At 64.0% G+C, this 57671-nt stretch carries 44 protein-coding genes, 2 pseudogenes and 1 riboswitch (2 of these 47 cut by a window edge); of the genes and pseudogenes, 33 read left to right on the forward strand and 13 right to left on the reverse strand.

The features are described from left to right. The 11 genes from F0P97_RS02840 to F0P97_RS02890 form a co-directional block, all read left to right on the forward strand. On the forward strand, positions 1 to 942 hold the 3' portion of the coding sequence (locus tag F0P97_RS02840; protein ID WP_182285537.1) for an alpha/beta hydrolase family protein. Its footprint begins 33 nt before the window's first position; the window shows 942 of its 975 coding nt (coding positions 34-975); its start codon lies off the left edge, out of view; it ends in the stop codon at positions 940 to 942. After that, the gene (locus tag F0P97_RS02845; protein ID WP_003059063.1) at positions 939 to 1721 is read left to right on the forward strand and encodes an enoyl-CoA hydratase/isomerase family protein; all 783 of its coding nucleotides are present in this window, start codon (positions 939 to 941) and stop codon (positions 1719 to 1721) included. The genes F0P97_RS02840 and F0P97_RS02845 overlap by 4 nt, the downstream gene beginning before the upstream one ends. Positions 1722 to 1782: 61 nt before the next feature. Continuing rightward, the gene (locus F0P97_RS02850) at positions 1783 to 2535 is read left to right on the forward strand and encodes a DUF4126 domain-containing protein (protein WP_182285538.1); all 753 of its coding nucleotides are present in this window, start codon (positions 1783 to 1785) and stop codon (positions 2533 to 2535) included. 58 nt (positions 2536 to 2593) lie between these two features. Further along, on the forward strand, positions 2594 to 4630 hold the full coding sequence (locus F0P97_RS02855; RefSeq protein ID WP_182285539.1) for an acetyl/propionyl/methylcrotonyl-CoA carboxylase subunit alpha: 2037 nt from the start codon (positions 2594 to 2596) through the stop codon (positions 4628 to 4630). A gap of 178 nt (positions 4631 to 4808) precedes the next feature. Beyond that, complete coding sequence (locus F0P97_RS02860) at positions 4809 to 5732, forward strand: 2-hydroxyacid dehydrogenase (protein ID WP_182285540.1); 924 nt, start codon at positions 4809 to 4811, stop codon at positions 5730 to 5732. A 16-nt stretch (positions 5733 to 5748) separates the two neighbouring features. Next, the gene (locus F0P97_RS02865; RefSeq protein ID WP_182285541.1) at positions 5749 to 6657 is read left to right on the forward strand and encodes a hydroxymethylglutaryl-CoA lyase; all 909 of its coding nucleotides are present in this window, start codon (positions 5749 to 5751) and stop codon (positions 6655 to 6657) included. Between the two features lie 47 nt (positions 6658 to 6704). Beyond that, on the forward strand, positions 6705 to 7247 hold the full coding sequence (locus F0P97_RS02870; protein ID WP_232538103.1) for a DUF2799 domain-containing protein: 543 nt from the start codon (positions 6705 to 6707) through the stop codon (positions 7245 to 7247). 46 nt (positions 7248 to 7293) lie between these two features. After that, positions 7294 to 7791: a YbaK/EbsC family protein gene (locus F0P97_RS02875; protein WP_182285543.1), complete on the forward strand. Its 498-nt coding sequence runs from the start codon at positions 7294 to 7296 to the stop codon at positions 7789 to 7791. Further along, complete coding sequence (locus F0P97_RS02880; protein WP_182285544.1) at positions 7788 to 8078, forward strand: DUF1289 domain-containing protein; 291 nt, start codon at positions 7788 to 7790, stop codon at positions 8076 to 8078. Before F0P97_RS02875 ends, F0P97_RS02880 begins: the two co-directional genes overlap by 4 nt. A gap of 22 nt (positions 8079 to 8100) precedes the next feature. Continuing rightward, positions 8101 to 8736 carry a 2-hydroxychromene-2-carboxylate isomerase gene (locus F0P97_RS02885; RefSeq protein WP_182285545.1) on the forward strand — a complete coding sequence of 212 codons (636 nt, stop codon included), beginning with the start codon at positions 8101 to 8103 and terminating at the stop codon, positions 8734 to 8736. Positions 8737 to 8880: 144 nt separating this feature from the next. After that, on the forward strand, positions 8881 to 9654 hold the full coding sequence (locus F0P97_RS02890; protein WP_182285546.1) for an SDR family oxidoreductase: 774 nt from the start codon (positions 8881 to 8883) through the stop codon (positions 9652 to 9654). Positions 9655 to 9823: 169 nt separating this feature from the next. Here F0P97_RS02890 and F0P97_RS02895 read toward each other — a convergent pair whose 3' ends face one another. Next, positions 9824 to 10582, reverse strand: a complete 759-nt coding sequence (locus F0P97_RS02895) for an IclR family transcriptional regulator (protein ID WP_003061673.1) — start codon at positions 10580 to 10582, stop codon at positions 9824 to 9826. Positions 10583 to 10714: 132 nt separating this feature from the next. Between F0P97_RS02895 and F0P97_RS02900 the strand changes: the two genes are divergently transcribed. From F0P97_RS02900 to F0P97_RS02910, 3 genes are all read left to right on the forward strand, one after another. Further along, positions 10715 to 11707, forward strand: a complete 993-nt coding sequence (locus F0P97_RS02900) for a Bug family tripartite tricarboxylate transporter substrate binding protein (RefSeq protein ID WP_182285547.1) — start codon at positions 10715 to 10717, stop codon at positions 11705 to 11707. Between the two features lie 193 nt (positions 11708 to 11900). Continuing rightward, positions 11901 to 12587, forward strand: coding sequence for an RraA family protein (locus F0P97_RS02905; RefSeq protein WP_182285548.1), 687 nt, complete (start codon positions 11901 to 11903; stop codon positions 12585 to 12587). Further along, entirely contained in the window at positions 12584 to 13507 is a 924-nt protein-coding gene (locus F0P97_RS02910; protein WP_182285549.1) for an NAD(P)-dependent oxidoreductase, read from the forward strand. The genes F0P97_RS02905 and F0P97_RS02910 overlap by 4 nt, the downstream gene beginning before the upstream one ends. 85 nt (positions 13508 to 13592) lie before the next feature. Here the strand turns inward: F0P97_RS02910 and F0P97_RS02915 are convergent, their stop codons facing one another. Next, on the reverse strand, positions 13593 to 14711 hold the full coding sequence (locus tag F0P97_RS02915) for an NADH:flavin oxidoreductase/NADH oxidase (RefSeq protein ID WP_182285550.1): 1119 nt from the start codon (positions 14709 to 14711) through the stop codon (positions 13593 to 13595). 355 nt (positions 14712 to 15066) lie between these two features. On the opposite strand from F0P97_RS02915, the gene F0P97_RS02920 reads away from it, so the two are divergent. Beyond that, on the forward strand, positions 15067 to 15987 hold the full coding sequence (locus F0P97_RS02920) for a LysR family transcriptional regulator (protein ID WP_182285551.1): 921 nt from the start codon (positions 15067 to 15069) through the stop codon (positions 15985 to 15987). 92 nt (positions 15988 to 16079) lie between these two features. Here F0P97_RS02920 and F0P97_RS02925 read toward each other — a convergent pair whose 3' ends face one another. Both F0P97_RS02925 and F0P97_RS02930 read right to left on the reverse strand, forming a co-directional pair. After that, positions 16080 to 17813 carry a cation acetate symporter gene (locus F0P97_RS02925; protein WP_182285552.1) on the reverse strand — a complete coding sequence of 578 codons (1734 nt, stop codon included), beginning with the start codon at positions 17811 to 17813 and terminating at the stop codon, positions 16080 to 16082. Continuing rightward, complete coding sequence (locus tag F0P97_RS02930) at positions 17810 to 18118, reverse strand: DUF485 domain-containing protein (RefSeq protein WP_003061686.1); 309 nt, start codon at positions 18116 to 18118, stop codon at positions 17810 to 17812. Before F0P97_RS02930 ends, F0P97_RS02925 begins: the two co-directional genes overlap by 4 nt. Before the next feature lie 293 nt (positions 18119 to 18411). Between F0P97_RS02930 and F0P97_RS02935 the strand changes: the two genes are divergently transcribed. The 5 genes from F0P97_RS02935 to F0P97_RS02955 all read left to right on the forward strand — a co-directional run bounded on the left by F0P97_RS02935 (position 18412) and on the right by F0P97_RS02955 (position 28591). Continuing rightward, on the forward strand, positions 18412 to 20094 hold the full coding sequence (locus tag F0P97_RS02935) for an MFS transporter (RefSeq protein ID WP_182285553.1): 1683 nt from the start codon (positions 18412 to 18414) through the stop codon (positions 20092 to 20094). Positions 20095 to 20353: 259 nt separating this feature from the next. Beyond that, on the forward strand, positions 20354 to 21367 hold the full coding sequence (locus tag F0P97_RS02940; RefSeq protein ID WP_182285554.1) for a porin: 1014 nt from the start codon (positions 20354 to 20356) through the stop codon (positions 21365 to 21367). A 223-nt stretch (positions 21368 to 21590) separates the two neighbouring features. Then, on the forward strand, positions 21591 to 21728 hold the full coding sequence (locus F0P97_RS02945; protein ID WP_182285555.1) for a hypothetical protein: 138 nt from the start codon (positions 21591 to 21593) through the stop codon (positions 21726 to 21728). Between the two features lie 149 nt (positions 21729 to 21877). Further along, on the forward strand, positions 21878 to 27814 hold the full coding sequence (gene uvrA, locus F0P97_RS02950) for an excinuclease ABC subunit UvrA (RefSeq protein WP_182285556.1): 5937 nt from the start codon (positions 21878 to 21880) through the stop codon (positions 27812 to 27814). A 15-nt stretch (positions 27815 to 27829) separates the two neighbouring features. Then, the gene (locus tag F0P97_RS02955) at positions 27830 to 28591 is read left to right on the forward strand and encodes a hypothetical protein (protein WP_182285557.1); all 762 of its coding nucleotides are present in this window, start codon (positions 27830 to 27832) and stop codon (positions 28589 to 28591) included. A gap of 100 nt (positions 28592 to 28691) precedes the next feature. On the opposite strand, the pseudogene F0P97_RS27880 reads toward F0P97_RS02955, so the two are convergent. The 3 genes and pseudogenes from F0P97_RS27880 to F0P97_RS02970 form a co-directional block, all read right to left on the reverse strand. Then, a pseudogene (locus F0P97_RS27880) lies at positions 28692 to 28829 on the reverse strand (TRAP transporter large permease); the annotation flags it as partial. A gap of 131 nt (positions 28830 to 28960) precedes the next feature. Further along, a complete protein-coding gene (locus tag F0P97_RS02965) occupies positions 28961 to 30298 on the reverse strand; it encodes an MFS transporter (protein WP_182285558.1) in 1338 nt (445 codons plus the stop codon). A gap of 44 nt (positions 30299 to 30342) precedes the next feature. Continuing rightward, complete coding sequence (locus F0P97_RS02970; protein WP_182285559.1) at positions 30343 to 31989, reverse strand: GMC family oxidoreductase; 1647 nt, start codon at positions 31987 to 31989, stop codon at positions 30343 to 30345. A gap of 230 nt (positions 31990 to 32219) precedes the next feature. Between F0P97_RS02970 and F0P97_RS02975 the strand changes: the two genes are divergently transcribed. Next, on the forward strand, positions 32220 to 32954 hold the full coding sequence (locus F0P97_RS02975; protein WP_232538108.1) for an IclR family transcriptional regulator: 735 nt from the start codon (positions 32220 to 32222) through the stop codon (positions 32952 to 32954). Positions 32955 to 33017: 63 nt separating this feature from the next. On the opposite strand, the pseudogene F0P97_RS02980 reads toward F0P97_RS02975, so the two are convergent. Further along, positions 33018 to 33140 (reverse strand): annotated as a pseudogene (locus F0P97_RS02980) (TRAP transporter large permease subunit); the annotation flags it as partial. Between the two features lie 372 nt (positions 33141 to 33512). On the opposite strand from F0P97_RS02980, the gene F0P97_RS02985 reads away from it, so the two are divergent. Together F0P97_RS02985 and F0P97_RS02990 are read left to right on the forward strand one after the other, a co-directional pair. Further along, positions 33513 to 37619 (forward strand): Pls/PosA family non-ribosomal peptide synthetase, encoded by a 4107-nt coding sequence (locus tag F0P97_RS02985; protein WP_182285561.1) that lies wholly within the window; start codon positions 33513 to 33515, stop codon positions 37617 to 37619. Next, positions 37619 to 38230 carry a 4'-phosphopantetheinyl transferase family protein gene (locus F0P97_RS02990; protein ID WP_182285562.1) on the forward strand — a complete coding sequence of 204 codons (612 nt, stop codon included), beginning with the start codon at positions 37619 to 37621 and terminating at the stop codon, positions 38228 to 38230. Before F0P97_RS02985 ends, F0P97_RS02990 begins: the two co-directional genes overlap by 1 nt. A 74-nt stretch (positions 38231 to 38304) precedes the next feature. On the opposite strand, the gene F0P97_RS02995 is transcribed toward F0P97_RS02990, so the two are convergent. The 5 genes from F0P97_RS02995 to F0P97_RS03015 all read right to left on the reverse strand — a co-directional run bounded on the left by F0P97_RS02995 (position 38305) and on the right by F0P97_RS03015 (position 44300). Beyond that, the gene (locus F0P97_RS02995) at positions 38305 to 39591 is read right to left on the reverse strand and encodes a TRAP transporter large permease (protein WP_003073074.1); all 1287 of its coding nucleotides are present in this window, start codon (positions 39589 to 39591) and stop codon (positions 38305 to 38307) included. A gap of 157 nt (positions 39592 to 39748) precedes the next feature. Continuing rightward, on the reverse strand, positions 39749 to 40264 hold the full coding sequence (locus F0P97_RS03000) for a TRAP transporter small permease (RefSeq protein WP_034365341.1): 516 nt from the start codon (positions 40262 to 40264) through the stop codon (positions 39749 to 39751). A 201-nt stretch (positions 40265 to 40465) separates the two neighbouring features. Beyond that, positions 40466 to 41452 carry a TRAP transporter substrate-binding protein gene (locus F0P97_RS03005; RefSeq protein WP_034364127.1) on the reverse strand — a complete coding sequence of 329 codons (987 nt, stop codon included), beginning with the start codon at positions 41450 to 41452 and terminating at the stop codon, positions 40466 to 40468. A gap of 251 nt (positions 41453 to 41703) precedes the next feature. Then, a complete protein-coding gene (locus F0P97_RS03010) occupies positions 41704 to 42504 on the reverse strand; it encodes an HAD-IIB family hydrolase (RefSeq protein ID WP_182285563.1) in 801 nt (266 codons plus the stop codon). Positions 42505 to 42671: 167 nt separating this feature from the next. Further along, a complete protein-coding gene (locus tag F0P97_RS03015; protein ID WP_182285564.1) occupies positions 42672 to 44300 on the reverse strand; it encodes a peptide chain release factor 3 in 1629 nt (542 codons plus the stop codon). A 266-nt stretch (positions 44301 to 44566) separates the two neighbouring features. On the opposite strand from F0P97_RS03015, the gene F0P97_RS03020 reads away from it, so the two are divergent. The 10 genes from F0P97_RS03020 to F0P97_RS03065 form a co-directional block, all read left to right on the forward strand. Continuing rightward, positions 44567 to 45841: an MFS transporter gene (locus F0P97_RS03020; RefSeq protein ID WP_182285565.1), complete on the forward strand. Its 1275-nt coding sequence runs from the start codon at positions 44567 to 44569 to the stop codon at positions 45839 to 45841. Positions 45842 to 45949: 108 nt separating this feature from the next. After that, entirely contained in the window at positions 45950 to 46045 is a 96-nt protein-coding gene (gene kdpF / locus F0P97_RS03025; protein WP_003059029.1) for a K(+)-transporting ATPase subunit F, read from the forward strand. A gap of 115 nt (positions 46046 to 46160) precedes the next feature. Beyond that, positions 46161 to 47867, forward strand: coding sequence for a potassium-transporting ATPase subunit KdpA (gene kdpA / locus F0P97_RS03030; protein WP_182285566.1), 1707 nt, complete (start codon positions 46161 to 46163; stop codon positions 47865 to 47867). Positions 47868 to 47931: 64 nt separating this feature from the next. Continuing rightward, complete coding sequence (gene kdpC / locus F0P97_RS03035; protein ID WP_182285567.1) at positions 47932 to 48645, forward strand: K(+)-transporting ATPase subunit C; 714 nt, start codon at positions 47932 to 47934, stop codon at positions 48643 to 48645. Between the two features lie 3 nt (positions 48646 to 48648). Beyond that, positions 48649 to 50739: a potassium-transporting ATPase subunit KdpB gene (kdpB, locus tag F0P97_RS03040; RefSeq protein ID WP_182285568.1), complete on the forward strand. Its 2091-nt coding sequence runs from the start codon at positions 48649 to 48651 to the stop codon at positions 50737 to 50739. Between the two features lie 87 nt (positions 50740 to 50826). After that, positions 50827 to 51714 (forward strand): TorF family putative porin, encoded by an 888-nt coding sequence (locus F0P97_RS03045; RefSeq protein WP_182285569.1) that lies wholly within the window; start codon positions 50827 to 50829, stop codon positions 51712 to 51714. A 29-nt stretch (positions 51715 to 51743) separates the two neighbouring features. Then, positions 51744 to 54437: a sensor histidine kinase gene (locus F0P97_RS03050; protein WP_182285570.1), complete on the forward strand. Its 2694-nt coding sequence runs from the start codon at positions 51744 to 51746 to the stop codon at positions 54435 to 54437. A gap of 34 nt (positions 54438 to 54471) precedes the next feature. Then, on the forward strand, positions 54472 to 55179 hold the full coding sequence (locus F0P97_RS03055) for a response regulator (RefSeq protein ID WP_182285571.1): 708 nt from the start codon (positions 54472 to 54474) through the stop codon (positions 55177 to 55179). Positions 55180 to 55197: 18 nt separating this feature from the next. Next, positions 55198 to 55294, forward strand: a riboswitch (S-adenosyl-L-homocysteine riboswitch). A 75-nt stretch (positions 55295 to 55369) separates the two neighbouring features. After that, positions 55370 to 56800 carry an adenosylhomocysteinase gene (gene ahcY, locus F0P97_RS03060; RefSeq protein ID WP_054074378.1) on the forward strand — a complete coding sequence of 477 codons (1431 nt, stop codon included), beginning with the start codon at positions 55370 to 55372 and terminating at the stop codon, positions 56798 to 56800. Between the two features lie 277 nt (positions 56801 to 57077). After that, positions 57078 to 57671, forward strand: partial view of a TlyA family RNA methyltransferase gene (locus F0P97_RS03065; protein WP_182285572.1) — the beginning only. It continues 603 nt past the right edge of the window; 594 of the gene's 1197 nt are visible here — the first part of the coding sequence; it begins with the start codon at positions 57078 to 57080; its stop codon lies beyond the right edge, outside the window.

Raw genomic sequence — 57671 nt, forward strand, 5'->3', positions numbered from 1 at the left:
CCAGTCCTGCTGTCGGCTGCGCTGGCCATGCCCGTGGTTGGTGCTGCCGAGCCAGCGGTGCAGCGCATGGATGCGCGCATTCCGGTCTGGGTGCCAGCGAGCGGCGATTCGCCCGCGCACAGCGCCGAGCTGGCAGGCCATGTCTATCGTCCCCGGGGTCTCGGCCCCTGGGGGCTGATCGTGCTCAGCCATGGCACGCCCAGCGGCCAGGAGGCGCGCGAAGCCATGACCGATCGCTACGGCCCGCAGGCGCGCGAAGCCATGACCGATCGCTACGGCCCGCAGGCGCGCGCTCTGGCCGAGCTGGGCTATGTGGTGGTCACGGGTTTGCGTCGCGGCTATGGGGCATCGGACGGTCCTCTGGCCGACCGTTACGGCAGCTGCGATGCCCCCGACTACGCCCATGCGGCTCAGGAGGCCGCGCGCGATGTGGCGGCCATCATGACTTACGGGCAAAAGCTGCCCGATGTCGATGGCTCGCATGTGCTGCTGCTGGGCAAGTCCGCCGGCGGCTTTGCGTCGCTGGCTCTGGCGGCGCAGCAGCCCGCGGGTCTGCGCGGCGTCGTCAACTTTGCCGGCGGCCGGGGCTCACAGCCGCAGATGCGTGAGAAAGCCGCGGTTTGCGGCGAGGCGCAACTGCTCAAGACCGTGGCCGGCTTTGCCGCCACCAGCCGTGTACCCCAGCTGTGGATCTATGCCGAGAACGATAGCTACTTTCGCCCGCCGCTGGTGCGCAAGATGGCTGAAAGCTATCTGGCCGCAGGCCAGAACCTGAAACTGGTGTTTGCTCCATCCAGCGGCGCGGAGGGACACCAGTTCTTTGACCGTGCAGCCAATATCGGGCAATGGTTGCCGCAGGTCCGTGAATTCCTGATGCTGCAGCTGCCGGGTACGGCGGCTGCGCAACTGCAAAGCCCTAACTCACTGGGAGACAAGCCATGACTGCTTTGACTTTGACCGTGGACGGCGGCATCGCCCGCGTCACGCTGGCTCAGCCCGCCATTCGCAACGCCTTCAGCGATGCGGCGATTGCCGAGATCACCGCCGCCTTCCTCCAGGTCGGCGAGCGTGCCGATGTGCGCGCCGTGGTACTGGCCGCCGAGGGACCCGCATTCTGCGCTGGCGCGGACCTGAACTGGATGCGTCGCATGGCCGATTATTCGCGCGACGAAAATCGCGTCGATGCGGGTCTGCTGGCCGAAATGCTGCGCGTCATCTACGAATGCCCCAAGCCCACGATTGCGCGTGTGCAGGGCGATGTCTATGCGGGCGGCATGGGCCTGGTGGCCTGCTGCGATATGGCGGTGGCGGCCGACACGGCGGGCTTTTGCCTCAGCGAGGTCAAGATCGGCCTGATTCCCGCCACCATCAGCCCCTATGTGATCCGCGCCATGGGTGCCAGGGCCGCGCACCGCTACTTTCTCACGGGCGAGCGCTTTTCGGCGCAGGAGGCGCATCGCATCGGCTATGTGCATGAGGTGGTCGATGCCGACGGGCTGGATGCCGTCGTCGACGGCTGGCTCAAGCATTTGCTGAGCGCCGGCCCTGCCGCCGTACGGGCCTGCAAGCGCCTGGTGCTGGACATGGCCGAGCGCGAAATCAGCGAGCAGCTGATTGCGGCGACCGTGGAGTCGATTGCCACCATCCGCGCCAGCAGCGAAGGCAAGGAAGGTGTGCAGGCCTTTCTCAACAAGCGCAAACCCAACTGGCTGCCCGGATGAGATGACAAACCTTGTGTTCTGGGCGCTTTAGAGTCCGGGCGAGACATAGGGAATGAACACCATGGATATCTGGCAAACCATCATCGACTGGCTGCACCGCATCGGCCTGCATATCGACCCCGAAACGGCCAGGGCCGTGGGCGATGCTGCTGGCCAGGTCGGAGATGTGGCTGCCAGGGCCGGGCAGGCCGTGGGGCAGATGGACATGGCCTCGATGCTTGCGCTGGCCGCGGCCCTGGGCTGGGCCAGCGGCTTTCGCCTCTATGCCGTGGTGTTTGTCGTGGGCATGCTGGGTGCAAGTGGCCTGATGCCGCTGCCCGGCGGCCTGCATGTGCTGCAGCATCCCATGGTGCTGGTCATCAGCGGCAGCCTGCTGTTTGTGGAGTTCTTCGCCGACAAGATACCCGTGGTCGATTCCGTCTGGGACCTGTTCCAGAGCGTGCTGCGCATTCCGGCCGGCGCGGCACTGGCGGCCTCGGTCTTTGCTGCCGACAACACCACCATGGCCATGGCAGCCGCGCTGATGGGCGGAACGCTGGCGGCGACCAGCCAGGCAGCCAAGACCACCACGCGTGCCCTCATCAATACCTCGCCCGAACCGTTCTCCAACCTGGGAGCCAGTCTGGCGGAAGACACGGTGTCGCTGGGCGCCATCTGGCTCGCGCTGACCAATCCGCTGGTGTTTGCCGCCGTGCTGCTGGTCGTGGTGATTGCGATGTGGCTGGTGATCTGGGCGCTGTGGCGCTTTCTCAAGGCGATTTTTCGACGTCTGCGCGGAGCTGGCGATGCGCAGGATTCATTGCAAAAAACATAGCTGCCTGCGCTCAATTGATATGCGCTGTGCGGCGATTTGACCGATAACCGGAGACGATATGTTCAAGAAAATTCTGATTGCGAATAGAGGTGAAATCGCCTGCCGCGTAGCCGCCACCGCCCGTCGCATGGGCGTGAAGACCGTGGCCGTGTATTCGGATGCCGATGCCCGGGCCAAGCATGTCGCGGCCTGCGACGAGGCCGTGCATATCGGTGGCAGCGCGCCCAAGGACAGCTATCTGCGCTGGGAGCGCATTCTGGAGGCCGCCCAGGCCACGGGTGCCGAAGCCATTCACCCCGGCTATGGCTTTCTCTCCGAGAACGAAGACTTTGCCAATGCCTGCGCGGCGGCCGGCCTGGTCTTCATCGGCCCGCCCGCCAGCGCGATTCGCGCCATGGGTCTCAAGGCCGAGTCCAAGCAACTGATGGAAAAGGCCGGCGTGCCGCTGGTGCCCGGCTATCACGGTCACGACCAGAACCCCGAGCTGCTGCAACGCGAGGCCGACCGCATCGGCTATCCCGTGCTCATCAAGGCCAGCGCGGGCGGTGGCGGCAAGGGCATGCGTCTGGTGGAAAAGAGCGAGGACTTTGCGGCTTCGCTGGAGTCCTGCAAGCGCGAGGCCATCAACAGCTTCGGCAACGACGCCGTGCTGATCGAGAAGTACGTGCTGCGCCCGCGCCATATCGAGATTCAGGTGTTTGGCGATACGCAGGGCAACTGCGTCTATCTGTTCGAACGTGACTGCTCGGTGCAGCGTCGCCACCAGAAGGTGCTCGAGGAAGCGCCGGCTCCCGGCATGACTGCCGCGCTGCGCAAGATGATGGGCGAGGCCGCCGTTGCCGCTGCCAAGGCCGTGAACTATGTGGGCGCGGGCACGGTGGAGTTCATCGTCGAGCAGCCCGGCGGCTACGACCAGCCCGAAGCCATGAAGTTCTACTTCATGGAAATGAACACCCGGCTGCAGGTGGAACACCCCGTGACCGAAGCCATCACCGGCGAGGATCTGGTGCGGTGGCAACTGCTGGTGGCTTCGGGGCAGCCCTTGCCCAAGGCGCAGTCGGAACTGCGTATCCAGGGTCATGCCATCGAGGCGCGCATCTGCGCGGAGAACCCCGAGAACAACTTCCTGCCCGCCACCGGCCATCTGGCCGTCTATCGCAAGCCCGAGTGCAGCAGCTTCGAGATCAGCGATGTACGCGTGGACGACGGCGTGCGCGAGGGCGATGCGATCAGTCCCTTCTACGACTCCATGATCGCCAAGCTCATCGTCCATGGCGACGATCGTGCCCAGGCGCTGGCGCGTCTGGACGCGGCGCTGGCACAGACCCATATCGTGGGCCTGACGACCAATGTGCAGTTTCTGCGCCAGGTGGTGAAGAGCCAGGCTTTCTCCAATGCCCTGCTCGATACCGCGCTGATCGAGCGCGAGCGCGAGGCCTTGTTCGGCAAGGATTTCGTGGGCCGCGACCTGGCCGTCGCCGCTGCCATGGCCTGGCAGCTGCAGGGCGAGCAGGCAGGCCAGGGCACCGACCCCTTCAGCCGACGCGACGGCTGGCGCATATCTGGCCGCTATGTGCGTGCCTTCGGCTTTGCCTACCGCGGCGAGGACTTCACGGCCGGCCTGGCCTACGGCCGCGGCACGCAGGCGGCGCAGACCTATCAGCTCGGCATTGGCGAGGGCGAAGGCCGCATCGATGCCACGCTGCAGTGGCGCGCACTGGCAGACGGAAGGCTGGAGCTGGGCCTGGACGGCAAGCGCACGGTGGTCGTGGTCCATGCCCAGGGCGACCAGCTGTCCATCTTCACCGAGGCGGGCAGCACCCAGATCACCGTGGTCGACCAACTGGCCCATGCGGGCGATACAGGCCATGAAGGCGGCCGCCTGACGGCGCCCATGCCCGGCAAGGTGGTGTCTTTCACCGTCAAGGCCGGCGACAAGGTCAGCAAGGGCCAGCCGCTGGCGGTGATGGAGGCCATGAAGATGGAGCACACGATTGCCGCCCCCGGCGATGGCGTGGTGCTGGAGCTGCTGTATGTGCCTGGCGACCAAGTCAGCGAAGGCGCCGAGCTGCTGCGCATCGAGGTGGCCGCCTGATCCGGCCAGGGTTGAACTGTTTAACAAAAAGAGCGGCTTGCGCTGGACCATCCATGAATTCAGTCACTTTCAATGATGAAATCAATACGGGTACAGCGCAAGAAGCTTCTTTTTTGATAGCGGTCCATTTGTCATCCGCGTCTGCAGCAGGCTTGGCAAAGCGTTAGGCTTGGCATCCATGAAAGTCTTGTTTTGCTGTGACGATACGCGGCCGGAACCCTGGCTCAAAGGTTTGCATGACGCGCTGCCGGGTGCGGAGATTGCCATCTGGGAGCCGGGCGCGCCCCAGGCCGACTATGCACTGGTCTGGGCGCCGCCCCAGCAGTTCCTCGACGAGCAGGCGGCCGGCCTGAAGGCCATGTTCAACATCGGCGCGGGCGTGGATGCCTTGCTGCCGCTGCGCATTCCCGCCGCGCTGCCCGTCTACCGTCTCGAGGATGCGGGCATGGCCGTGCAGATGGCCGAGTATGTGGCCCAGGCCGTGATCCGCTTCTTCCGTGGCCTCGACCAGTACGAGGCCGATATGGCGCAGGGCCTGTGGCAGCACCAGCGCAACCCCAGGCGGGTGGACTACCCCGTAGGCGTGATGGGCCTGGGCAAGATGGGCGAGCGCGTGGCCAGGGCGCTGACGGTGTTCGATTTCAAGGTCAATGGCTGGAGCCGCTCGCCGCGCGAGCTGCAGGGCGTCCAATGCTTCAGCGGCATGGACAGCCTGGACCGCTTTCTGTCCGAGACGCGCATTCTGGTCAACCTGCTGCCCCTGCACGACGAGACCCGCGACATCATCAACGCCCGCACGCTGGCGCTGCTGCAGCCCGGCGCCTATGTGATCAACGTGGGGCGCGGCGGCCATGTGGTCGATGCCGACCTGATTGCACAGATCGAGTCCGGCCATGTCAGCGGCGCCATGCTGGACGTGTTCCGCGAGGAGCCGCTGCCCGAGAATCATCCGTTCTGGAAGCAATCCAGAATCATCCTCACCCCCCATACCTCGGCCCGCACGCTGGCGGCGGACAGCATTGCCCAGATCGTGGGCAAGGTAGCCGCCATGAGCCGGGGTGAGCCCGTCACAGGTCGCGTCGACCTTGGCAAGGGCTATTGATACCAAGGAGACAAGAATGAAGTACCCCGCACGCGTCAAGATCATCGATGTGGGCCCGCGCGACGGCCTGCAGAACGAAAAGCAGCCTGTGCCTGCCGCCGTCAAGATCGAGCTGGTGCAGCGACTGCAGGACGCAGGCCTCAAGGAGATCGAGGTCACCAGCTATGTGTCGCCCAAATGGGTGCCGCAGATGGCGGACAACGCCGAGGTCATGGCGGGCATAGTGCGCAGAGCCGGGGTGCTGTATTCGGTGCTCACGCCGAATCTCAAGGGCTTCGAAGCCGCGCTGGCCGGCAAGCCCGACGAGATCGTGGTTTTCGGTGCGGCCAGCGAGGCCTTCAGCCAGCGCAACATCAACTGCTCGATTGCCGAGAGCATAGAGCGCTTCGCGCCTGTGGTGCAGGCGGCGCTGGAGGCCGGCATTGCCGTGCGCGGCGCCATGAGCTGCACCGTGGGCTGCCCCTACGAAGGCGAGATCGCGCCCGGGAAGGTGGGCTATCTGGCCGGGCTGATGAAGAATATCGGCGTGCAGCGCGTGGACGTGGCCGACACCATAGGCGTGGGAACGCCCGTCAAGGTGCAGAAGGCGCTGGAAGCCACGCTGGCGCACTTCGATCTCGACCAGGTGTCCGGCCATTTCCACGACACCTACGGCCAGGCCCTGAGCAACACGCTGGCGGCGCTGGATCTGGGAGTGTGGAACTTCCAGTCATCGGTCGCCGGATTGGGCGGCTGTCCCTATGCCAAGGGCGCCACGGGCAATGTGGCTACCGAAGACGTGGTCTATCTGCTGCAGGGCATGGGCATAGAGACCGGCATCGACCTCGACAAGCTGATCGATGCGGGCCAGTTCATCAGCGAGCACCTGGGTCGCCCCACGCAGTCGCGCGTGGCCAAGGCCTTGCTGACCAAGCGCGCGGGCTGAATCCCGGCTCGGCCCGGGCAGGCATGGGCGTTGTTACCATCGCCGCCATGCAAGCAAGATCAAGTTTTTCGCTGGCCCTGTGTCTGGCTGCAACTGCCCTGCTGGGCGGCTGCGCCGGCATGGACGCCCAGGAATGCCGGGACACGGACTGGGCCTATCTGGGGCAGCTCGATGCCATGGACGGCAGGCTGGACCTATCCACCCGCGCCAGACGCCATTTCAAGGCCTGCAAGGAGCAGGGCGTGCAGATGGATGCGCGGGCCTATCAGCAGGGCTGGCTGCGCGGCCTGCAGGATTTCTGCACCCCAGAGAGCGGCAAGGCCTATGCGGAAGCCGGCAGCAAGTTCCAGCCGGGCTACTGCCCGGCACCGCTGGAGGCGGCGTTTCTGCAAGGCTATTCGCCGGCGCGCGACCGCTATCAGGACAGGCAGTCGGTGCTCGAGCTGGAGCGTCGCATCGAGGCCAAGAAAAAAGAGCTGCGCGAGGCGCGTGACGCCAAGAACAGTGCCGGACATATCGCCTATGTCCAGAAAGACCTGCGTGATTTGCAGCTGGAGCTGGTGCAGCTCAGGCTCAAGCTGGCACAGTAGGGGCCGTGACGCTGCCGGATGGCGGCGCGATTTTCAGGAAAACATCATGTGTGGGTCAGAACTTCATGCGCTGCCGGAAGGCGTGCAGCGCGTCAGCCGCTTTTTGCAGGATGCCGGTCATCCGCATGCGCCGCAGATGCTGGACGGTGCGGCGCGTACCGCCCAGGAGGCCGCCGATCAACTCAGCATTCTGGTCGGGCAGGTGGCCAAGAGCATCATCTTCAAGCGCAGGAGCGATGGCGCGGCCGTGCTGGTCGTGACCTCGGGCGACAGGCGTGTCGATGAAAAAAAAGTGACGCAGCTGGTGGGCAAGGTCGGCCGCGCCGACGCGGACTTCGTCAAGTCCAGCACCGGCTTCTCGATCGGCGGCGTCAGCCCCGTGGCCCATGCAACCAAGGTCGTGACCTTGATGGATGCCGAGTTGCAGCGCTTCGATACGGTGTGGGCCGCGGCAGGCCATCCGCACGGCGTGTTTCCCGCATCGCCCGCGCAGCTGCAGGCGCTGACCGCAGCCCCCTGGTCGGACGTGGTGGAGCAGGCATGAGCACGGAACTTCTTCAGGAGCAGCAGGCACAGCAGGCTCAGCAGCTGGCGCAACTGGCCGCCAAGGCCGAGGTGGCCCTGGTCTGGGCCGAGGCCGACCAGCCCGTGGCTTCGCCCTGCATCAATGTCTGCCGCATGACGCAGGATCGCAGCCATTGCCAGGGCTGTTTCAGAACCATTGACGAGATTCGCGCCTGGTCCAAGGGCGATGCCGAGCTGCGTCTGCAGATCTGGAGCCGGCTGCTGCAGCGCGCCGGTCTCGAGGACCCGCGCAAAGCCGAGATCTGATCACTCTTTGAGGAGAGCCGACATGAAGCACATCACCTTTTATCTGGACTTTGTGTCGCCCTATGCATGGCTGGCGCTGGAGCAGATGCCCAAGGCGCTGCAAGGGCTCAGCTATCACGTGGATTACCGCCCGGTGCTGCTGGGAGCCTTGCTGCAAGGCAATGCCAACCCCGGACCGGCCGGTATTCCTGCCAAGCGCGCCTGGACCTACCGCCATGTCACATGGCTTGGTCGGTCGCTGGGCATACCGCTGCAGATGCCGGCCCGGCACCCGTTCAAGCCGTTGCCGCTGCTGCGGCTGGCGCTGGCCCATGGACGTGAAGGCAGCATCAACCGCTTTGTGGCACAGGCCGTGATGCAGCATGTCTGGCAGGGCGGCCATGAGGCCAATGATGCGCAGCGCCTGCAGCAGCTGCGCGAGCATCTGAAGGAGCAGCTGCGCCATGAGGAAGACGGCGCCGAGGTCAAGCAATGGCTGCGCGGCAATACGGAGCAGGCGCAGCAGGCCGGCGTGTTCGGCGTGCCGGCCTGGGTGGTGGACGGCCATGTGTTCTGGGGCCTGGACGGCCTGCCCATGCTGCAGGCCTATCTGCGTGGCGACGAGTGGTTTGCGCAGCAGTGGGAGGCCGCGGCCGGCGTGTCCTGGGGGCTGGAGTAGGGCGGCAGGTATTGGGGGCGGAGCGGGATCGACGCGCAGGGCGGTGCTTTCTCCCTGGGGTCAGCCATGGCGCCTAGGCGACGCCGGGCGTGGCGGGCCTTGCATAAGCTGGCGTGGTTTGAAGACCTTCAAGGAGACCGCACCATGGATACCCAGCAGATGTTTTCGCTCAAGGGCCGCACGGCTCTTGTCACCGGTGGTTCGCGCGGCATCGGCCGCATGATCGCCGAAGGCTTTGTGCGCCAGGGCGCGCGCGTGTACATCTCGGCGCGCAAGGCCGAGGCCTGCGACCAGACGGCACGCGAGCTGTCGGAGCTGGGCCACTGTGTTTCGCTGCCCGCCGACGTGTCCACCCTGGACGGCGTGAAGTCGCTGGTCGATGCCTATGCGGCGCACGAAGGCCAGCTGGGCATCCTCGTCAACAACGCGGGCGCGGCCTGGGGTGCGCCCTATGACGAATTTCCCGAAAGCGGCTGGGACAAGGTCGTGGACCTGAACATGAAGTCGCCCTTCTTCCTGACCCAGGCGCTTACGCCCATGCTGCGCAGGTCGGCGGCGGGCGCGCAACTGGCCAAGGTCATCAACATCGCCTCCATCGACGGCGTTTCGGTCAACCCCTGGGAGACCTACTCCTACGCGGCCAGCAAGGCCGGCCTGATCCACCTGACCAAGCGCATGGCCCTGCGCCTGGCGCCCGAGCGCATCGTGGTCAGCGCCATCGCGCCCGGGCCGTTCGCCTCGGAGATGAACAAGAACGCGCGCGACCATGCGGACGAGGCCGCGGGGCGCGTGCCCCTGGGGCGCATCGGCGAACCCGAGGATATGGCCGGCGCAGCCATCTTCCTGGCCTCGCGCGCCGGCGACTATGTGGTGGGTTCCACCCTGGTCGTGGACGGCGGCTGCGCCTGGGCGCGCTGAGCTCACTCGAGCGCATTCATTGCATAAAAAGATAGCTTTTACTGCTTTATGGAACAGTAAATCAGATACAAAAGTATCTGGGTTTCAATTTCAATAAGCGGGGAAAGCTATTGTTTTTGAATCTTCATTCCAGCGGAAGAAAAAGCCTTTCGGGGCCGCTCCCCTGCGCTCAGGGGTGCCACTGCGTTGCGCGCACAGGGCTGGCCGCCGGTGTGGCGGAATTGCCGGCCAGCGCATAGGACAGCTTGTTGGCCGCGGCGATCACGGTCCGGGCCAGGGCTTCGAGCCTGGCCTCGGGCAGGCGCGACGCGGGGCCCGAGATGCAGACCGATCCCATGAGCCGCCAGTGCATGCCGAACACTGGCGCCGAGACCGTTGCCACACCTTGCTCGCGCTCGCCGATGGAGCAGTGGTAGCCCTTTTGGCGGATCTGCTCGTAGATCTCGCCGGGCTCGCCCGAGAACGCGAGGATGACGCGGCCCGGCGAGCCCTTGTCCAGTGGCAGCCCCTCGCCCATGCGCGCATGGTGGCGCAGGGCCTGAGGCCCTTCCACGCGTACCAGGCAGGTCCGTACATGGCCCTCGCGGACGTAGAAGGCGGCGCTCTCGCCGCTGAGTTGGGTGAGCTCGCGCAGCGCGGGCTCCAGCACATTCTGCACATCGAAGCCCGCCTGGTAACGCGCGCCCAGCCAGCCCGAGGAAGGACCCAGCCGCCACTCCCCGTCCTCGCGCTGCACCATGTAGCCCGACCGGGCCAGCGTGCGCGCCAGCCGCAGCACCGTGGTCTTGTGCAGGCCGCAGCGCCGGCTGAGTTCGGCCAGCGAAAGATGCGATTCGCCCAGCGCAAAGGCCTCGAGCAGCTGCAGTGCGCGGGTGACGGCGATGACGCCGTCGCCGGACTTCTGTGCGGATTGGGTGGGGTTGCTCATGATGCAATGCGTTTCATTCTGCAAAACAGCATTGTATGGGTTGAAACGTTTGCCTAAAGTCGCCTCCAGTGGTCGGGGCCTCCGGCTGCACGCATCAGAACACGCTTCAAAGCGACCAACAGGAGACAAAAGATGAACTTTCGCCCGCTTTCGCGCGCCCTGCATGCCGCCGTGCTCGGCTTCGTGGCCGTAGTCACCCCCTTCGCCGGCGTGCAGGCGCAGCCCGCCTATCCGGCCAAGCCGATCCGCCTGATCGTGCCGTTCCCGCCCGGCGGCGGCACGGACATGATTGCTCGCACCGTGGCCCAGAAGATGGCCGAGCAGAACAAGTGGAGCGTGGTGGTGGACAACCGTCCCGGCGCGGGCGGCAACCTGGGCGTGGACGCTGCGGCCAAGGCCGCGCCCGACGGCTACACCCTGGTCATGGGCCAGACCAGCAATCTCGCCATCAACCCCTGGCTCTACGCCAAGCTGCCCTACGACCCGATCAAGAGCCTGGTGCCCGTGGCCCTGGTGTCCTCGGCGCCCATCGTGATGGCAGCCCCCGCCAACACGCCCTACAAGACCTTTGCAGAGCTGGTGACGGCGGCCAAGGCCAGACCCGACGGCATCACCCTGGGCTATTCGGGTAACGGCACCGTGGCCCATATGGCGGGCGAGCAGGCCCAGAAGATCTCGGGCATGAGCCTGCGCCATGTGCCCTACAAGGGAGCAGGCCAGGCCATGACGGACCTGGTGGGCGGACAGATCGACCTGTACATGTCCGCCATTCCCACGCTGCTGGGCCAGGTGCGCAACGGCAAGCTGCGGCCCATTGTCGTGACCTCGCTGGCGCGCTCCAGCCAGCTGCCCGACACGCCCACGCTGGCCGAGCTCGGCTACAAGGACTTCGAGGCCAGCTCCTGGTACGGCGTGCTGGCGCCCGCGGGCACGCCCGAGGCCATCGTGCAGCAGCTCAACAAGGCCATCAACCTGGCCCTGAAGCAGCCCGATGTGGCCGAGAAGCTGCGCTCCGAGGGCGGCGACGTGCTGGGCGGCACGCCCCAGGCCTTTGCCCAGTTGCTGCGCACCGAGGTGCCGCGCTGGGGCCGCATCGTCAAGGACTCGGGCGCCAGCCTGGACTGAGGCCGATCACGCCACCGCGCCACCGCGCCAGCAAACCACCCAACCAGTACATCAGCCGCGCCGTGCCTGGCGCTTATGTCTTGCGCACATGCCTGGCATGTGCCCTTGCGGGCAGGACGCCGTGCGCCCTGCCATTCCTGCTCCTTCATCACTTTCACCCCTGCAACCGGACCGAACCGCGGACCTAATCATCATGAGCCCACTTTCAGAAATCATCCGTGACTTCGAGCGCGTCAGCGCCGAGGTCGTCCAGAAGGCCTCGAGCTTCCAGGCCGCTATCCTGGCCGACGTGGCAGGCCGCCGCGGCACCATGAACGCACGTGTGGCGCCCGTTCACCAGGACATGAAGCTCGCCGGCCCGGCCTTCACCGTCGAGGTGCGCCCCGGAGACAATCTGATGATCCACGCCGCCATCGCCCTGGCCAAGCCCGGCGATATCCTGGTCATCGACGGCAAGGGAGACCAGACTGCGGCCCTGATGGGGACGCTGATGCTCAGCGCCTGCAAGAAGACAGGCCTTGGCGGCGTGATCGTGGATGGCGCGATCCGCGACAAGCTCGAGCTGCTGGAGCTGGGCTTTGCGGTGTTCAGCGCCGGCTTCAATCCCGCGGGTCCGACCAAGTTCGTGCCCGGTCGCATCAATCACCCCATCTGCTGCGGCGGTGCGACGGTGAACCCGGGCGATCTGGTGGTGGGTGACGCCGACGGCGTGGTCGTGATCGAGCGCGCCAAGGCGCCCGCCATGCTGGCGCTGGCCGACAGGAAAGTGGCCGACGAGGCCGCGCGCATCGAAGCCATCGCCCGCGGCGACACGGCCTCGAAGTGGCTGCCCGCCGCGCTGCGCGCGGCCGGTCTGCTCAAGGAAGGAGAGACGCTGTGAGCACCATCATCGTCACGGGCGCTGACCTGGCGCAGCAGGCCCTGGATCTGCTGCAAGACCACGACATAGTCTACGCAGGCAAGACGCCCACGGAGGAAGACCTGGTGGCCCTGTGCCGCCTGCATGATCCCGTCGCCATCATCGTGCGCTACGGCAAGGTGGGGGCTGCGGTCATGGACGCCGGACCTTCGCTCAAGGTGATTTCCAAGCACGGCAGCGGCACGGACACCATAGACAAGGCCGCAGCCGCGCAGCGCGGCATCGAGGTCGTGGCGGCAGTCGGTGCCAACGCGGCGGCCGTGGCCGAACAGGCCCTGGCCCTGCTGCTGGCCTGCGCCAAGTCGGTGGTGCAGCTGGACTCGCGCATGCACTCCGGCCATTGGGACAAGCCCACGCACAAAAGCCTGGAGCTGGCCGGGCGCACCGTGGGCCTGGTCGGCCTGGGCGCCATAGGCCTGCGCTTTGCGAAGATGGCCGATGCACTGGGCATGCGCGTGATCGGCTTCGATCCCTTTGCGGGCCAGCTGCCCGGCTACGTGCAGGCCGTGGACCTGGATACGCTGTGGCGCGAAAGCGATGCGATCTCGCTGCACTGCCCGCTGACCGACGACAACCGCAACCTGCTCGACGCCGCAACCCTGGCGTGCTGCAGGCGCGGAGTGATTGTGATCAACACCGCGCGCGGCGGTCTCATCGACGAGGCCGCGCTGCTGGCCGCCGTGCAGCAAGGCCAGGTCAGCGCCGCGGGCCTGGACAGCTTCGCCGTCGAGCCCATGGCGGCCGGCCACCCCTTCCTGCACCAGCCGGGTTTCATCCTCAGCCCGCACATCGGCGGCGTGACCTCGGATGCCTATGTGAACATGGGCGTGGGCGCGGCGCGCAACGTGCTGGCGGTGCTGGAGCGCGCCAGCGTCTCCTGAGCCGGCGCCTGTCCCGCAAGGCCGGTCGTGAGACCGGGCCTCTTTGCGATCGAGATCCTTGGCGCGTTGAGGGGCAAGGGCCCACTCAGGCTGCGGCCTGCTTGGCTGCGCCGCGATAGCGTTCCAGCCAATGGGCATAGGGAGCGGGCAGGGTCCAGTCGGGACGGGCCACGCCCAGGCTTTGTGCCAGTTGGTAGGTGTAGTGCGGATTGGCCAGATGGGCGCGGCCGATCATCACCAGATCGACCTGGCCGTCGGCCACGATGCGCTCGGCAATCTGCGGATCATCCATGCCCCAGCCTGAGGCCACGGGCAGGCCGGCGCTGCGGCTCACGCGCTGGGCAATGGGAGCGAGGAAGGCGGGCGTTCCCCAGGGAATCTTCACATCGGGAATCACGAAGTTGACGCTGACATTGAGCAGGTCCAGGCCGCGCTCGCGCATCAGGCGCGTGACGGCGATGGATTCCTCCAGGGTTTCCTCGTCGCGGCCGTCGTACTCGATGACGCCGAAACGCGCTGTCAGCGGCAGGTGCTCGGGCCAGACCTCGCGCACTTTGGCCACGGTTTCCAGCAGAAAGCGGGCACGGTTGCTGAAGCTGCCGCCATAGGCGTCGTCGCGCTGGTTGCTGTGGGCCGAGAAAAAGCTCTGCGCCAGATAGCCGTGGGCAAAGTGCAGCTCCAGCCATTCGAAGCCGGCTGCAAGGGCGCGGCGGGCAGCCGCTACAAAGTCGTCCTGTACGCGGCCGATATCCTCCAGCGTCATGGCGCGGGGGACGCGCGGCAGACCGCCGCCAAAGGCGATGGCCGATGGCGCAATCGGCTGCCAGCCGCGGGCATCGCCTTCGGCAATATGGTCGTCGCCTTCCCAGGGATTGTTGGCGCTGGCCTTGCGTCCGGCATGGCCGATCTGGATGCCGGGCACGGCGCCTGCGGCCTTGATGCCGGCGGCAATGCGCGACATGCCTTCGATCTGGCCGTCGTTCCAAAGACCGGCGCAGTCGGGCGAGATGCGGCCTTCGGGAGATACGCCCGTGGCTTCGACGATCACCAGCCCCGCGCCGCCGCGCGCCATGGAGGCGTAGTGGACCTGGTGCCAGTCATTGGTGAGGCCGTCCACGGCGCTGTACTGGCACATCGGCGGAATGGCGATGCGGTTGCGCAGAGTCAGGCTTTTGAGAGTGAAAGGGGTAAAGAGTGCAGACATGCGAAGTAGCGGTGGTGCGAATGGAAGAAGTCGGCAGTCCTGCAGCAAAGCAGGAGGTCAAAGATTTGATAGCGCCTTACGCATTTCATTGCTTGTTTTCGGCATGAAATCAAACTGAATTCCAATGAATTAAGGCGCTGGCAGCTATCAAAAAATCAGGGACAGCGAGGCTCGGAAAGCGGCGGATAAAGGCCCGGGGCAATGAGCTCGCTGATGACGAAGTTTTCGGTGGTGCCCGGCATGTAGTCGGCGGGCCAGTGAATGCTGTGCATGCAGGGCTTCTGTCGAAGGGAATGGGGAAATGATGGGGTCTGTGGTGAAATAAATCCAATCGATATTTCTGATTTATGAAATCATGCCGACTGATATCAAGAGTCTGGACCTGAATCTGCTCAAGGCCCTGGATGCGCTGCTGGACGAGCGCAGCGTGACGCGCGCTGCCGAGCGTCTGGCGCTGACCCAGCCGGCGGTCAGCGGCATGCTGACGCGGCTGCGCGAGAGCTTCGACGATCCCTTGTTCGTGCGCACGCAGCGCGGCATCGCCCCCACGCTGCGCGCGCTGGCACTGGCCGGGCCGCTCAAGGAATTGCTGTGCAATGCCGAAGCGCTGCTGCGTCCCCAGGCCTTTGATCCGGCTACGGCACATATGACGCTGCGCATTGCCGCCACGGATTACGCGCTGCAGGCGGTGGTGCTGCCGTTTCTGGCCGTGTTGCGCCAGCGCGCGCCCGGTATGTGCGTGGCTGTGGTGCCGGCCCAGCATCTGCCGCTGCACGAGCGACTGGAGCGCGGCGATATCGATCTGGCGCTGGTTACGCCGGAGCGCACGGCCCCCGATCTGCATGCGCGCCGGCTGTTCGATGAACGCTATGTCTGCGTGATGCGCCAGGGCCATCCCGGCGTGCGCCGGCGTGGCCTGTCACTGGAGCGCTTCTGCGCGCTGGACCATGCGCTGGTGTCCTATGACGGAGGCAGTTTCCATGGTGTGACGGACGAGGCGCTGGAGCGCCTGGGACGGCGGCGGCGTGTAGCGCTGTCCGTGACCAGCTTTCTGGTGCTGCCCGAAATCCTGCGCAGCAGCGATCTGATTGCCGTCGTGCCGCGGCGTCTGGTCAGGCCCGACTCGGGACTGGTGGTGCTGGAGCCGCCGCTGGAGATTCCGGGTTTCACCAAGACGGCTGCCTGGCATGCACGCACCCATCGCTCTCCCGGACACCAGTGGGCACGGGAGCTGTTGTTCGAGCTGGCGCAGGCCGGCGGGATGGACGTGGAATGAGCGCGGCCCGCAGAAACCGTTGAGGTCTCTGCGGGCCGAGGTGAGGGCAGAGTCCTGCCGGGGCCCGGCATGGCGCCGGGCCATTCACATCATCAGTGGCCGGATGCGCCTGCGGCACCCAGACCGGTTTCCGAACGCACTTGCTGCGCAGGGAACACGGCGCGCTCCTTGGCTGCCTGAGCGCTCTTGTCGAGCACGGAGAACAGCCACACGCCGAAGAAGCCGATCGCCATGGAGAACAGTGCAGGCGAGGCGTATGGGAACCAGGCCGAGCCGGCCGGATGGCCCAGAGTCGCTTCCCACACCGAGGGCGAGACGATGGTCAGACCCACGGAGGAGACCAGGCCCATGAAGCCGCCGATGACGGCGCCCTTGGTGGTGCAGTTCTTCCACAGCACCGACAGCAGCAGCGGCGGGAAGTTGGCGGAAGCCGCCACGGCAAAGGCCAGCGAGACCATGAAGGCGATGTTCTGCTTCTCGAACACAATGCCCAGCAGCACGGCCACAAAGCCCAGGCACAGCGTGGTGATGCGCGAGACCTTGAGTTCGGAGGCGCTGTCGGCCTTGCCCTTCTTGATGACGGTGGCGTAGAGGTCGTGCGAGACGGCCGAGGCGCCGGACAGGGTCAGACCTGCGACCACGGCGAGAATCGTGGCAAAGGCCACGGCCGAGATAAAGCCGTAGAACACATCGCCGCCCACGGTCTTGGCCACCAGCACGGCGGCCATATTGGCCGTGCCTGCGCCGCCGTGGATCACGCCCTTGGCCGTGTCCGCCATTTCGGGGTTGGTGAGCACCAGGGTGATGGCGCCGAAGCCGATGATGAAGATCAGCACATAGAAGTAGCCGATCCAGGTCGTGGCCCAGAACACGCTCTTGCGTGCTTCCTTGGCGTCAGGCACGGTGAAGAAGCGCATCAGGATGTGGGGCAGGCCCAGGGTGCCGAACATCAGCGCCATGCCGAAGCTGATGGCGGAGATCGGGTCCTTGATGAAGCCGCCCGGGCCCATGATGGCCAGGCCCAGTTTCTCTGCGACGGATGGCTCGGCACCGCCGTTCGCGGCGATCTGGGTGCGTACCTTCACGCCTTCGGCAAACAGTGCCTCGGGGCTGAAACCGTATTTGGACAACACCATGAAGCCCATGAAGGTCACGCCGGCCAGCAGCAGGCAGGCCTTGATGATCTGCACCCAGGTAGTGGCCGTCATGCCGCCAAACAGCACATAGATCATCATCAGGCCGCCGACCAGGACCACGGCAATCCAGTAGTCCAGACCAAACAGCAGCTTGATCAGCTGGCCTGCACCCACCATCTGGGCAATCAGATAGAAGGCCACCACTACCAGCGTGCCGCAGGAGGCAAAAATCCGGAACGGCTTTTGCTCGAAGCGGTAGCCGGCCACGTCGGCAAAAGTGAAGCGGCCCAGATTGCGCAGGCGTTCCGCCAGCAGAAAAGTCAGAATCGGCCAGCCCACCAGAAAACCGATGGAGTAGATCAGGCCGTCATAGCCGCTGGCCATGACGGAGGCCGAGATGCCGAGGAAGGAGGCGGCAGACATATAGTCGCCTGCAATCGCCAGACCGTTCTGAAAGCCGGTGATGCCGCCGCCTGCGGTATAGAAGTCGGACGCCGACTTGGTGCGGCCCGCAGCCCATTTGGTGATCCACAGGGTTGCCACCACAAAGGCGGTGAACATGATGATGGCCGTCCAGTTGGTGGCCTGCTTGGCGGCGTTGCCGACGTCGCCGCCGGCGGCCAGCACAGGAGCTGTCGCGACCAGCGCTGCGGCGCCCGCCAGCCATTGGGAATGGATGCGCTGCTTCATTGCTTGATGCCTTTGAGAATGTCGCGGGTGAGCTGATCAAACTCGTTGTTGGCGCGGCGCACATAGAGGCCGGTAATGATCACGGAAAAAATGATGACGCCCATGCCGATGGGAATGCCCAGGGTGGTCACTCCGGCGCCAATGGGGCGGGCCAGGAATTCCTTGTCGAATGCAATCAGCGCGACATAGCCGTAGTACACGATCAGCATCAGAACGGTCAGCGCCAGGCCCAGGCGATTGCGCTTGCGGCGCAGTTGCTGGTAGGCGGGGTTGCTTTGGATTGTCTCTATCACAGGGTCTCGCACAGCGTTGTCTCCTTTGAAGTTTTCCAGCCTGCCATCAGGTGCTCGGTGGCTTGCTTGCGATGCATTCTGAGAAGCCCGTCTGACCGCCTCCTTACTTACGATATCGGTGTTTGCCCCCGGTTTTTCACATCAAAAAAAAACCAATCCGGGTAAGTGCGGAGAGGGTCGGGTAATGCCCAGTCTTGAATTTTTGAGAAGCTTTTTTTTTGTAAGTTAGCGGTCAGTTGTCGCTTTGATATTGGGCAAACAGGTGAGTTGGCAGCGCCTGAAATTCCAAAACCTAGGAGACAAACATGGCCATCAATGCGACAGCACATATGGGAGGTAAATCGGCCCCAAGGCCGATGAGCCCGGAAGAGCGCAAAGTCATCTTTGCGTCTTCGCTCGGAACCGTTTTCGAGTGGTACGACTTCTATCTGTACGGATCTCTGGCAGCCATCATCGCCAAGCAGTTCTTCAGCGGTCTGGATGCAGGATCGGCCTTCATCTTCGCGTTGCTGGCCTTTGCGGCAGGCTTCATCGTGCGCCCCTTCGGCGCGCTGGTGTTCGGCCGTCTGGGCGACATGATCGGGCGCAAGTACACCTTCCTGGTGACGATCCTGATCATGGGCATGTCCACCTTCATCGTCGGCGTCTTGCCCAACTACGCCAGCATTGGCGTGGCCGCTCCCGTCATCCTGATCGCGCTGCGCATGCTGCAAGGCCTGGCCCTGGGCGGCGAGTACGGCGGCGCTGCCACCTATGTGGCAGAGCATGCGCCGCATGGCAAGCGCGGTGCTTACACCTCCTGGATTCAGACCACGGCAACGCTGGGCCTGTTCCTGTCGCTGCTGGTGATTCTGGGTGTGCGTACCTCGATGGGTGAAGAGAAGTTCGCCGACTGGGGCTGGCGTATTCCATTCCTGGTTTCCATTTTGCTGCTGGCCATCTCGGTCTGGATTCGCATGACGCTGTCCGAGTCTCCAGCCTTTCAGAAGATGAAGGCCGAGGGCAAGGTGTCCAAGGCGCCTCTGACTGAGTCGTTCGGTCAGTGGAAGAACCTCAAGATCGTGATTCTGGCGCTGGTCGGCTTGACCGCCGGTCAGGCTGTGGTCTGGTATACCGGCCAGTTCTATGCGCTGTTCTTTCTGACGCAGCAGCTCAAGGTCGATGCCGTGACGGCCAATCTGATGATTGCCGCCGCACTGCTGATCGGCACGCCTTTCTTTGTGGTCTTCGGCACGCTGTCCGACAAGATCGGCCGCAAGCCCATCATCATGCTGGGCTGCATTCTGGCCGTGTTGACCTACTTCCCGGTCTTCAAGGCGCTGACCGAAGCCGCCAACCCCGACCTGGCTGCGGCTCAAGCCAAGAACAAGGTGGTCGTCGTGGCCGATCCTGCGGAGTGCTCCTTCCAGTTCAACCCCACGGGCACGACCAAGTTCACCAGCTCCTGCGACGTGGCCAAGCAGGTGCTGGCTGCGGGTTCCGTGAGCTATGAAACCGAAGAGGCGGCTGCAGGCACCCAGGCCATGATCCGTATCGGTGCGACCGAGATTCCTTCGTTCTCGCTCAAGGGCCTGAGCCCTGAAGATGCCAAGGCCAAGGACGGTGCGTTCAAGAAGACCGTGGCTGCAGAACTGGCCAAGGATGGCTATCCCACCAAGGCCGACCCCGCCAAGATGAACAAGTTCATGATGGTCGCGATCCTGACCTATCTGGTGCTGCTGGTGACCATGGTCTACGGCCCGATTGCAGCCATGCTGGTGGAGCTGTTCCCGACACGCATCCGCTACACCTCGATGAGCTTGCCCTATCACATCGGCAATGGCTGGTTCGGCGGTCTGCTGCCCACCATGTCCTTCGCCATCGTGGCGCAGACCGGCAATATGTACAACGGCCTCTGGTATCCCATCATCATCGCTGGCGTGACGGCCGTGATCGGCACGCTGTTCGTGCCCGAAACCAAGGACCGCGACATCTACGCAGAAGACTGAGGCAAAGTGATGGTGCTGCAATTTATGCAGCATCACATCGAAGACCTGCAAGGCTTGTGCTTTGCAGGTCTTTTTTGTTTGCATCAGCACTAGTGGGTTACAGCAGTGTGGCAACAAAGCATCATTGCGTTACTTTTTTGCGATGGAAATCATGCTTTTGAGAGGGGCCAACCTAGAATCACACCTAGCCGCGAGAGGGCCAACAACCTACAAGCCAATGCGGTGCAAAAAACACTATCCCAGGATATAGGAGCATTGAATGACCAAGATGACTCGCATCGCACTGGCCGCACTGGCTGTGATGGGCGCAACCACCGCAATGGCACAGAGCAGCGTGACGCTGTACGGCCGTATCAACACCACCGTCGAACGCCAGAAGGCTGGCGGTGAATCGGTGTCCGGCCTGTACAACAATGCTTCCCGCTGGGGCATTCGCGGTACCGAAGATCTTGGTGGCGGCCTGAAGGCAGGCTTCACCCTGGAGTCCGGCTTCAACTCCGACACCGGCACCGGCTCCGCCTGGACCCACCCCACCACCGGCATGTCCTTTGCGCGTCAGAGCGAAGTGAACCTGTCCGGCGGCTTCGGCATGATCCGTCTGGGCAACTTCGTTCCCGAGTCCTACTACGCAACTGCTGACTACATCAGCATGCACAACCACGACACCGGTTCTTCTTCCGATGCGCTGTACTACGATCCCGTCTGGTTCGGCGGTCTGAGCACCAAGAACAAGATCGGCTATCGCACCCCCAACATGGGCGGCCTGACAGTGGATGCCTCCGTGTCTATGCACGAGAAGGATCCCTCGGTCGGTCCTCGCAAGAATGGCTACGATCTGGCCGCCAACTACGCCACCGGTCCTGTGCACCTGGGCGCTGGCTTCAGCAAGGTGGGCGACAACTGGCAAGCTGCCCTGCGCGGCCTGTACACATTCGGTCAAGTGACTCTGGGTGCCTACTACCAGCGTAACAAGGACGACAACCAGATCACCGGCACTGGCGCTGGTTCGCGCAACAACTTCCGTCTGTCGGCCATGTACACCATGGGCGCTTCGGAATTCCATGCCAACGTGGGTCATGCCAACAAGTGGAGCCATATTGCTGACTCCGCCGCCACTCAGTGGACTCTGGGCTACAACTACAACCTGAGCAAGCGCACCAAGGTGTATGGCTACTACACCAAGGTGAACAACAGCAAGGGTGCGAACTATGTGACTGGTAATGCCGGCGCGGACTTCAGCTCCTTCGCTCTGGGCGTGCGCCACAACTTCTAATTTGTGCACCGCGCAAGCGGTGTCTCCAGCAGCTGCAGCTGATAATGCAGACCATTACTCCAAGTTCACACCCCATGTCGCAAGGCATGGGGTTTTTTCTTATGCGCAGCCTGCCTTGCAGTAAGCCACGCGCAAACTCGGTGAGGCTCAATGCTCTTGCTGTCTGGCGCGACGCAAGCTGCCGCTCCGGCTGCCTCTGTTCATAACGACTCTGGAGACTGATATGTGGAAGCTGGCGATTGGTTTTGTGGTGTTTGCCGCCGTGGCGCTGTTTGTCATCATGAAGGCGGGGGACAAGGTGGATATGAGCGGCGAAAAACATGGTGCGGATGCGATTCATGCACCGGTGGAGTCCAAATGAAGACTGCCGCAAGCGATCAAAGCCCCGCCAGCCGGGGCTTTTTTTATTGCACTCTTCAGAGCTGCGGCAAACCTGAATGCACATGCGCAACCCAGGCTCTTGCCAGGACTGCCTAGAATGTTTGGCCTCCATAGAAAAGACCGCAGAACATGACGCAGGGCCTGATCCGTATCCGTGGTGCTCGCCAGCACAATCTTCGCAATCTGGACATCGATATCCGTACCGGTGAACTGACCGTGGTCACCGGCCCCAGCGGCTCGGGCAAGTCCAGCCTGGTGTTCGACACGCTGTACGCCGAAGGCCAGCGCCGCTATGTCGAGACCTTCTCCGCCTACGCGCGTCAGTTCCTCGATCGCATGGACAAGCCGGCTGTGGACAAGGTCGAAGGTGTGCCGCCCGCGATTGCCATCGACCAGACCAACCCGGTGCGCAACTCGCGCTCCACCGTGGGCACGATGACGGAGATCAACGATCACCTCAAGCTGCTGTTTGCGCGTGCGGCCCAGTTGTTCGACAGCAGGACGGCCCTGCCGGTGCGCCACGATACGGCGGACAGTATTTATGCCGAGCTGGCCCAGCGCTGCGAGGCCGCGGGCGACCCGCGCATTGCCATCACCTTCCCGGTGGAGCTGCCGGCCAATACCTCGGCCGAGGAGGTGGAGCAATGGCTGTCTGCCAGCGGCTTCACCAAGGTGCAGGCCGAGCGCGAAGTGGAGCGCGCGCATGCGGCCAGTGACGAGGCCGCCAAGGCCAAGAAAAAAGCCAAGCCAGCCCCCGAGAAGATCAAGGTGCTGGATGTGATTGCCGACCGCTTTCGCCTCGGCAAGGCCGAGCGTTCCCGCGCCATGGAGGCGATCGAGGTGGGCCTCAAGCGCGGCAGCGGCAGGCTCACGGTCTATGTGTTGCCCGAGAGCGGTGTCGAGGCGGCCGAGCCCGAGCTGTGGAAGTTCTCGCTGGGCCTGCACTGTCCCGAGAGCAATCTGACTTACCAGGAGCCGATTCCCTCGCTGTTTTCCTTCAACTCCGCGGTGGGCGCCTGCGATGCCTGCCGTGGTTTCGGTCGCGTCATCGGGGTCGACTGGGGACTGGTGATTCCCAATGAAAAGCTCACCTTGCGCACCGGTGTCATCAAGCCGATCCAGACGCCGGCCTGGAAGGAGATTCAGGACGATTTGATGCGCCACTCCGAGGCCGAGGGCATTCCACGCGATACGGCCTGGTCCAAGCTGACCCAGGCGCAGAAGGACTGGGTGATAGAGGGCTCGCCCAACTGGAACGGCAAGTGGAGCCAGACCTGGTATGGCATTCGCCGCTTCTTCGAGTATCTCGAAAGCAAGGCCTACAAGATGCATATCCGGGTGCTGCTGTCCAAGTACCGCAGCTATACCGAATGCCCGAGCTGCGGTGGCGCTCGCCTCAAGACCGAAAGCCTGCTCTGGCGCATTGGCGGAAAGCAGGCCGCGGATGCCGTGCTGCCGCCCGGCGACGAGAGCGGCCGATACCAGCGCTTCATGCCGCAGGCGGTGGGCTGGAGCCGCGAGCAGCTCGAGAGCCTGCCCGGCCTGTGTCTGCATGATCTGATGCGTTTGCCGATCACGCGCCTGCGTGACTTCTTTGCGCAGCTGGCGCCAGACAACGATGCCGTTAAAAATGATGGTGAAGCCCAGGCATTGAGGATGCTGCATGCAGAAGTCATGACGCGGCTGCAGTATCTGTGCGATGTGGGCATAGGCTATCTCACGCTGGACCGCCAGAGCCGCACGCTGAGCGGTGGCGAGGTGCAGCGCATCAACCTGACCACCGCTCTAGGCACTTCGCTGGTCAACACCCTGTTTGTGCTCGACGAGCCATCGATAGGTCTGCACCCGCGCGATATGGAGCGCATCACCGAAGCCATGCAGCGCCTGCGCGATGCGGGCAATACGCTGGTAGTGGTGGAGCATGACCCCGCCGTGATGTTTGCCGCCGACCGAATGATAGACATGGGGCCGGGCCCGGGTGCGCGCGGCGGCCAGATCGTGTTCGACGGCACGCCCGAGGATTTGCGCAAGGCCGATACCCTGACCGGCGCCTATCTGGGCGGGCGCAAGCAGGTGGGCTTCGGTCTCAAGCGCATGGTGACCGAGAGCACGCCGCGTCTGATTCTCGAAGGCGCGCGCGAGCACAATCTGCGCGATATCAGCGTGGACTTTCCGCTGCAGCGCCTGGTCACCATCACCGGCGTGTCGGGCTCGGGCAAATCCACGCTGATCCAGGACGTGCTGGTGCCGGCACTGATGCGCCATTTCGGCAAGCCCACCGATGCGGCGGGCGCGTTCGAGCGCCTGCTGGGCGCGGACCATCTGGCCGATGTGATGTTTGTGGACCAGTCGCCGATCGGCAAGACGGCGCGCTCCAACCCGGTCAGCTATGTGGGCGCCTGGGATGCGATCCGCGAGCTGTTCGCCGTGGCGCCGCTTTCACGCCAGCGCGGCTACACGGCTGCCAAGTTCAGCTTCAACAGCGGCGACGGCCGCTGCCCGACCTGCGGCGGCTCGGGCTTCGAGCATGTGGAGATGCAGTTCCTCTCGGACGTCTATCTGCGTTGCCCGGACTGCAACGGCACGCGTTATCGCCCCGAGATTCTGGAAGTGAAAATCGAGCGCAACGGCCAGCCGCTGAATGTGGCCGATGTGCTGGAGCTCACGGTGGCCGAAGCCGCGCTGCTGTTTGCGCAGGATCGCGACGTGATCCGCGCGCTGCAGCCCATCGTCGATGTGGGCCTGGAATATGTGAAGCTGGGCCAGCCCGTGCCCACGCTGTCGGGCGGCGAGGCACAGCGTCTCAAGCTCGCCGGCTTTCTGGCCGAGGCGGCCAAGGCGCAGTCCAAATCCAGGCAGTCGCTGGCCAAGAAAGGCACGCTGTTCCTGTTCGACGAGCCCACGACCGGCCTGCATTTCGAAGACATTGCCAAGCTCATGCGCGCATTGCGCAAGCTGCTCGAAGCGGGCCACTCGCTGATCGTCATCGAGCACAACCTGGACGTGATTCGCGCAAGCGACTGGCTGATCGATCTGGGTCCCGAAGGCGGTGACGGCGGCGGTCTGATCGTGGCCGAGGGCACGCCCGAGGAGGTGCGCCATGTGAAGGAATCGCACACGGCCCAGGCCTTGCGCGAATACGACCTGGCCATGGGCGTGGGCGGAGAGGCGGTGCGCGAAGTCGCTCCCATGCTCTACAAGCCCCAGCGCAAGGCCCAGGCCGAAAAGGCGCCGCAGGCCAAGAACGCGATCGAGATCGTCAATGCCAAGGAACACAACCTCAAGTCCCTGAGCGTGGATGTGCCGCGCGGCAAGTTCAATGTGGTGACCGGTGTCTCGGGTTCGGGCAAGTCCACGCTGGCTTTCGACATCCTGTTCAACGAAGGCCAGCGCCGCTATCTCGAATCGCTCAATGCCTATGCGCGCTCCATCGTGCAGCCAGCGGGCCGTCCCGAGGTCGATGCGGTCTATGGCATACCGCCCACTGTGGCCATCGAGCAGCGCCTGTCGCGTGGCGGTCGCAAGTCCACGGTGGGCACGACCACCGAGGTCTGGCACTTTCTGCGCCTGCTCTATGTGAAGCTGGGCGTGCAGCACTGCATACACGACGATGCCATCGTGCAGCCGCAGACCGAGGAAAGCATTGCCGCGCAGCTGATGACGAATTTCCGCGGCCAGACCATAGGCCTCTTGAGCCCGCTGGTCGTCAACCGCAAGGGCGTCTATACCGAGCTGGCCGACTGGGCCAGACCCAAGGGCTACACGCATCTGCGCGTGGACGGCGAGTTTCTGCCGACCACGGGCTTTCCGCGTATCGACCGCTTCAAGGAACACACCATCGAGCTGCCCGTGGCCAGCGTGACGGTGACCGCGGCCAACGAGAAGGAGCTGCGCGGCCATCTGCGCCAGGCGCTGGAAATCGGCAAGGGCGTGCTGCATGTGCTGTCCGGCATCGAGAACCTGGCCGACGCCATGCAGGGCGGCCGGAGCACGGCCGGCATCGGCGCGCTGCAGGTGTTCTCCACCCAGCGCGCCTGCCCGGTCTGCGCCACCAGCTATGCCGAGCTGGACCCGCGTCTGTTCTCCTACAACAGCAAGCATGGCTGGTGCCCCGATTGCGTGGGCACGGGTGTGAAGCTGACCAAGGACCAGCGCAAGGTCTATGACGACACCTTGCTGGCCGACGACAATCGGGGCCGTGAGGTGAAGTTCGAGGGACAGGAAGTGGAGGACCTGGCCGAGGTGGAATGCCCCAAGTGCCAGGGCACACGTCTGAACCCTGTGGCGCGAGCCGTGAAGTTTCACGATGAGGCAATCACCGATATTGCCCAGCTGTCGGTCAGCGATGTGCGCCAATGGATACAGAGTCTGGAGCTTACGGGCCGCGAAGCCGATATTGCGCGCGATCTGATTCCCGAGATCCAGAGCCGTCTCGAATTCCTGGAAGAGGTCGGACTCAACTATCTGACGCTGGACCGCGGCGCGCCCACGCTGAGCGGGGGCGAGGCCCAGCGCATCCGGCTGGCCGCGCAGCTGGGCAGCAATCTGCAAGGTGTCTGCTATGTGCTGGACGAACCCACCATCGGCCTGCATGCGCGCGACAACCAGATCCTGCTCAATGCCTTGCACAAGCTCGGTGACAAGGGCAACACGCTGGTGGTGGTGGAGCATGACGAAGACACGATTCGCCGCGCCGACCACGTGATCGATATCGGCCCCAGCGCCGGCATCCGCGGCGGCCGTCTGGTGGCCGAGGGCACGGTGGATGACATCATGGCGGCCAAGGACTCGGTCACGGGGCGCTATCTGCTGCACGCCATGCGCCATCCCTTCAAGCCGCGTCTGTGGGTGGGGGAGGGCGAGCCTCCGGAAAAAACGGCTGCTATCAATGCAGAAGCTTCTGACGCTGGCGATATGGAAGTTTTAGATAAGAAACCATCCAAAGCCAAGAAAAAGAAAGCGGTAGCTGCTACTGAGAATGTGGTGCCGCAAGACAGCGACGTACTGCACTGGCTGACGGTGCTGGGCGCGAATCTGCACAATCTGCAGAGCGTGGAGGCGCGTGTTCCGCTCAAGCGGCTGGTGGCCGTGACCGGAGTTTCCGGCTCGGGCAAGTCCACGCTGGCGCGTGATGTGCTGCTGAGCAATGTGGCGGCCTGGGTGCAGCAGCGCTCGACCAAGGCCGGCCGCGATGCCATGGATGCCGGCAAGTCGCCGGCACTCGTGGGCTGCAAGGGGCTCAAGGGCTTCGAGACCATCGACCGCGTGCTCGAAGTCGACCAGACCCCGATCGGCAAGACGCCGCGCTCCTGCCCGGCGACCTATATCGGCTTCTGGGACACGATTCGCAAACTGTTTGCCGAGACCCTGGAGGCCAAGGCCCGCGGCTATGCGGCTGGCCGCTTCTCGTTCAACACGGGCGAAGGGCGTTGCCCGGCCTGCGAGGGCCAGGGCGTGCGCACCATCGAGATGAGCTTTCTGCCCGATGTCAAAGTGCCTTGCGAAGTCTGCCACGGCGCACGCTTCAACCCCGAGACGCTGGCCGTGAGCTGGCGCGGCAAGAGCATTGGCGATGTGCTGCAGATGGAGGTCGACGAGGCCGTCGAGTTCTTCGCCTCCATGCCCTCGATTGCCCATCCGCTGCAGTTGCTCAAGGACGTGGGGCTGGGCTATCTCACCCTGGGCCAGCCATCGCCCACGCTGTCGGGCGGCGAGGCCCAGCGCATCAAGCTGGTGACCGAGCTGACCAAGGTGCGCGACGATATCGGCCGGCGCGGACAGAAGTCTCCGCACACGCTGTACGTGCTTGACGAGCCCACCGTGGGCCTGCACATGGCCGATGTGGACAAGCTCATCCATGTGCTGCACCGCCTTGTCGACGGCGGCCACAGCGTGGTGGTCATCGAGCATGACCTCGACGTGATTGCCGAGGCGGACTGGATCATCGATCTGGGCCCCGAAGGCGGCAAGGACGGCGGGCGCATCGTGGCCACGGGAACCCCCGAGGAGCTGGTGAAGATCGGCACCCACACCGGCAAGGCACTGGCGCCGGTGCTGGCGCGGTAAGAGGCGGCGCGCACCATGTCCTTCTCGCGCAGCAACTTTCCTGCACCGGCGGAGCTGGCCGCCTCGCGTGTCGCGTGGATGGCGCAGATCGCGCACCCACCGCTGCCGCCGGCGGTGCAGGCCTGGATGATGTGGGCGCGTGGCTGGAAGGATGCGCTGCCATGGCTGCAGCTTCCTGCATGGCGTGAAGGCGCGGGCAACTGGCTCGCGATGCAGCGCGCCACCGATACGGCTGGGCTGTGGTCTCAGACTGGTGAGTACCGCTTCGGCCTGGACCTCAAGGCCAGCACGCCCGGTGATCTGCGCTGGATCGATGGCGCGGTGGCGGATGGCTGGAGCCCGCACTGGCTGGTGCTGAGCCATGGCCTGGATGGCGACCCGCTGATCGGTGACATGAGCCGGCCCGAAGTGCCTGTGCTGTGGAAGTGGCATGACGAGCCGCACCGCGCGGCCAGGCCATTGTTCGCCTCGCTCGAGGAGTTGATGGCGCATGTGCAGGCCAAGGCAGCCAAAGCGCCACTGGTGCCGCTTGAAACGCGCTCTTCCACCATCTTCTACACCGTGCGCCTGCTGGAGCTGGGGCCCGACCCGGCCAGGGTCATGCTGGCGCTCAGGAAAATCTTCACGACGCTGTCTGCGCAGGAGCTGCTGAAACTCAAGACCAGGCTGCCGCTGACGCTGCTGGACGATAGCGTCAGCGCCTTGCAAAAGGACCGCCTGGTGCAGAATTTCGGGGGGCTGGGTGCGCGCGTGGAAGTGAGTGAACGTCGCTTGTAGCGCGCACGCTCATGGTGTTCATGAGTCAGCGGCACCGATTTCTGATCGAAAAAAAGGCCCCCGTGATGCACGCAGGCCTTGTGGTCCAGCACAGCCCGCTTTACTGGAATCCCTGCGTATGCGGCAGCCAGGTGGACAGTGCCAGGATGAAGGTCAGCAGGCACAGCACGACGAAGTGTGCCAGCAGGAACAGCGGCATCTCGCGCGTCAGCTCGGTGATGGACACCCGCGTGGACACGGGAACCTCCGAGGCGCTGGTCAGCATCGGCACCCACACCGGCAAGGCACTGGCGCCGGTGCTGGCCAGAGGCTGATGTCGTGGTGTGGGGCAATACTCTGTCGGGTATTGCCCCGTCTCCGGATCGACGTTCAAGCGCTTCTGTACGTGCTTGCCGGGCGAGTGTCGGGCTGGCTTTCAGCCTGCGCTTGCGGGCTGCGGCCTATGGACATGGCGCACAAGGCGGAGACCAGGCCGGCAAACAGGACGTACAGGCAGATCAGCCAGGGCGAGCCGTCACCTGCCTTGATCAGGCTGGTCGCGATGATGGGAGTGATGCCCGCCGCAAAGATGCCCGAGAACTGATAGACGAAGGAGATGCTGGTGTAGCGAACCTTGGCGTCGAAAAGGTCGCAGAAAAGCGCTGCTTCCGGACCATAGACCGATGCATAAAGCACGCCAAACGGAATGACGATGGCAGCCCAGATCAGCATCGCATTGCCGTTGCTATTCGTCATCAGCCAGAAGGCTGGAAAGGCCGAGATGGCGGTAATGAGTGAGCCCCACATGTAGGTGCGGGCACGTCCCAGTCTGTCCGACATGCGGCCAAAGAACGGGATGGTCACGCACATCACTACGGCCGCCAGCATCACGCCCATCAGCGCATCGGTGCGCGATATCTTCACAGTGTTGGTCAGGTAGCTGATGGAAAACACGCCGAAGACGTTGAAGAACACACCGTCGATATAACGGGCCCCCATGCCCTTGAGCACGTTGCCGGGATAGCGGCGCATCATGTCAAAAAAGGGAATAGCCGTTTCCGCGTTGCGCTCCTTGACGGCAGCAAATTCCGGTGTCTCCTTCACGTGCAGGCGGATGTACATGCCTACCAGTACCATCAGTCCCGATATCAGGAAGGCGATGCGCCAGCCCCAGGCCATGAACTGCTCGTCGGTGCACAGCCAGGACAGCAGTGCCACGACGCCCGATGCCATGAACAAGCCTATGGCCAGACCGATCTGAGGCAGTGAAGCGTAGAAGCCTTGCTGGTTCTTGGGCGCATATTCATAGGCCATCAACACGGCTCCGCCCCATTCTCCGCCTAGCCCTATGCCTTGCGCGATGCGCAGCAGCAACAGCAGGATTGGCGCGGCTATGCCGATTTGCGCGTAGGTCGGAGTCAGTCCGATGAGAAAGGTCGAAACGCCCATGATCATGAGGGTGATGACCAGCATGCTCTTGCGTCCGATCTTGTCGCCGAAGTGCCCGAAAATGATGCCTCCAAGAGGCCGGGTGACAAAGCCGACGGCGAATGTGCTGTAGGCCAGCAGGGTGGAGATCAGCGGATCTTCCCCAGGAAAGTAGAGCTTGCTGAACACGATGCCGGCGACTACGCCGTACAGAAAGAAGTCATACCACTCGATGGTGGCTCCGATCAGTGCGGAGGTGACTACCTTACGAACGACCTTGGGATCACTGTCTTTTGCCATGATGTCTCCTGGTGTCTTGTCGCGTGGTTTGAACCTTCAAGCAGTCATGCGACTTGAAACTGCCTTGCGTCTTCATGGATCAGGTCGGCGGCTTTTTCGGCAATCATCACGACGGGGGCATTGGTGTTGCCCGAAACCAGTGTCGGCATGATCGAACAATCAACCACACGCAGCCCTTGGATGCCGTGGACGCGCAAGCGCGCGTCCACCACAGCCATAGGGTCCTGGGCCAGGCCCATGCGACAGGTGCCGCTGGGGTGGAAGATCGTGGCGCCGTTATCGCGGCAGAACTCCAGCAACTCCTCATCACTTTGCGTCTGTGGACCGGGCTTGACTTCGCGTTTGACATATGGAGCCATGGCTGCAGATTGCGCGATCTGTCTGGCTGAGCGAATGGCGGCCACGTTGGTGCGTTGATCGAGTTCCGTGCTCAGGTAGTTGGGCTGCATGGATGGCGCGGCAAAAGGATCTGTGGAGCGAATACGCACATGGCCGCGAGACTCGGGGCGCAACTGACACACTGACATGGTGAATCCCGAGTAAGGGTGGACCTTGCCGCCGGCCATGTCCGCAGAGAGCGTGGACACATGAAACTGGATGTCTGGTGTGATGGCGACGGGGCTGCCGTCGGCATTCTTGAGGGCCCGCATGAAGCACCCGCCCTGATTGATACCGACGGCCAGGGGACCCGAGCGGTAGAAAAGCCATTCCAGCCCCAGTCGCGTCGTACCAACCCAGGAGTTCAATTGATCGTTGGTGGTGATCGGTTTGCTGCACTCGTAGCTCAGACGGATCTGCAAATGGTCTTGCAGGTTTTCACCCACGCCAGGCAGTTCGTGCACGACTGGAATTCCGAGGCTTTGCAGCAGTGTGCGAGGTCCTATGCCTGACAGCTGCAAGAGCTGGGGCGATTGAATGGCTCCGGCGGACAAGATGACCTCTGCATGGGCCATTGCCTTGCGCATCCGGCCGTTCTGGCGAAAGTCCACGCCTATGGCCCGTTTGCCACGCATGATCAGTCCGGTGGCCATGGCATCGGTCTCAATATGCAGATTGGGACGCTTGCGGGCGGGGCCCAGATAGCCCTTGGCGGTGCTGCAGCGCAAGCCCTTGCTCGTGGTGAGTTGGTAGTAGCCGGCACCTTCTTGCTGCTGCCCGTTGAAGTCACTCGTGCGTGGGACGCCGATCTGCTCGGCGCCGGCAATAAAGGCTTCAATCAGCTCATGCCTGGCCCCGATGTCCGAGACCTTGAGCGGGCCGGCTGCGCCATGGAAGTCGACCGCGCCTCTTGCATTGCCTTCTGACTTGATGAAGTAGGGCAGCACATCCTCATAGGACCAGCCTGGGTTGCCCAGCGCGGCCCAGTGATCGTAGTCCTGTGCCTGGCCTCGCACGTAGATCAGGCCGTTGATGGAACTGCTTCCACCCAAGGTCTTGCCCCTAGGCCAATAGATTCTTCGTCCGTTCATATTGGGGTCGGGGTCTGTCTCGAAACGCCAGTTGTATTGAGGGCTCCACATGGTCTTGCCATAACCGATGGGCAAGTGGATCCAGACAGATCTGTCGGGAGGCCCTGCCTCCAGCAGCAGGACCTTGTTGTCGGGGTCTTCGGAAAGTCGTGCCGCGAGAACGCATCCGGCAGAGCCGGCGCCGACGATGACGTAGTCATAACTTGCGATCGCATCTGACACAGAAAATCTCCTTTTGTTCTGCTAAGGGGAACTATTTGTTCCTTTTGGTGGAACTCTAAATGCGTGATTGCCCGCTGCAATCAGCGCTTTCCCTTGCTGGTGTAAATACCGGGACGCATGGGCTTTCAACTGGCGTATCCGCGAGCTGTGCCATCATTCCTGTCATGCCTGTAGCAATTCCACAAAGTGCTTCCGATGCCGCACAGCCCTCCCAGGAAGATCCCAGCTCAATGTCGGACCGTGCGCTCGCGGTGCTCGATTACGTGACCCAAAGCAGCGAACCTCCTGGGCTGATGGAAATTGCCAATGCGCTGCACTTTCCCAAGGCCACAGCTTCGCGTTTGTGCTCGGGATTGGAGTCGCGGCAGTGGCTGACGCGGCACGAGGGGGATCGCAGTTTTGCGCCAGGTCCGCGCTTGCTCAGTCTTGCGGTGAAAGCCCTGCAATGCGATCCGCGCCAGGCTTTGCGCCATGAGGTTTTGTCCCAGCTGGTGCAGACCTTGGGTGAGACCTGCAACCTCACGGTTCTTGATGGAACCCGTGTACGTTATCTGGACCGGGTGGAGACGCATTGGCCCTTGCGCATGCAACTGGAAGTCGGGTCCCTGGTGCCTTTGCATGCGACAGCCAGCGGCAAGCTTTTCCTCGCGCATATGGCTGATCAGCGTCGTCAGGCCGTGCTGGAAAACCTGCTGCTGACGCCTTGTACGTCACGCACCTTGCAATCAGCCGAGGCATTGGCCCAACAGGTCCAGCAGATTCAAGCGCTTGGCTATGCCTGCGACCGTGAAGAGTTCATGCTGGGAATGATTGCCGTGGCCGTACCGATCAAGGACGACAAAGGCCTGTGCCGTGCAGCGCTGGCGGTGCACGCGCCGCAGGCACGCATGTCTCTGGAGCAGGCGCTCACGGGCTTGCCGCATTTGCAGGCTGCTGCACAGCGCATGGGCAAGCTCTTGTTCTAGTGCCGGCATTGAACGCACGGGGCGCGATCCGCTGGACGCGGTCGTCGCAGCACAGGGCCACCCGGCGAAGTGTGTGGGATCGATGCCCAGGCTGAAGGCGATGGGCGCGAGAATGGGCACCAGAATCATCACGCCGGGCAACGGCTCCATGAAGATGCCGAAGACCAGCAGCAGAATGTTCATGGCACACATGAGCTGGCGCATGGCATGGTGCCATGCTCTTGAAGATCCCGCCCAAGGACCGGCCCCCTCAAGCAGGGTTATCTTCCGCACGGAAGCAGCGTCCGGTGCGATGCGCCGTGAACCTGCCCGTGGGGCAGGAACGACGCTTGCGTTCGCATGCCGCACGGCCTCAGCAGATCCCCAGGCTTGCGCAATGACAGAGCGCCGCCGACGAAGCTCAGGGCGATTTTCCATCAATGTAAGTATTGTGCAACGCAGGGGCGGGAGGCCGGCTGCGTCAGCCCCAAAACGGGTGGCCCGCTCAATAATGGCAGACTGAAAAGAGCGGCGCCACCAGGTTCGGATGCATGGTTGCTCCGGGTAAGCCGCTGATCTATGTCTGACACTGTTGTTTTGCGTGGGCCCGAGCGGCCGGACCTGCTGCGCCACGAGGTGCTGGCCGATATCTTCGAAGCGACCGCCGCAGCCCATCCCGAACAGATCGCGCTGATCGAGGGACAGGGCGAGCAGCTGCGTCAGTGCAGCTACGCGGAGCTGGACGCCGATGCCAGCCGTGCCGCGCACCGGCTGATCGAGGCCGGCATCCGCCCCGGCGACATGGTGGGCCTGTGGCTGCCGCGCGGCATGGAGCTGCTCACGCTGCAGCTGGCGATCGCCAAGACCGGCGCCGCCTGGCTGCCCTTCGATGCCGAAACGCCCACCGAACGCATCGCCACCTGCCTCGGCGATGCGAATGCCAAGGCGCTATTGATCGCGCAGCGGCAGACGCATCTGGTGCAAGCCCAGGCAGGTATTTCAGCGCAGGTATTCAGCGACACAGCATTGCTGGCGCCGTTGCCGGCGGGCACGGCGCTGCGCCGGCGCGATGGCGCGCAGCCCGGCTATCCGGCCTATGTGATCTATACCAGCGGCTCCACGGGCAAGCCCAAGGGCATCGCCATCACCCAGGGCAGCATCTGCCACTTTCTGCGCAGCGAGAACGCGCGGCTTGGGGTGCAACGGGGCGACAAGGTCTACCAGGGCTTCTCGGTGGCCTTCGACATGTCGTTTGAGGAGATCTGGATCAGCTATCTCGTGGGTGCGACGCTGTGGCTGGCGCCGAGAGAGATCGCCGGTGACCCAGAGGCCTTGCCGCGCGCGCTGGTGGAGCAGCAGGTGACGGTGCTGCATGCCGTGCCCACGCTGCTGGCGCTGTTCGCGCAGGATGTGCCGAGTTTGCGCCTCATCAATCTTGGCGGCGAGATGTGCCCCGAATCGCTGGTGGCACGCTGGGCCAGCCGGGATGGCGGTGGCCACCGGCAGATGTTCAACACCTACGGTCCCACCGAGGCCACGGTGTCGGCCAGCCTGGCCGAACTCAAGGCCGGCGAGCCGGTGACCATAGGCACGCCGCTGCCCAATTACGGCCTGGTGGTGGTGCGGGTGATCGAGGCCGACAGCTTTCCGGCCGGCACCGCGCCCGCCCTGGTGGGCTTGCCGCAGGGCGAGGTCGGCGAGCTGTGCATCACCGGCCCCGGCGTGGCTGCCGGCTATCTGGGCCGCCCCGATCTGACGGCCGAGAAATTCCTCGCCAATCCCTGGGCTCAGGGTCCGCACGATACGCGGCTGTACCGCACCGGGGATCTGGCGCGTATCGACGAGCATGGCCAGATCCACTGCCTGGGTCGGGCCGACGACCAAGTCAAGATCCGCGGTTTTCGCGTGGAACTCGGCGAGATCGAGGCCGTGCTGGCCCAGCAGCCGGGCGTGGGTACCACGGCGGTGCTGCTGCATCAGGACGAAGGCATGGATCAACTGGTCGCCTTCTACGTGCCCACCGAGATTGCCGCACCGCCCGCGCATTCCGCGCTGCGTGCCTCCCTGGCCGAGCGCCTGCCGCCCTATATGGTGCCCGCGCGCTTCGAGGCGCTGGCCGAGATGCCGCGCCTGACCTCGGGCAAGATAGACCGCAAGGCACTCAAGGTCCGACAGCTGTCCTCCGCGATGGATGCTTGCGGCTCCGACCTGCCTGAAACTCCGGCCGAGGAAGTGCTGTTCGCGGCCCTGGCCCAGCTTTTTCCGGGGCAGTCCATACGCCGCGGGCTGGATTTCTTCAGCGACCTGGGCGGGCATTCCCTGTTCGCGGCGCGGCTGACCTCGCTGCTGCGAGCCGATGCGCGCTTTGCCCGGGCCACGGTGAGCACCATCTACCAGCAGCGCCACATAGGCCTGATCGCCGATGCGCTGCAGGCCGCCCAGCTGGCCGACGATGAGGCCGCAGCCGGCGTTGCGCAGAGGCCGTTCCGCATCCATTCCGCGTGGCGGCGCTGGCGCTGCGGCGCGGCCCAGGCAGTGGCGATTCCGCTGCTGGTGCTGATCAAGATGGCACAGTGGCTGGCGCCGTTCTTCACCTATCACTTCTTCACCGGCGACGAGAACGACTCGGTCTGGTTTGCCGTGGCCATGTCGGTGCTGGCTTTCGCGATCGCCACCCTGGCCGAATTCGCGATCGCCTGGGCCGGCAAATGGCTGGTCGCCGGGCGCCTCAAGCCCGGGCGCTACCCGCTGTGGGGATGGACCTATTTCCGCTGGTGGTTTGCCGACCGGCTGGTGGAGGCCGTGCCCATCGCGATGATCACAGGCTCCTCGCTGCACCCGCTGTGGCTGCGTGCGCTGGGCGCGAAAGTGGGCCTTGAGGCCAATCTCGGCTCGATGACGGTGCGTGTTCCCGACCTGTTGGTCATAGGCGACGGCGTCAGTGTGGGCAATGCCGTGAGCCTGGAGAACGCGCGCGTCGAAGGCGGTGAACTGGTGCTGGGCCGTATCGTCATCGGCAACGAGGTTTGCATAGGCTCATATGTGGTTGTGGAAGGCAATACCCGTCTCGAAGACTGGGCCCACCTCGAGGGGCAGTCGGCGCTGGCTGACGGCATGATCCAGCCCGCGCGCAGCATCTGGGCCGGCTCGCCGGCGCGGGCCGTGGGCGAGTTCGACCCCACCAGCCTGCCGCCGCGCCAGACTGCCGGGCGGCTGCGCCAGACCCTGGAGATGCTGGTTTTCCTGGCGGGGGGGCTGCTGGTGGCCACGCTGTTCTTCATGCCGGTGTTCCCGACCTTCATGCTGATCGACGTGCTCGACATCGAGGCGATCTCGGTGCGGCCGTTGCTGGAGCAGGGCGTGGTCGATGCGGGAGGGGCCTTTGTGCTGCGCCTTCTCAAGTTCTTTGTGCTGGCCCTGCCATCCAGCCTGGTGCTGGTGGCCTGCACGGTGCTGGCGGCGGCGCTGGTGCGCTATCTGTTCCTGCCGCGTACGCGGGCCGGCACCTGGTCTGTGCACAGCGGGCGTTACCTGGGCAAATGGCTGGTCAACCAGATCCAGGAGGCGAGCCTGTCCACGCTGCACGGCATCTACGCCACGGTCTACTCCTCCACCTGGTACCGGCTGCTGGGCGCCAAGGTCGGCAAGCAGACCGAGCTGTCCACGGCGCTGGGCGTGGTGCCCGATATGCTGACGCTGGGTGACGAATGCTTTGTGGCCGATGCAGTGATGCTGGGCGACGAGCTCATTGACGGCGGCTGGATGACGGTCAAGCCCACGGTGGTGTCGCGCCGCAGCTTCATCGGCAACGGCGCCTATGTGCCCGATGGCTCGACCATCCCCGAGAATGTGCTCATAGGCGTGATGACTGCCGTGCCACGCAATGCGGACATGAAAAGCGGCGACACCTGGCTGGGGGCACCCGCGATCAATTTGCCGGCGCGGGAGGTCGCACAGGGCTATCCCGAGCACCTGACGTTTGCGCCCTCTGCGTGGCGGCGATTCGCGCGCGGATTGGTGGAGGCCGTTCGCATTGCCGTTCCACATGCGCTGGTGATTGCCGTCGGCTATGCCATTGTGCTGGACGCGATGCCTCTGGCTTCTGAAGAGCGCTGGGGGGCCGTGGTGCTGGACCTGGCCATTTCAGGGGTGGTCTTCGGGATCGTGGCGTTCTTTCTGGTGGCGCTGTTCAAATGGCTGACTATCAGGCGCTACGGCAAGACGGCTGTGCCCATGTGGACACCTTTTGTCTGGCTCTCCGAGGCCGCGACCAATATGTATGAGGGCATGGCGGTGCCCAATTTCCTGCGTTACCTGCGTGGCACGCCCTGGCTGCCACTGGCCATGAACCTGATGGGCTGCAAGATTGCTGCCAGCGTCTATCTGGACACCACCGACATCACCGAGCATGACTGCGTGACGATCGGCGCTCACAGCGAGCTCAATGCGCTGTGCTGCCCGCAGACTCATCTGTTCGAGGACCGGGTGATGAAGATAGACCATGTGTCCATAGGCAGCCGCGTGACCATGGGCGCGCGCTGCACTGTGCTCTACAGTGCCAGCGTGGGCGACGATGTTCAGCTCGGGCCGCTGACCCTGGTGATGAAGGGCGAGACCCTGCCTGCGCGCACACGCTGGGAGGGCGCGCCGGCCGCACCGGCCCGGCGCCGCACCGGGACGGCCTGATGCAGATCCGGCCCTGCCTCTTTGCCGGCGAGCGGCGGGCCGATGCGCCGCAGCTGCGATTGGTACAGGGTCTGGATGCCACAGACCGTGAGAGGGCGCGCGGCCAGGCTAGGGCGGCGCTGCGTACCTGTCTGGCACCGGAGCTGGGCTGTACCGAGGCCGAGCTTGAGGTCAGCAATCTGCGCAACCAGGCACCGCAGCTGTTGCTGCGCGGCAAGCCGCTTGCGGCGCCGCACTGTTCCATCAGCCACGCGCCGGGACTGGCACTGCTGGCATGGCATGGCCGGGCTGCAGTAGGTGTGGATATCCAGGCCGTGGACGCGACCGTGCCACGCTGCGAGCTGGAGGATGTAGTGCGCCTGTTTCTGAGTCCGGAAACCGCTCGGAAGCTTCTGGATATTGCGCCGGGTACTCTCTTCTTCGAAGCATTTGCGAGGGCATGGACGCAGCACGAAGCCCGACTTAAATGCGCAGGCCTGGGTCTGGCGGAATGGAGCGCCACGCTGCAGGCGCGGCTGACGGGCATGGACTGCGCACCGCTGGAGCCTGCAGCTGGCTATGCGGGCGCAGTGGCCTGGTATGGCGCTGCCGGCAGCGGCGGCCTGCGCTGAACAGGCCGTATATCAGTAGTCCGGTTGCCCAAAAAAAGGCTGCCGGAGGCAGCCTTGGCGGATGAGCACAGTGCTTACTGGAAGCCCAGCGTATGCGGCAGCCAGGTGGACAGCTCGGGGATAAAGGTCAGCAGGCACAGCACGACGAAGTGGGCCAGCAGGAACAGCGGCATCTCGCGCGTCAGCTCGGTGATGGACACGCGTGTGGACACGGCGGTCACGAACAGCAGGCCGCCAACGGGTGGCGTGATCATGCCCAGCGTGAGGTTGACGATCACCACCATGGCGAAGTGTGTGGGATCGATGCCCAGGCTGAAGGCGATGGGCGCGAGAATGGGCACCAGAATCATCACGCCGGGCAGCGGCTCCATGAAGATGCCGAAGACCAGCAGCAGAATGTTCACGGCAATCAGGAACATCACGGGCGAGAGTTCCCAGCTCACGATCAGCTCGGACAGATACTGCGGAATGCCTTCCACCGTGAGCACCCAGGCAAACGCTGCCGAGGTCGCCATCACCAGCAGCACCGAGGCCGTGAGCATGGCCGAGCGTGCCAGGATGCCGGGCAGGGCCGACCACTTGAGCGTGCGGTAGACCCATTTGCCGCAGACCAGGGCATAGAACACGGCCACGACGGAGGCTTCCGTGGGCGTGAAGATGCCGAAGCGGATGCCGACCACGATGAGCACGATGAGCATCAGCGCGGGGATGGCCTTGAAGCTGGTGCTCCACATCTCGCGTGCCGAGGGGCGCGGCTCGGTGCTGCGGTAGTCGCGCTTCTTGCAGACCCACCAGTTGACGGCCGCCATGGCCAGCGCGATGAGAATGCCGGGAATGAAGCCGGCCATGAACAGGCCGCCCACGGACACGTTCTCATCCTGCAGCGCATAGATGATCATGCTGACCGATGGCGGAATGATGGGGCCGACGATGGCGGTGCTGGCCGTCAGCGCGGCCGCATAGGGCCGGCTGTAGCCGGCCTTGTCCATCATCTTGACCATCATGGAGCCGGGGCCGGCCGCATCGGCCAGGGCCGAGCCCGAGATGCCCGAGAACATGGTCAGCGACAGCACATTGGCATAGCCCAGGCCGCCGCGCAGATGGCCGACGAACTGGGCGGCAAAGCGCAGCAGCACGGCAGTCAGCGCACCGCCCGACATCAGCTCTGCGGCAAGGATGAAGAAGGGCACGGCCATCAGCGGAAAGCTGTCGATGCCCGTGAACATTTCCTTGAAGACGATCAGCTGTGGATAGCGTCCGCCCACGAAGACCGCCAGGGCTGCCGAGATGGCCAGCGCAAACGCCACCGGAAAGCCCAGCGTGAGCAGGGCGATGATGGCAACAAATAAAGTGATACCCATGGTGTTTCAGTCAATCAGTGATTCATGGCGCAATGCATAAAACTGGCCTGAACCAAGCCAGGGACAGCGAGCAAGGGCCTATGCCGGCCGCGCCGCCCCGCAGCGAGGCTGTCGTCCCCCTTCCAGGGGGAAGGCGCGCAGCGACTCAGGGGGTGTTTCATATCGACGCTGCAGCGTCCGCATCCATTTCATCGGACTCGGCGAAGCTGCCTGCGGTGATGTAGCCGCGTGCGATGAACAGCAGATGGATCAGCATCAGCACAAAGCCCACGGGCATGGCGCCGTAGATGTAGGAGATCGGGATGTCCGTGGCCGCCGTGGTCTGAAAGCGCGTGGCGTACACGTACTGCGACGAGGTCACGGTCATCACGGCAAAGAAGATCGCCAGGATCAGCACGACAAAGCCGCGCATGGCCTGTGCCTTGCGGGTGCTCACGCTGCGGTGCAGATTGTCGATGGCCACATGGCCGCCAAAGCGCAGCACCAGGCCTGCGCCCAGGAAAGTGACCCAGATCATCATGTGGCGGGCCACTTCTTCGGCCCAGACGATGGAGTCGCCCGTGGTGTAGCGCAGCACCACGTTGGCAAAGACGATGCAGGCCATGGCCAGCAGCAGCAAGATCAGCAGCCAGCGATTGCCGGCCACGAGAATGCGTTCGATACGATCAAGCATAGGAGTGGGGGTGAGCAGAGGCAGCAGCGAAACTTGCCGCCAGAGCCGGCTGCGTCACAGAGTTGAGAGCTGCTTCATCATCGGCAGGAATTGGCGCAAGTCCATTCGTGCTGACCGCAGCCGGGCAAGGACCTGCCTTGCCCAGGAGGGAGAAAAATGCACGGGCCCCTCTTCGCGGAGACAGGCCCATGTCGGCAGTGCTTACTTGACGGCGGTGATGGAGTCCAGCGTCTTCTGGCCGAACTTCTTGGCGTATTCCTTGTACGCGGGCTCCAGCGCGGTGCGGAAAGCGGTCTGGTCGACCTTTTCCACGACCTTCATGCCGTTGGCCTTGGCTTCTTCGACGCCCTTCTTCTCCACGTTGTCCACAAAGGCGCGCGATGCCAGCGCGCCCTTCTTGGCGGCTTCGGTGAAGGCGGTCTTCTGGGCTGCGTTCAGCGATCCCCAGAACGAGGGCGACACGATCAGGGCCATGGGGGCGTAGACGTGGGAGGTCAGGGTCAGGTGCTTTTGCACCTGCCACAGCTTGGCCGACACCAGCACGGAGATGGGGTTCTCCTGGCCGTCAATCGTGCCTTGCTGCAGCGCACCGATGACTTCGGGCCAGGACATGGGAGTGGGCGAGGCACCCAGGGTGCGGAAGGCCGTGATGTGCACGGGGTTCTCGGTCACGCGGATCTTCAGGCCCTTGAGATCGGGCACACCATTGACGGCATGCTTGTTGTTGCTCAGATGGCGAAAGCCTTGTTCTCCCCAGGCCAGCGCGATCAGGCCGCGCTTCTGGAACTTGGCCAGCAGCTCCTGACCAAAAGCGCCGTCCATCACGGCACGTGCGTGCTGGGTGTCGCGGAACAGGAAGGGGATGTCCACTACGCCCACATCGGGCACGAAGTTGCTCAGCGCGCCGGTGGAGACGATGGCGGCTTCCACGGTGCCCAGCTGCAGGCCTTCGATCAGCTCTCGCTCGCCACCCAGGGCGGAGGCGGGGAACTGCTTGAACTTGTAGGCACCGTTGGTGCCTTTTTCCACGCCCTCGGCCCAGGCGTTGGCGGCAGCGCCGTAATGGGAATTGACGGCCAGCGCATAGCCGATCTTGACTTCCTTGCCCTGGGCAAATGCAGTGCCAGCGGTCAGGGCGGCTGTTGCTGCCACGGCCGTGGCGACGAAGGTACGGCGAATCATGCGCATGGTGTTGGTCTCTCAGAAATGTTTTGAAATGAATCAAAAATTGTAGTGAGTGCCAACCGTGGGTTTTTACGCATCCGGGGGTCGTCTTGTACGGGTGGATGCATCGTGTTTGGCGATGGATGGGCATCAAAAAAGGCCTCTGTGCCGGCAAGCACGGAGGCCTTTGAAAATGAGAGCTGCTTGCGCTTTCTGTAAAACGATTTCAGATTGTCTTGATAGTGAAATCATTAAGCAATAAGCGGTTGCAGCTACTATTTTTGTTGATCCAGCAAACGATCCACGAGCTGCACAAAACCGTCGCCGCGCTCGGCCGTGGTCACATAGCGTGGCAGATGCCTGAGCTGGGGCACGAAGCGCGCGATATTGGCCACGCCCACGCTGTGGGGCATGTGCTCGAACATCTGCTGGTCGTTGGTCGAGTCGCCGATATACACCCAGCGCGCCAGCGTGGCGTCCAGATCGATGTCGAACAGCTCGCGAGCGATCCAGCGTGCGCCTTCGAGCTTGTTGTGCTCGCCGAACCAGCCGTTGATGTGGATGGAGCTGACGGTGGCATTCATGCCGGCCGCCTTCATGATGGCCACGCATTCATCGATCTGTGTCTGGGGCATGTTCGTGAATTCGCTGTGATCCACGGCGATATCGCATTCGCGGCCGGCCGAGTCCGTGGCGCGTTTGGAGCCTGGCACGGTGGCCTCGATCTGCTCGAGTACCTGCTGCATGCGGGCAAAGTTGCGGGCACGCTCATCGGCAGATTGCTGGTAGAGCTTGTCCAGGCCGCCCTGGGCATTGCGGCGCAGGGCCACGGCACCGTTTTCGGCCACGATGGCGTCCACGGGCCAGGCCGATGCAAACGGCACGCTCCAGCCCACGGGACGGCCGGTGATGGGTACCACTTTCAGACCTGCATCCTTGAGGCGCGCAATGGCGGCCACCGCATGCTCGGGCACCACGCCGTCGGTGGTCAGCGTGTCGTCGATATCGGTCAGCACGCCCAGCAGCTTGGCAGGTGTCTGCAGTTCAGACAAAGGGCGCAGAAATTCTTGGCTCACAACAAACTCTCAATGCATTGCAAAAGACGCTTGAACCTGGCGCGGCCCATCGGCGGGACGCCGAGCAAGGGCAGCCCCTTGCGCTCAGGGCGTCGTCCCCCTCCGGCGAAGCCAGAGAGGGGGAAGGCGCGGGGCCGCCTAGGCGAAGCGCCTCAGGGGGATCGCGCTCAGTTCGCTGAGCCTAGTGCCAGGCCCGCATGCTCGCGCAGCGGGTGGAAGTGGATCTTGGGGAAGCGCTCCTGTGCCAGGCGCACGTCATAGGGGCTGGTGCACAGATAGGCCAGGGTGTCGGCCGCATCGTGCGCCAGGCGCATGGGGTAGGCGTTCTCGAACTCGCGCAGTTCGGCGGGCGAATCGGCCGTGATCCAGCGCGCCCCGGTGTACTGGCAGCCTTCCAGGCGGACGTCGCAGTCGTACTCGGTCTTCAGGCGGTGCTGCACCACTTCGAACTGCAGCTGACCCACGGCGCCCAGCAGCATGTTGCCGCCGACATCGGGCTTGAAGACCTGAATCGCGCCTTCCTCGCCCAGCTGCATCAGGCCTTGCTGCAGCTGCTTGGTACGCAGCGGGTTCTTGAGCACCACGGTCATGAACATTTCGGGCGCGAAGAAGGGCAGGCCGGTGAACTGCAGATTGGGGCCGTCGGTGATGGAGTCGCCCAGCTGCACGCCGCCGTGAATCGTGAAGCCGATGATGTCGCCCGCATAGGCCTCGTCGACGGCCTCGCGGCGCTGCGACATGAAGGTCACCACGGACGTGGGACGCAGCTCCTTGCCGGTGCGCTGCACCTTCATCTTCATGCCGGGCGTGTACTTGCCGCTGGCCACGCGCACAAAGGCGATGCGGTCGCGGTGATTGGCATCCATGTTCGCCTGCACCTTGAACACCACGCCTGCGAAGGTCTTGTCTTCGGGTTTGATGGTGACTTCTTCGCGCTGGCGGTTCACTTCGGTGAAGGCAACGCGCGGGCCGGGCGGGGGGGACATGTCGACCACGGCGTTCAGCACCTCCATCACACCGAAGTTGTTCACGCCGGAGCCGAAGAACACGGGGGTCAGCTTGCCTTCCAGAAACGCCTGGTGATCCCATTCGGCCGATGCGCCCTGGGCCAGTTCCATGCTCTCGATGGCATCGTCGTAGGCCTGGCCGAAGCGGGCGCGCAGCCTGTCGACTTCCGTCAGCGGGATGACTTCGAAGTCTTCGGGGCGCTTTTCGCTGCCGGCGGCAAACACCGTCATGCTCTGCGTCTGCAGATTGATGATGCCGCCGAAGCTCTTGCCCTGACCCACGGGCCAGGTGATGGGGCAGCAGGGCATGCCCAGTTCGCGCTCGACTTCGTCCATGATGTCCAGCGGGTCGCGCACTTCACGGTCGAACTTGTTGACGAAGGAGATGATGGGCGTGTTGCGCTGGCGGCAGACCTCGATCAGGCGGCGGGTCTGCGACTCCACGCCGTTGGCCGCGTCGATCACCATCAGCGCCGAGTCCACGGCCGTCAGCACGCGGTAGGTGTCTTCCGAGAAGTCCTTGTGGCCGGGAGTGTCGAGCAGGTTGATCACATGGTCGCGGTAGCTCATCTGCATCACCGACGAGGCCACCGAGATGCCGCGCTGCTTTTCGATTTCCATCCAGTCGGAGGTGGCATGACGCGATGCCTTGCGGCCCTTGACGGCGCCGGCAATCTGGATCGCGCCCGAGAACAGCAGCAGCTTTTCGGTCAGCGTGGTCTTACCCGCGTCCGGGTGGGAGATGATGGCGAACGTACGACGGCGCCGGGTTTCTGGGGCGTATGACACAGTATTGAGAGCTGTAAATACAGCCGGAGAACGCCGGCTGTGACAACAAAAGGTGCGGCGGTTCGTTTGCCGCACCAGGCCCGCACCCATGCAGGGCAGACCTGTGAATAAGTCTTGAGGGCGCTTATTTTAACGGCAGGGGCAATTCATGGAGATGCTCCGGCAAATGCGGGCCGGGCGACGCCATTGAGCGAGGCGGGCGGCTGTGGCTGCCGGCAGATGCACAGCACAATAGGGGCCTTGTCTCCGGTCCTCATTTTCCCGTCATGAACAGCGCCCCGCAGGATGTGAACCCATCCTTACCTGCCCAGTCTCCAGCCTTTGCCGCCCCGGTATGGATCAAGCGCGGCACGCCCGAGTACTGGCGGGTCAGCATGGCGCTGTTCCTGGCGGGGTTTGCCACCTTCTCCCTGCTGTACTGCGTGCAGCCGCTGCTGCCGGAGCTGGCCCACAGCTTTGCCGTCAGCCCGGCCCAGAGCGCGCTGGCGCTGTCGGTATCCACGGCCTGCCTGGCAGGCTCCATCGTGCTGGCAGGGGCCTTGTCCGAGGGGCTGGGGCGGCGCAAGCTGATGTTCATCTCCATGGCGCTGGCGGCGCTGTGCAATCTGCTGGCTTCGTTGATGCCGCAGTGGCATGCGCTGCTGGCTGCACGCGCGCTGGAAGGCCTGCTGCTGGGCGGCGTGCCTGCCGTGGCCATGGCCTATCTGTCCGAGGAGATCGATCCGCCGGGCCTGGGCTTTGCCATGGGCCTGTATGTGGGCGGCACGGCTCTGGGCGGCATGCTGGGCCGGGTCGGCATGAGCGCCATGACCGAGTTCTGGGGCTGGCGCCACGCCATGGCTGCGCTTTCGGTGCTTGACCTGCTGGCCGCCCTGGGCTTTGTCTGGCTGCTGCCCAGCTCGCGCAACTTCATCAGGAAGACCGGGCTGGGGGCCCGGTATCACCTGCAGGCCTGGGGCCGGCATCTGCGCCACCCGGGCCTGCCGCTGCTGTTCCTGATCGCCTTTGGCCTGATGGGCGTGTTTGTCAGCATCTACAACTATGCCGGCTTTCTGCTCGGTGCTTCGCCCTATGGTCTGAGCCAGCTGCAGATCAGCCATATCTTCTATGCCTACCTGCTGGGTACGGCGGCTTCGCCGATTGCCGGAGGGCTGGCCGACAGGCTGGGCCGCGGGCCGGTGCTGGTCGCAGGCGCTTTGCTGATGGCCGCTGGCGTGGTTCTGACCCTGTTTCAGCCCCTGGCCGTCATCGTGCTCGGCATCGTCCTGCTGACGGCCGGCTTCTTTGTCGCGCATTCGGTGGCCAGCGGCTGGGTGGGGCGGCTGGCCACGCAGTCCAAGGGGCACGCATCATCGCTATACCTCTGGGGCTATTACATGGGCTCCAGCGTGCTCGGGGCCGGGGCGGGCTGGTTCTGGTCGCGCTGGGGCTGGACGGGCGTCGGCTCCGTGGCCTTGGCTGTGCTGGCGCTGGTCATCGTGCTGGCCTTGCGCGTGCAGTGGCTGGCCGGGGTTGCGGCCGCGAATCGGACCGCTTCTTGATGCCGTCTTGATATCGGCAAGCCCAATCTCTACCCGTTCTTGACGGGCGAATTTCTACAGTTCCTCCATCGCAATCAAGCCGCGTGAACGGCTTGCGGGAGGAATGAAATGAGCATCACCTGGATCGAAGCCCTGGCCGCCCTGACGGCGCTGGGGCTGTTTGCCTATTTGGGCTATGCGCTGCTGCGCCCCGAGAAATTCTGAAGGGGCTGCCATGCAAGTGCTGCAAGACCTGATTTTTGTGAGCCTGACGGTGGTCTGCTTTGTCGGACTGCTGGGCTTTGTGCGCGCCCTGGCGCGTCTTTGAAAGGGGTACATCATGTGGTTACCCTGGATGGAATTTGCCGCCGTGCTGACTGCGGCAACCTTGCTGACCATACCCATGGGCCAGTGGCTGGCGCGCTGCTTTACCAGCGAGCGTCATGGCTGGCTGGAGCGCCTGAGCTACCGGGTCATGGGCGTGAATCCGCAGGAGCGCATGGGCTGGAAGCGCTATGGCGCCGCTCTGGCCCTGAGCAATGCGCTGATGATGCTGCTGGGTTATCTGCTGCTGCGCCTGCAGGGCGCGCTGCCGCTGAACCCGCTGGAGATTGCGGCGCAGGCGCCCGACCTGGCTTTCAACACCGCAGCTTCCTTCATCACCAATACCAACTGGCAGGCCTACGCGGGTGAGAACAGCCTGAGCAATGCGACGCAGATGGTGGTCATCACCTTCCTGATGTTTGCCGGTGCCACCACCGGTGTCGCCGCGGGCGCCGGTTTTGTGCGCGGTCTGGCGCGGTCAAGCGCACAGGATATCGGCAACTTCTGGGTCGACTTCGTGCGCGTGTTCTGGCGTGTGTTGCTGCCGTTGTCCTTCATCATGGCCCTGGTCTATGTCTGGCAGGGCATCCCGCAGACCCTGCACGCCGAAACCGTGGCGACGACGCTCGAAGGTGGCCGCCAGCAGCTGCTGATGGGACCCGTGGCCAGCCTGGAGAGCATCAAGCATCTGGGCACGAATGGCGGCGGCTTCTTCGGCATGAATGCAGCCCATCCGTTCGAGAACCCGACGCCGCTGACCAATCTGCTGCACATTCTCTCGATGCTGCTGATCCCGGCCGGCATGACCTACGCCTTTGGCTCCATGCTGCTGCGCCGCAAGCAGGGCTGGGTGCTGTTCGCGGCCTGCATGGTGATGTTCGTCGGCTTTCTGAGCCTGGTGTTTGTGGCCGAGCAAAACGGCAGCCAGCTGCTGGCGCGCGCCGGAGCCGATCAGCAATACAGCCTGACCCAGAGCGGCGGCAATATGGAGGGCAAGGAGCTGCGCTTCGGCATTGCCGATACAGCCTTGTTTGTGGCCACCACGACAGCGGCCACCACGGGTTCGGTCAACGCCATGCATGATTCGCTGACGCCGCTGGGCGGCATCACGCCGCTGGCACAGATGATGCTCAACTGCGTCTTCGGCGGTGACGGCGTGGGGCTGATCAACCTGATTCAGTACGCCATCCTCACGGTGTTTCTGGCCGGCATGATGATTGGCCGTACCCCTGAATTCCTGGGCAAGAAGATCGAGGTGCGCGAGATCAAGCTGGTCATGCTTGCGGTGCTGGTGCCGCCGGCCAGCATTCTGGGCTTCACGGCGCTGGCCGCGCTCTGGCCGGATGCTGCAGCCAGTCTCAACAACCGCGGCCCGCATGGCTTCTCGGAGATTCTCTACGCCTATGCCTCAGCCACGGCCAACAACGGCTCGGCCTTTGCAGGGCTGAATGCCAACACGCCCTTCTTCAACACCACCACGGGCCTGGCCATGCTGGCGGGGCGCTTCCTGACGCTGCTGCCCATGCTGGCCGTTGCCGGCAGCCTGGCTGCCAAGGCCACCGTGCCTGCAGGCCCGGGTACTTTCCCCACGGCCACACCGCTGTTCATGGGTCTGCTGGTGTTCGTGGTGTTGGTAGTGGGCGGTCTGACCTTTCTGCCGGCGCTGGCCCTGGGGCCCGTGATCGAGCACCTGCAAATGCTGGTGGCTCAGCTGTACGCCTAACGTTCTATCCAATCGATGCCAATGGTCTGCAGTCCATGCACGGCTGCAGACCAGGGAGCAAATCATGAAAACATCGACTCAAACTCTTTGCGCTTCCGTGCTGCCAAGCCATGCACAAGCGCAACCCGAGGCGCAATCCGCCTCCTGGCCACGTCTGCTGGGCAGCAGCGTGCGCACGGCCCTGCTGGTGATGGCAGTCTCCGGCATTGCCTATCCCTTGCTGACCACGGGTGTGGCGCAGGCACTGTTTCCCCATGCAGCCAATGGCAGCCTGATCGAGCGCCAGGGCCGGATCGTGGGCTCTGCTCTGATCGGCCAGCAATTCACCGGGCCGCAGTACTTCCATGGCCGTCCCAGCGCCACGGTCGCTCCCGATCCGAACCAGGACGGGGCAAACATGGCGGATCCCTACAACGCCGGCCTGTCTGGTGCCAGCAACCAGGGGGCAACGCACAAGGACCTGTCCGAAGCCGTGGCGCAGCGTGTCGCGCAGTACCGCGCCGATAACGGTCTGCCCGCAGACCTGGCGGTGCCGGTGGATGCGGTCACGGCGTCGGCATCGGGCCTGGACCCGCATATCTCGATGGCCAATGCCCTGCTTCAGCTAGCTCGTGTGGCGCAGGCACGTCAGCTGCCCCAGGCCAGGCTGCAGGAGCTGCTGGCCCAGGCCACGGAGAAGCGCAGCCTGGGTTTGCTGGGGGAGCCGCGCGTGAATGTGCTGCAGCTCAATCTGGCGCTGGACGCCTTGCAGCCCGCTAGCAGCGCAGTGAAGGAGTAAGCCATGAGCACAAAGAAAATGACGGCAGGCCGCAGCCTGCTCGATGCCAGGCTGGTGAAGTCGGCTCTGGGAGATGCGGTGCGCAAACTCTCGCCGCGTACGCAGTGGGCCAACCCAGTGATGTTTGTGGTGTATCTGGGCGCGATCCTGAGCAGTCTGTTGTGGTGGCAGAGCCTGATGGAGCCGGGCAGCGAGAACAGCGGCTTTGTTCTGGCGATTGCGCTGTGGCTGTGGTTCACCGTGCTGTTTGCCAACTTTGCCGAAGCATTGGCCGAGGGCCGCAGCCGCGCCCAGGCCGCCAGCCTGCGCGGCATGAAGCGCGATACCGTGGCCAAGCTGCTGCAGCAACCGCATTTCGGCAGCTCATGGATTCCCATGCGCGCCAGCGAACTGCGCAAGGGCGTGGTCATCTTCGTGGAAGCCGGCGACACGATTGCGCTTGACGGTACGGTGATAGAAGGCGTTGCTTCGGTGGACGAAAGCGCGATCACCGGCGAATCCGCACCCGTGATCCGCGAGGCCGGAGGCGACTTCTCGTCGGTGACCGGCGGCACGCGCGTGCTGTCGGACTGGCTGGTGGTGGAAGTCACGGTAAACCCCGGCGAGTCGTTTCTGGATCGCATGATCTCCATGGTCGAGTCGGCCAAGCGCCAGAAGACTCCGAACGAGATGGCTCTGACGATTTTGCTCGTAGGGCTGACGCTGGTCTTTCTGCTGGTCATCGTCACGCTGTGGCCTTTCTCGGCCTTTGCGGTGTCACAGGCCGGAACGGGCTCGGTGGTCGGTATTGCCGTGCTGATTGCGCTGCTGGTCTGCCTGATTCCGACCACCATTGGCGGCCTGCTGTCGGCCATTGGCGTGGCGGGCATGAGCCGCATGATGCAGGCCAATGTCATTGCCACTTCGGGTCGGGCCGTGGAGGCTGCCGGTGATGTGGACGTGCTGCTGCTGGACAAGACCGGCACCATCACCCTGGGAAACCGCCAGGCCTGCGAGTTTCTGCCGGCTCCCGGAATGAGCGCCGCGCAACTGGCCGAAGCCGCACAGCTGTCATCTCTGGCAGATGAAACACCTGAAGGCCGCAGCGTGGTGGCTCTGGCCAGGGAGCGCCATGGCTTGCCCGATCGCAGCAGTGCGGATTTTCCGGGCGAGTTCGTCCCCTTTACCGCACAGACGCGTATGAGTGGGGTGGATCTGCAGAGCCCGCAAGGCTTGCGCAGCTTGCGCAAGGGAGCCGCCGATGCCGTGCGCCGGCATGTCGAGGCGCTGGGAGGCAGCTTCCCGGCTCAGGTGCAACTGTCCGTGGATAACGTCTCGCGCAAGGGCAGCACGCCTTTGGTGGTGGCCGATGGCGCCAAGGTGCTGGGCGTGATCGAGCTCAAGGACATCGTCAAGCCAGGCATGCGTGACCGATTTGCCGAACTGCGCCGCATGGGCATAAAGACGGTGATGGTGACGGGCGACAACCCGCTGACGGCAGCTGCCATTGCCGCCGAGGCCGGGGTGGATGACTACCTTGCCGAAGCCAAGCCCGAAGACAAGCTGCAGCTGATCCGCTCGCACCAGGCGGCGGGCCGCCTGGTGGCAATGACGGGGGACGGAACCAACGATGCGCCGGCCCTGGCCCAGGCCGATGTGGCCGTGGCCATGAACAGCGGCACCCAGGCTGCCAAAGAGGCCGGCAACATGGTGGATCTGGACAGCAACCCCACCAAGCTGATCGAGGTGGTGGAAACCGGCAAGCAGATGCTGATGACACGCGGCGCGCTGACCACCTTCAGCATTGCCAACGATGTGGCCAAGTATTTCGCCATCATTCCGGCCGCCTTTGTGGGCACTTATCCGCAACTGGCCTCGCTCAACGTGATGCAGCTGCACAGCGCGGATTCCGCGATCCTGAGTGCCGTGATCTTCAATGCACTGATCATCATCGCCCTGGTGCCGCTGGCCTTGCGTGGTGTGCAGTATCGCGCCGTGGGTGCGGCCCTGCTGCTGCGCCGAAACCTGCTGATCTATGGCCTGGGCGGGCTGATCGTGCCGTTTGTGGGCATCAAGCTCATCGACATGCTGCTGACCGTTCTGGGCCTCGTCTAAGTCCTATCCAGGCCTTGCTCTCTCGTTTCTCTGGCTTGTCCGCGTCCCCGGCGGGCGCGGCAAGTCTGATCTGTTTGCTTCACCATCATGCGTCTTTCCCTTCCCCAAAAAACATTTCACACATCGCGTTCCTGGGTCATCAGCTCTGCGTTGTTGATGACTGCCTTGAGCTGTGCCAATTCCTCTGCTGCCGAGGAGGCAACAGCGCAATCTGCTTCTGAAACCACAGCTGCTGTGCCGGCCGAGAGCAAGTCTGCCCTGACCGGCTCGCTGAGCCTGATCAGTGACTACCGCTTTCGCGGCATCTCGCAGACCTGGCAAGGTGCGGCCGTGCAGGGCGCAGTGGAACTGGCCTTGCCCAAGGGCTTCTATCTGGGCACGTCGCTGTCCAATGTCTCTACCAACAGCTACGGCCGGGGCCAGGGGCTGGAGCACGATATCTATGGTGGCTGGCGCGGCGAGCTCGTGCCTGACTGGTTGCTGGATGCCGGGGTTTTGCAGTACCGCTATCCCGGCGCCCGCCTGGGCGCAAGCGATGGCAGCAGCAAACGCTTTGACACCACCGAGTTCTATCTGGGGACGACTCATGGTGGTCTGAGCATCAAATGGTCTGTGGCGCTGACGCCTTATTTCGGCCTGGGCGAGAGTACCGCCGACTCGGCGTTCGCCACTGCGCTGCAACCAGCGGGCAGCAGTCGCGGCAGCCAGTATCTGGATCTGAACTATCAGCATCCGCTGGGCGATCTCGCCACCTTGGGCCTGCATGGCGGCTATACCTGGGTGCGCAACTACAGCGATGTTTCCTATGCCGACTGGCGCATCTCGCTATCCAGGGCCTGGGGCCCATGGACAGCATCGCTTGCGTACGCGGGCACCTCGGCCGATGCCAGGTACTACAGCGCCGTCAACAGTCGTGGCCAATGGCGTGATCTGGCGCGCAGCGGCTGGCTGCTTGGCCTGAGTGCCGGGTTCTGACCGGGCTTGAGTGATACGCTGATCGCCTGATGCCTTCATCCACACCTTCATCCGCCGCGCAGCGCCCCGACCCCGACGCGTTGGTCGCTCAACTTCAGGCAGACCGGCAGCGCGCCCATCTCGGCAAGCTGCGCATCTACTTCGGCTCCAATGCCGGAGTGGGCAAGACCTATTCCATGCTGGCGGCCGCGCAGCGCGAGCGGCAGGCCGGGCGCAAGGTTCTGGTGGGGCTGGTGGAAACGCATGGCCGTGCCGAGACCGAGCAGCAACTGCATGACCTGGAGCTGCTGCCGCGGCGCACGCTGGCCTACCAGGGCAGGCAGCTGGACGAGTTCGATCTCGATGCAGCTCTGGCACGCCGCCCGGAGGTGCTGCTGCTCGACGAGCTGGCACACAGCAATGTGAGCGGCTCACGCCATCCCAAGCGCTGGCAGGATGTGCAGGAGCTGCTGGAGGCGGGTATCGAGGTGTGGACCACGCTCAACGTCCAGCACCTGGAAAGCCTCAATGATGTGGTGGGCGGCATTGTGGGCATACAGGTCCATGAGACCGTTCCCGACCATATCTTTGACGATGCCGACGAGGTCATCGTGGTCGACATTCCACCCGAAGAGCTGCTCAAGCGCCTCAAGTCGGGCAAGGTCTATCCGCTGGAGCAGGCCGAGCGGGCCTCGCGCAACTTCTTTCGCCAGGGCAATTTGCTGGCACTGCGCGAGCTGGCCTTGCGCCGCACGGCAGATCGTGTCGATGAAGACATGCGCGACTACCGCCGCGAGCGCTCCATCGGCGATGTCTGGCCCACGCGCGAGCGCCTGCTGGTGGGCGTCGGCGGCCGCGCCGGTGACGATGCCCTGGTGCGCCAGGTGGCACGCCTGGCAAGGCGGCTGGAGGCCGACTGGGTGGTGGTCTACGTGGATGCTCCGGAGCGCCAGCATCGGCCTCGGGCGGCGCAGGAGGCCGTGCTCAAGACCCTGGCGCTGGCTGCGCGCCTGGGCGCGGAAACGGCCACGATTCCAGGTGCCCATGTGGCCCAGGCTCTGGTGGACTTTGCGCGTGAGCGCAATGCCAGTCATCTGGTGCTGGCACGTGTGCATGAACCTTTGAGCCGCTGGCTGCGCTGGCGTGCCTCCAGCCTGTCCGAACAGATTGCGGCGCTGGATCCCGGCCTGGACGTGCTGCTGCTGTCCGTCAAGCAAAGCAAGAATGACAGCACCTTGCGATTGCCGGCGGCGCGTGAAAAGACCATTCCGTGGAAGGGCTACGCGGGCGTGACCTTGGCATGCCTGGCCGCTACGGCGGTGGCGGAGCTGCTGCTGCGGGTGTTCGACCCGGCCAATGTGGTCATGCTTTTCCTGCTGGTGGTGGTGCTGTCCGCCGTGCGCTGGGGGCGCGGCCCCGGAGCATGGGCGGCCCTGTTGTCGGTGCTGCTGTTCGATTTCTATTTTGTGCCGCCGCGCAACTCTTTCAGCGTCAACGATACGCAATACCTGTTCACCTTTAGCCTGATGCTGGGTGTGGCCCTGGTCTGCGGCCAGCTGACGGCGCGGCTGCGCCACGAGGCGCGCGTGGCCGCAGAGCGCGAACGACGTGCCGGCGCGCTGGCCAGGCTGGCGCGTGATCTGTCGGGTGCGCTGACGCAGGAGCAGGTCACGCAAATTGCGCTGGCTACGATTTCAGGCGTTTTTGATGCCCAGACCGGGCTGCTGGTGCCCGATGCCGATGAGCGCTTGCAGCTGGCGCATGGCAGCGAAGCCCAGATCGACACCAGCGTGGGTCGCTGGAGCATGGAGCATGGCCAGATGGCCGGCCACGGCACCGATACCCTGGCTGCCGCGCCGGCGCTTTATGTACCGCTGATGGCGCCCGTGCGCTCGCGCGGCGTGCTGGTGCTGCAGTTGCGTGCGCCGCAACGATTGCGCGTGCCCGAGGAGCGACGCCTGCTTGAAGCCTGTGCCAGCCAGATCGCCCTGGCATTGGAGCGTGTGCACTTTGTGGAGGTGGCGCAGCAGACCCAGATCGCCATGGAGGGCGAGCGCATGCGCAACACCTTGCTCTCAGCTGTCTCGCATGATCTGCGTACGCCGCTGACGGGCATTCTGGGTGCGGCCCAGGCGGCCTTGCCGCATGCGCCGCAAGGGCCGGCGCATCATATGCTGGTGCAGATTCGCAATCAGGCTCAGGCGCTGCAGCAACTGGTGGACAACCTGCTGGCCATGGCGCGCCTGCAGCAAGGCGGTGTGCAGCTCAAGCGCGAATGGCTGCCGGTGGACGAGCTGGTGGGTAGCGCGCTGGCGCAGATGCGCGAGCGACTGGCCGCTCATGTGCTGCAGACCTCGCTGCCGGCAGATCTGCCCTTGCTGCAGCTCGATGCCGTGCTGATGGAGCGTGTGCTGGTCAATCTGCTGGACAACGCCATCAAGTACACGCCCGAAGGCACGACGATCACCATGGGCGCCAGCGTGACCGACGGCGACTGTGTGCTGAGCGTGCAGGACGCGGGGCCGGGCCTGCCCGGGCATCTGTCGGCTGAGCAACTGTTCGAGCCGTTTACCCGTGGGCAGGCGGAGAGTGCCGTGTTTGGCATGGGGCTCGGGCTGGCTCTGGCTCAGCGCATTGTGCAAGCCCATGGCGGCAGATTGCGGGTGGCGGCGGCAGACCCCGGGCCGGGCACCATTTTCAGCGTACACCTGCCCGTGCCCGAGCAACCGGCCATGGACGAATGAGCCGACAATCTCGTGCATCAATTGAAATCCCGACATGACGAGCTCCGCCCCCCGCATTTTGCTGATTGAAGACGACGCCAGCATCCGCCGCTTTGTCCGCCTGGCACTGGAGGACGAAGGCTGGCAGGTGTTCGAGTCCGAAACCGCCAGGCGCGGCCTGATCGAGGCCGCCAGCCGACAGCCCGACGCCGTGGTGCTGGACCTGGGGCTGCCCGATGCCGATGGCAAGACCGTGATTGCCGAGCTGCGCGGCTGGAGCCAGTTGCCGATTCTGATCCTGTCCGCGCGCGAGCGGGAAGAGGAAAAGGTGGCGGCGCTGGACGCCGGTGCCGATGATTACCTGACCAAGCCCTTTGGCGTGCCCGAGCTGCTGGCCAGGTTGCGCGTGATGCTGCGCCGCCGCCAGCAGGCATCGGCGGCAGACAAGCCCGGCAACTGTGCGCGTTTCGGCGCGGTGGAGGTGGATCTGGCGGCGCACGATGTCAAGCGTGACGGAGTGGCCGTGCACCTGACGCCCATAGAGTTCCGTCTGCTGGCGACGCTGATTGCCGGCCATGGCAAGGTGCTGACGCATCGCCAGCTGCTGCTGCAGGTCTGGGGGGCGGAATATCTGGACCGCCCTCACTATCTGCGCGTGCACATGGCCAACCTGCGCCAGAAGATAGAGAGCGATCCGGCCCAGCCCCGGCATCTGGTAACCGAGTTGCAAGTCGGTTATCGCTTGGTGGGCCTGGAAGGCTGATTCCCTTATAATCGCCCTCCATCCGAGGAGCGTTGCAGCGTTCCCCAGCCAGCCATGAGCTGGTCTGCGTGGGGCGTGAGGCTCGGATTTCATCCCGCAACGACGCTCGCCCACGCTTTCTGTGCGGTGAGCCGGTTTATTCCCCCTCTGCTGCAGAACGTGGTTTTTCATTCAAGATTTGGAGAAAACCATGAACGCTGCCGTGCGCTTCAACCCCGCTGATTCGGCCATTACCGATATTTCCCTGGCTGCCTGGGGCCGCAAGGAAATCAGGATCGCCGAAACCGAAATGCCCGGTCTGATGGCCGTGCGCGAGGAGTTCGCCGCTGCCCAGCCCCTGAAGGGCGCGCGCATCACAGGCTCGCTGCACATGACCATCCAGACGGCCGTGCTGATCGAGACGCTGACGGCTCTGGGCGCACAAGTGCGCTGGGCCTCGTGCAACATCTTCTCGACCCAGGACCACGCAGCTGCCGCCATCGCCGAAACCGGCGTGCCTGTCTACGCCATCAAGGGCGAGTCGCTGGAAGACTACTGGAACTACACCCACTCCATCTTTGAATTCGGTGCTGCCGGCACCGAAGGCGAAGGCCCCAACATGATCCTGGACGACGGCGGCGATGCCACCATGCTCATGCACCTGGGCAAGCGCGCCGAGAAGGACCTGTCCGTGCTGGCCAACCCCGGCTCGGAAGAAGAGCGCATCGTCTTCGCCGCCATCAAGGCCAAGCTGGCCGTGGACCCCACCTGGTACAGCCGCAAGTCGGCCCAGATCATGGGCGTGACCGAGGAAACCACCACCGGTGTGCACCGCCTGAACGAAATGTCGGCCAAGGGCACGCTGCTGTTCCGCGCCATCAACGTCAACGACTCGGTGACCAAGTCCAAGTTCGACAACCTGTACGGCTGCCGCGAATCGCTGGTGGACGGCATCAAGCGCGCCACCGACGTGATGATCGCCGGCAAGGTGGCTTGCGTGGCCGGCTACGGCGACGTGGGCAAGGGCTCCGCCCAGGCTCTGCGCGCGCTGTCGGCCCAGGTGTGGGTGACAGAGATCGACCCCATCAACGCCCTGCAGGCCGCCATGGAAGGCTACAAGGTCGTGACCATGGAATACGCTGCCGACAAGGCCGACATCTTCGTGACCACCACCGGCAACAAGGACATCATCCGCCACGAGCACATGGTTGCCATGAAGGATCAGGCGATCGTCTGCAACATCGGTCACTTCGACAACGAAATCGATGTGGCTTCGATCGAAAAGTACAAGTGGGAAGAAGTGAAGCCCCAGGTGGACCAGATCGAGTTTCCCGACGGCAAGAAGATCACCCTGCTGGCCAAGGGCCGTCTGGTGAACCTGGGCTGCGCCACCGGCCACCCCAGCTTTGTGATGTCCAACTCCTTTGCCAACCAGACCCTGGCGCAGATCGAGCTGTTCACCCGCCCCGATGCCTACGAAGTGGGCAAGGTCTATGTGCTGCCCAAGATCCTGGACGAAAAGGTCGCCCGCCTGCACCTGAAGAAGGTCGGTGCCATGCTGACCGAGCTGAGCGACGAGCAAGCCGCTTATATCGGCGTGAGCAAGCAAGGCCCTTACAAGCCTGAAACGTATCGCTATTAACTCCCCCTGAGGCGCTTTGCGCCTTCCCCCTCTCTGGCTTCGCCGGAGGGGGACGACAGCCTCGCTGCGAGGCGGCTCTTGCTCGCTGTCCCTTGTTTGGTGTGCGCCAGTATTGGGGCTGTGTTGATTTATTTGATAGCTTATTGCGCTTGTCGTACCTTGATTTCAGATGAATTTAAATCTGAAACTAAGACAAGATAAGCGCAGGCAGCTATTAAAAAAAAGATTTTCTTGACTGCAGCGCCTGGCGCCGGTTTATTTCAAAGGAAGCGACGCTATGCGCGCAGATGTTTTTCTGGTTGAAGCAGGTCATGCTGCCACCCGTTCCCAGGCCCAGCGCCTGATCGCCTCGGGTGTGGAGTGGCGCCTGACGCCGCTGGCGCCCTGGAAGAAGGTGGCCAAGAACGGCGATGACATTCCTGCCGGTGCCGAGCTGCAGCTGCTGGACGCCGCCGAGGCCAAATACATCTCGCGCGGCGGGCTCAAGCTCGAAGGCGCGCTGGCCGCGACCGGCCTGAGCGTCAAGGGTTTGCGCTGTCTGGACGTGGGCCAGAGCACGGGCGGCTTCACCGATTGCCTGCTGCAGGCCGGTGCAACCCAGGTCATCGGCATCGACGTGGGCCACGGCCAGCTGCATGAGCGCCTGAAAAATGACGAGCGCGTGGTCTGCGTCGAGGGCTTCAACGCCCGCGCGCTGACGCCCGAGCTGCTGGAAAAAGCCTGCGACGAGGCGCTGTGCGAAGTCATCGAGGAAGAGGAGGACAACGACACCCAGCCCGTCGCTCCCTATGCCTGGATGCGCAACGGCGGTCAGGTCGATGAGGACTATGACGACAGCGACGATGCCAAGGAGCAGGATGTCGAGAGCTTC

Origin of the sequence: Comamonas testosteroni (assembly GCF_014076415.1) — a bacterium.
GTDB classification, from domain to species: Bacteria; Pseudomonadota; Gammaproteobacteria; order Burkholderiales; family Burkholderiaceae_C; genus Comamonas; species Comamonas testosteroni_F.

Bases quoted from the DNA above. Each gene is read 5' to 3' on its own strand.
- F0P97_RS02995 (WP_003073074.1), bottom strand. From the start codon at position 39,591: ATGGGTATCACTTTATTTGTTGCCATCATCGCCCTGCTCACGCTGGGC.
- F0P97_RS03000 (WP_034365341.1), bottom strand. From the start codon at position 40,264: ATGCTTGATCGTATCGAACGCATTCTCGTGGCCGGCAATCGCTGGCTG.
- F0P97_RS02940 (WP_182285554.1), top strand. From the start codon at position 20,354: ATGACCAAGATGACTCGCATCGCACTGGCCGCACTGGCTGTGATGGGC.
- F0P97_RS02925 (WP_182285552.1), bottom strand. From the start codon at position 17,813: ATGAAGCAGCGCATCCATTCCCAATGGCTGGCGGGCGCCGCAGCGCTG.
- F0P97_RS02920 (WP_182285551.1), top strand. From the start codon at position 15,067: ATGCCGACTGATATCAAGAGTCTGGACCTGAATCTGCTCAAGGCCCTG.
- F0P97_RS02975 (WP_232538108.1), top strand. From the start codon at position 32,220: ATGTCGGACCGTGCGCTCGCGGTGCTCGATTACGTGACCCAAAGCAGC.
- F0P97_RS02985 (WP_182285561.1), top strand. From the start codon at position 33,513: ATGTCTGACACTGTTGTTTTGCGTGGGCCCGAGCGGCCGGACCTGCTG.
- F0P97_RS02945 (WP_182285555.1), top strand. From the start codon at position 21,591: ATGTGGAAGCTGGCGATTGGTTTTGTGGTGTTTGCCGCCGTGGCGCTG.
- F0P97_RS02900 (WP_182285547.1), top strand. From the start codon at position 10,715: ATGAACTTTCGCCCGCTTTCGCGCGCCCTGCATGCCGCCGTGCTCGGC.
- F0P97_RS02845 (WP_003059063.1), top strand. From the start codon at position 939: ATGACTGCTTTGACTTTGACCGTGGACGGCGGCATCGCCCGCGTCACG.
- kdpA (WP_182285566.1), top strand. From the start codon at position 46,161: ATGTGGTTACCCTGGATGGAATTTGCCGCCGTGCTGACTGCGGCAACC.
- F0P97_RS02850 (WP_182285538.1), top strand. From the start codon at position 1,783: ATGGATATCTGGCAAACCATCATCGACTGGCTGCACCGCATCGGCCTG.
- F0P97_RS02965 (WP_182285558.1), bottom strand. From the start codon at position 30,298: ATGGCAAAAGACAGTGATCCCAAGGTCGTTCGTAAGGTAGTCACCTCC.
- F0P97_RS03020 (WP_182285565.1), top strand. From the start codon at position 44,567: ATGAACAGCGCCCCGCAGGATGTGAACCCATCCTTACCTGCCCAGTCT.
- F0P97_RS02935 (WP_182285553.1), top strand. From the start codon at position 18,412: ATGGCCATCAATGCGACAGCACATATGGGAGGTAAATCGGCCCCAAGG.
- F0P97_RS03005 (WP_034364127.1), bottom strand. From the start codon at position 41,452: ATGCGCATGATTCGCCGTACCTTCGTCGCCACGGCCGTGGCAGCAACA.
- F0P97_RS02885 (WP_182285545.1), top strand. From the start codon at position 8,101: ATGAAGCACATCACCTTTTATCTGGACTTTGTGTCGCCCTATGCATGG.
- F0P97_RS02865 (WP_182285541.1), top strand. From the start codon at position 5,749: ATGAAGTACCCCGCACGCGTCAAGATCATCGATGTGGGCCCGCGCGAC.
- kdpF (WP_003059029.1), top strand. From the start codon at position 45,950: ATGAGCATCACCTGGATCGAAGCCCTGGCCGCCCTGACGGCGCTGGGG.
- F0P97_RS03045 (WP_182285569.1), top strand. From the start codon at position 50,827: ATGCGTCTTTCCCTTCCCCAAAAAACATTTCACACATCGCGTTCCTGG.
- F0P97_RS02915 (WP_182285550.1), bottom strand. From the start codon at position 14,711: ATGTCTGCACTCTTTACCCCTTTCACTCTCAAAAGCCTGACTCTGCGC.
- F0P97_RS02860 (WP_182285540.1), top strand. From the start codon at position 4,809: ATGAAAGTCTTGTTTTGCTGTGACGATACGCGGCCGGAACCCTGGCTC.
- F0P97_RS02880 (WP_182285544.1), top strand. From the start codon at position 7,788: ATGAGCACGGAACTTCTTCAGGAGCAGCAGGCACAGCAGGCTCAGCAG.
- F0P97_RS02990 (WP_182285562.1), top strand. From the start codon at position 37,619: ATGCAGATCCGGCCCTGCCTCTTTGCCGGCGAGCGGCGGGCCGATGCG.
- F0P97_RS02905 (WP_182285548.1), top strand. From the start codon at position 11,901: ATGAGCCCACTTTCAGAAATCATCCGTGACTTCGAGCGCGTCAGCGCC.
- F0P97_RS02955 (WP_182285557.1), top strand. From the start codon at position 27,830: ATGTCCTTCTCGCGCAGCAACTTTCCTGCACCGGCGGAGCTGGCCGCC.
- F0P97_RS03055 (WP_182285571.1), top strand. From the start codon at position 54,472: ATGACGAGCTCCGCCCCCCGCATTTTGCTGATTGAAGACGACGCCAGC.
- F0P97_RS02890 (WP_182285546.1), top strand. From the start codon at position 8,881: ATGGATACCCAGCAGATGTTTTCGCTCAAGGGCCGCACGGCTCTTGTC.
- kdpC (WP_182285567.1), top strand. From the start codon at position 47,932: ATGAAAACATCGACTCAAACTCTTTGCGCTTCCGTGCTGCCAAGCCAT.
- F0P97_RS03050 (WP_182285570.1), top strand. From the start codon at position 51,744: ATGCCTTCATCCACACCTTCATCCGCCGCGCAGCGCCCCGACCCCGAC.
- uvrA (WP_182285556.1), top strand. From the start codon at position 21,878: ATGACGCAGGGCCTGATCCGTATCCGTGGTGCTCGCCAGCACAATCTT.
- F0P97_RS02870 (WP_232538103.1), top strand. From the start codon at position 6,705: ATGCAAGCAAGATCAAGTTTTTCGCTGGCCCTGTGTCTGGCTGCAACT.
- F0P97_RS02875 (WP_182285543.1), top strand. From the start codon at position 7,294: ATGTGTGGGTCAGAACTTCATGCGCTGCCGGAAGGCGTGCAGCGCGTC.
- kdpB (WP_182285568.1), top strand. From the start codon at position 48,649: ATGAGCACAAAGAAAATGACGGCAGGCCGCAGCCTGCTCGATGCCAGG.
- F0P97_RS02855 (WP_182285539.1), top strand. From the start codon at position 2,594: ATGTTCAAGAAAATTCTGATTGCGAATAGAGGTGAAATCGCCTGCCGC.
- F0P97_RS02895 (WP_003061673.1), bottom strand. From the start codon at position 10,582: ATGAGCAACCCCACCCAATCCGCACAGAAGTCCGGCGACGGCGTCATC.
- ahcY (WP_054074378.1), top strand. From the start codon at position 55,370: ATGAACGCTGCCGTGCGCTTCAACCCCGCTGATTCGGCCATTACCGAT.